At 74.6% G+C, this 44,067-nt stretch carries 47 protein-coding genes and 1 pseudogene; 27 read left to right on the top strand and 21 right to left on the bottom strand.

The genetic code is table 11. The features are described 5' to 3' along the window. A partial coding sequence (locus AB0L34_RS13900) for an MFS transporter (protein WP_363704767.1) occupies positions 1-1,228 on the bottom strand: 1,228 nt, incomplete at its 3' end. A gap of 154 nt (positions 1,229-1,382) precedes the next feature. Between AB0L34_RS13900 and AB0L34_RS13895 the strand changes: the two genes are divergently transcribed. After that, on the top strand, positions 1,383-1,595 hold the full coding sequence (locus AB0L34_RS13895; protein ID WP_350682944.1) for a hypothetical protein: 213 nt from the start codon (positions 1,383-1,385) through the stop codon (positions 1,593-1,595). A 99-nt stretch (positions 1,596-1,694) separates the two neighbouring features. Here the strand turns inward: AB0L34_RS13895 and AB0L34_RS13890 are convergent, their stop codons facing one another. Further along, entirely contained in the window at positions 1,695-2,267 is a 573-nt protein-coding gene (locus tag AB0L34_RS13890; RefSeq protein WP_363704765.1) for a TetR/AcrR family transcriptional regulator, read from the bottom strand. Positions 2,268-2,340: 73 nt separating this feature from the next. Between AB0L34_RS13890 and AB0L34_RS13885 the strand changes: the two genes are divergently transcribed. Beyond that, positions 2,341-4,110, top strand: a complete 1,770-nt coding sequence (locus AB0L34_RS13885; protein WP_363704763.1) for an ABC transporter ATP-binding protein — start codon at positions 2,341-2,343, stop codon at positions 4,108-4,110. Positions 4,111-4,201: 91 nt separating this feature from the next. Here the strand turns inward: AB0L34_RS13885 and AB0L34_RS13880 are convergent, their stop codons facing one another. Continuing rightward, positions 4,202-4,651: a hypothetical protein gene (locus AB0L34_RS13880; RefSeq protein ID WP_363704761.1), complete on the bottom strand. Its 450-nt coding sequence runs from the start codon at positions 4,649-4,651 to the stop codon at positions 4,202-4,204. Positions 4,652-4,814: 163 nt separating this feature from the next. Between AB0L34_RS13880 and AB0L34_RS13875 the strand changes: the two genes are divergently transcribed. Further along, positions 4,815-5,192: a DUF6401 family natural product biosynthesis protein gene (locus AB0L34_RS13875; RefSeq protein WP_357452093.1), complete on the top strand. Its 378-nt coding sequence runs from the start codon at positions 4,815-4,817 to the stop codon at positions 5,190-5,192. Positions 5,193-5,277: 85 nt separating this feature from the next. Here AB0L34_RS13875 and AB0L34_RS13870 read toward each other — a convergent pair whose 3' ends face one another. Next, positions 5,278-6,138 carry a hypothetical protein gene (locus AB0L34_RS13870; RefSeq protein ID WP_363704759.1) on the bottom strand — a complete coding sequence of 287 codons (861 nt, stop codon included), beginning with the start codon at positions 6,136-6,138 and terminating at the stop codon, positions 5,278-5,280. Between the two features lie 189 nt (positions 6,139-6,327). Between AB0L34_RS13870 and AB0L34_RS13865 the strand changes: the two genes are divergently transcribed. The 4 genes and pseudogenes from AB0L34_RS13865 (at position 6,328) to AB0L34_RS13850 (ending at position 10,579) form a co-directional block, all read left to right on the top strand. Next, entirely contained in the window at positions 6,328-8,454 is a 2,127-nt protein-coding gene (locus tag AB0L34_RS13865; protein WP_363704757.1) for a SpoIIE family protein phosphatase, read from the top strand. Between the two features lie 41 nt (positions 8,455-8,495). Continuing rightward, positions 8,496-8,660, top strand: a pseudogene (locus AB0L34_RS13860) (HAD hydrolase-like protein); the annotation flags it as partial. 92 nt (positions 8,661-8,752) lie between these two features. Continuing rightward, positions 8,753-9,169 carry an HAD-IA family hydrolase gene (locus AB0L34_RS13855; RefSeq protein ID WP_363704775.1) on the top strand — a complete coding sequence of 139 codons (417 nt, stop codon included), beginning with the start codon at positions 8,753-8,755 and terminating at the stop codon, positions 9,167-9,169. Positions 9,170-9,289: 120 nt separating this feature from the next. After that, positions 9,290-10,579, top strand: a complete 1,290-nt coding sequence (locus AB0L34_RS13850; protein ID WP_363704755.1) for a cation:proton antiporter — start codon at positions 9,290-9,292, stop codon at positions 10,577-10,579. A 103-nt stretch (positions 10,580-10,682) separates the two neighbouring features. On the opposite strand, the gene AB0L34_RS13845 is transcribed toward AB0L34_RS13850, so the two are convergent. Then, positions 10,683-11,618 carry an FAD-dependent oxidoreductase gene (locus tag AB0L34_RS13845; RefSeq protein ID WP_363704773.1) on the bottom strand — a complete coding sequence of 312 codons (936 nt, stop codon included), beginning with the start codon at positions 11,616-11,618 and terminating at the stop codon, positions 10,683-10,685. A 223-nt stretch (positions 11,619-11,841) separates the two neighbouring features. Here AB0L34_RS13845 and AB0L34_RS13840 point away from each other — a divergent pair, with 223 nt between their 5' ends. After that, positions 11,842-12,057 (top strand): DUF3072 domain-containing protein, encoded by a 216-nt coding sequence (locus AB0L34_RS13840; protein ID WP_350706346.1) that lies wholly within the window; start codon positions 11,842-11,844, stop codon positions 12,055-12,057. On the opposite strand, the gene AB0L34_RS13835 is transcribed toward AB0L34_RS13840, so the two are convergent. Further along, positions 12,051-12,554, bottom strand: a complete 504-nt coding sequence (locus tag AB0L34_RS13835) for a YfcE family phosphodiesterase (RefSeq protein WP_363704753.1) — start codon at positions 12,552-12,554, stop codon at positions 12,051-12,053. The genes AB0L34_RS13840 and AB0L34_RS13835 overlap by 7 nt on opposite strands. Before the next feature lie 65 nt (positions 12,555-12,619). Between AB0L34_RS13835 and AB0L34_RS13830 the strand changes: the two genes are divergently transcribed. Together AB0L34_RS13830 and AB0L34_RS13825 are read left to right on the top strand one after the other, a co-directional pair. Beyond that, on the top strand, positions 12,620-13,429 hold the full coding sequence (locus AB0L34_RS13830; protein ID WP_363704751.1) for a helix-turn-helix transcriptional regulator: 810 nt from the start codon (positions 12,620-12,622) through the stop codon (positions 13,427-13,429). A 166-nt stretch (positions 13,430-13,595) separates the two neighbouring features. Continuing rightward, positions 13,596-14,183 (top strand): general stress protein, encoded by a 588-nt coding sequence (locus AB0L34_RS13825; RefSeq protein WP_357452071.1) that lies wholly within the window; start codon positions 13,596-13,598, stop codon positions 14,181-14,183. Positions 14,184-14,255: 72 nt separating this feature from the next. Here the strand turns inward: AB0L34_RS13825 and AB0L34_RS13820 are convergent, their stop codons facing one another. Beyond that, entirely contained in the window at positions 14,256-14,789 is a 534-nt protein-coding gene (locus tag AB0L34_RS13820) for a GNAT family N-acetyltransferase (RefSeq protein ID WP_363704749.1), read from the bottom strand. Positions 14,790-14,935: 146 nt separating this feature from the next. On the opposite strand from AB0L34_RS13820, the gene AB0L34_RS13815 reads away from it, so the two are divergent. After that, entirely contained in the window at positions 14,936-15,418 is a 483-nt protein-coding gene (locus AB0L34_RS13815; RefSeq protein ID WP_350706355.1) for a MarR family transcriptional regulator, read from the top strand. A gap of 10 nt (positions 15,419-15,428) precedes the next feature. Next, complete coding sequence (locus AB0L34_RS13810; RefSeq protein WP_357452062.1) at positions 15,429-16,415, top strand: pirin family protein; 987 nt, start codon at positions 15,429-15,431, stop codon at positions 16,413-16,415. A 93-nt stretch (positions 16,416-16,508) separates the two neighbouring features. Here the strand turns inward: AB0L34_RS13810 and AB0L34_RS13805 are convergent, their stop codons facing one another. Then, positions 16,509-16,637 (bottom strand): hypothetical protein, encoded by a 129-nt coding sequence (locus tag AB0L34_RS13805; RefSeq protein WP_350706359.1) that lies wholly within the window; start codon positions 16,635-16,637, stop codon positions 16,509-16,511. A gap of 141 nt (positions 16,638-16,778) precedes the next feature. On the opposite strand from AB0L34_RS13805, the gene AB0L34_RS13800 reads away from it, so the two are divergent. Further along, complete coding sequence (locus AB0L34_RS13800; RefSeq protein ID WP_363704747.1) at positions 16,779-18,368, top strand: phospholipase D-like domain-containing protein; 1,590 nt, start codon at positions 16,779-16,781, stop codon at positions 18,366-18,368. 4 nt (positions 18,369-18,372) lie between these two features. On the opposite strand, the gene AB0L34_RS13795 is transcribed toward AB0L34_RS13800, so the two are convergent. Beyond that, a complete protein-coding gene (locus AB0L34_RS13795) occupies positions 18,373-19,116 on the bottom strand; it encodes a hypothetical protein (protein WP_363704745.1) in 744 nt (247 codons plus the stop codon). A gap of 372 nt (positions 19,117-19,488) precedes the next feature. On the opposite strand from AB0L34_RS13795, the gene AB0L34_RS13790 reads away from it, so the two are divergent. Both AB0L34_RS13790 and AB0L34_RS13785 read left to right on the top strand, forming a co-directional pair. Then, the gene (locus tag AB0L34_RS13790; RefSeq protein ID WP_363704743.1) at positions 19,489-20,316 is read left to right on the top strand and encodes a SigB/SigF/SigG family RNA polymerase sigma factor; all 828 of its coding nucleotides are present in this window, start codon (positions 19,489-19,491) and stop codon (positions 20,314-20,316) included. 168 nt (positions 20,317-20,484) lie between these two features. Continuing rightward, complete coding sequence (locus AB0L34_RS13785; protein ID WP_363704741.1) at positions 20,485-23,112, top strand: ATP-dependent helicase C-terminal domain-containing protein; 2,628 nt, start codon at positions 20,485-20,487, stop codon at positions 23,110-23,112. Between the two features lie 6 nt (positions 23,113-23,118). On the opposite strand, the gene AB0L34_RS13780 is transcribed toward AB0L34_RS13785, so the two are convergent. Next, positions 23,119-23,844, bottom strand: a complete 726-nt coding sequence (locus AB0L34_RS13780) for a PP2C family serine/threonine-protein phosphatase (protein ID WP_350706369.1) — start codon at positions 23,842-23,844, stop codon at positions 23,119-23,121. A 175-nt stretch (positions 23,845-24,019) separates the two neighbouring features. Here AB0L34_RS13780 and AB0L34_RS13775 point away from each other — a divergent pair, with 175 nt between their 5' ends. Together AB0L34_RS13775 and AB0L34_RS13770 are read left to right on the top strand one after the other, a co-directional pair. Beyond that, entirely contained in the window at positions 24,020-24,979 is a 960-nt protein-coding gene (locus AB0L34_RS13775) for a hypothetical protein (protein ID WP_363704739.1), read from the top strand. Positions 24,980-25,078: 99 nt separating this feature from the next. Beyond that, positions 25,079-25,612: a GNAT family N-acetyltransferase gene (locus AB0L34_RS13770; protein WP_357452046.1), complete on the top strand. Its 534-nt coding sequence runs from the start codon at positions 25,079-25,081 to the stop codon at positions 25,610-25,612. A gap of 13 nt (positions 25,613-25,625) precedes the next feature. Here AB0L34_RS13770 and AB0L34_RS13765 read toward each other — a convergent pair whose 3' ends face one another. The 5 genes from AB0L34_RS13765 to AB0L34_RS13745 all read right to left on the bottom strand — a co-directional run bounded on the left by AB0L34_RS13765 (position 25,626) and on the right by AB0L34_RS13745 (position 30,203). Next, complete coding sequence (locus AB0L34_RS13765) at positions 25,626-25,883, bottom strand: UBP-type zinc finger domain-containing protein (protein WP_363704737.1); 258 nt, start codon at positions 25,881-25,883, stop codon at positions 25,626-25,628. Next, complete coding sequence (locus AB0L34_RS13760; protein ID WP_363704735.1) at positions 25,880-27,454, bottom strand: Na+/H+ antiporter; 1,575 nt, start codon at positions 27,452-27,454, stop codon at positions 25,880-25,882. Before AB0L34_RS13760 ends, AB0L34_RS13765 begins: the two co-directional genes overlap by 4 nt. Positions 27,455-27,481: 27 nt before the next feature. Then, on the bottom strand, positions 27,482-28,447 hold the full coding sequence (locus tag AB0L34_RS13755; protein WP_363704733.1) for a TIGR03885 family FMN-dependent LLM class oxidoreductase: 966 nt from the start codon (positions 28,445-28,447) through the stop codon (positions 27,482-27,484). Between the two features lie 67 nt (positions 28,448-28,514). Beyond that, complete coding sequence (locus AB0L34_RS13750; RefSeq protein ID WP_363704731.1) at positions 28,515-29,927, bottom strand: NADP-dependent succinic semialdehyde dehydrogenase; 1,413 nt, start codon at positions 29,925-29,927, stop codon at positions 28,515-28,517. A gap of 12 nt (positions 29,928-29,939) precedes the next feature. Beyond that, positions 29,940-30,203: a DUF6343 family protein gene (locus AB0L34_RS13745; RefSeq protein ID WP_350682876.1), complete on the bottom strand. Its 264-nt coding sequence runs from the start codon at positions 30,201-30,203 to the stop codon at positions 29,940-29,942. Positions 30,204-30,361: 158 nt separating this feature from the next. Between AB0L34_RS13745 and AB0L34_RS13740 the strand changes: the two genes are divergently transcribed. Both AB0L34_RS13740 and AB0L34_RS13735 read left to right on the top strand, forming a co-directional pair. Continuing rightward, complete coding sequence (locus AB0L34_RS13740) at positions 30,362-30,973, top strand: antibiotic biosynthesis monooxygenase (protein ID WP_357452030.1); 612 nt, start codon at positions 30,362-30,364, stop codon at positions 30,971-30,973. A 155-nt stretch (positions 30,974-31,128) separates the two neighbouring features. Next, complete coding sequence (locus AB0L34_RS13735; protein ID WP_357452027.1) at positions 31,129-31,980, top strand: GDSL-type esterase/lipase family protein; 852 nt, start codon at positions 31,129-31,131, stop codon at positions 31,978-31,980. A gap of 112 nt (positions 31,981-32,092) precedes the next feature. Here AB0L34_RS13735 and AB0L34_RS13730 read toward each other — a convergent pair whose 3' ends face one another. The 3 genes from AB0L34_RS13730 to AB0L34_RS13720 form a co-directional block, all read right to left on the bottom strand. Then, the gene (locus tag AB0L34_RS13730; RefSeq protein ID WP_363704729.1) at positions 32,093-32,860 is read right to left on the bottom strand and encodes an EcsC family protein; all 768 of its coding nucleotides are present in this window, start codon (positions 32,858-32,860) and stop codon (positions 32,093-32,095) included. Positions 32,861-32,894: 34 nt separating this feature from the next. After that, on the bottom strand, positions 32,895-33,038 hold the full coding sequence (locus AB0L34_RS13725; protein WP_363704727.1) for a hypothetical protein: 144 nt from the start codon (positions 33,036-33,038) through the stop codon (positions 32,895-32,897). Positions 33,039-33,141: 103 nt separating this feature from the next. After that, positions 33,142-33,273: a hypothetical protein gene (locus tag AB0L34_RS13720; protein ID WP_363704725.1), complete on the bottom strand. Its 132-nt coding sequence runs from the start codon at positions 33,271-33,273 to the stop codon at positions 33,142-33,144. 219 nt (positions 33,274-33,492) lie between these two features. Here AB0L34_RS13720 and AB0L34_RS13715 point away from each other — a divergent pair, with 219 nt between their 5' ends. From AB0L34_RS13715 to AB0L34_RS13705, 3 genes are all read left to right on the top strand, one after another. Continuing rightward, positions 33,493-34,413, top strand: a complete 921-nt coding sequence (locus AB0L34_RS13715; RefSeq protein WP_357452016.1) for a PAC2 family protein — start codon at positions 33,493-33,495, stop codon at positions 34,411-34,413. Between the two features lie 68 nt (positions 34,414-34,481). Then, positions 34,482-35,279 carry an exodeoxyribonuclease III gene (locus tag AB0L34_RS13710; RefSeq protein WP_363704723.1) on the top strand — a complete coding sequence of 266 codons (798 nt, stop codon included), beginning with the start codon at positions 34,482-34,484 and terminating at the stop codon, positions 35,277-35,279. A gap of 28 nt (positions 35,280-35,307) precedes the next feature. Beyond that, complete coding sequence (locus AB0L34_RS13705) at positions 35,308-35,622, top strand: antibiotic biosynthesis monooxygenase (protein WP_357452010.1); 315 nt, start codon at positions 35,308-35,310, stop codon at positions 35,620-35,622. Positions 35,623-35,637: 15 nt separating this feature from the next. On the opposite strand, the gene AB0L34_RS13700 is transcribed toward AB0L34_RS13705, so the two are convergent. Further along, positions 35,638-36,315: a class F sortase gene (locus tag AB0L34_RS13700; RefSeq protein WP_363704721.1), complete on the bottom strand. Its 678-nt coding sequence runs from the start codon at positions 36,313-36,315 to the stop codon at positions 35,638-35,640. Positions 36,316-36,323: 8 nt separating this feature from the next. Then, positions 36,324-36,980 carry a hypothetical protein gene (locus AB0L34_RS13695; protein WP_363704771.1) on the bottom strand — a complete coding sequence of 219 codons (657 nt, stop codon included), beginning with the start codon at positions 36,978-36,980 and terminating at the stop codon, positions 36,324-36,326. Between the two features lie 225 nt (positions 36,981-37,205). Here AB0L34_RS13695 and trmB point away from each other — a divergent pair, with 225 nt between their 5' ends. Next, positions 37,206-37,835, top strand: a complete 630-nt coding sequence (gene trmB / locus AB0L34_RS13690; protein ID WP_363704769.1) for a tRNA (guanosine(46)-N7)-methyltransferase TrmB — start codon at positions 37,206-37,208, stop codon at positions 37,833-37,835. A gap of 109 nt (positions 37,836-37,944) precedes the next feature. Then, positions 37,945-40,449, top strand: coding sequence for a DUF3516 domain-containing protein (locus AB0L34_RS13685; RefSeq protein ID WP_363704719.1), 2,505 nt, complete (start codon positions 37,945-37,947; stop codon positions 40,447-40,449). Positions 40,450-40,615: 166 nt separating this feature from the next. Here AB0L34_RS13685 and AB0L34_RS13680 read toward each other — a convergent pair whose 3' ends face one another. Continuing rightward, complete coding sequence (locus tag AB0L34_RS13680; RefSeq protein WP_363704717.1) at positions 40,616-41,344, bottom strand: class I SAM-dependent methyltransferase; 729 nt, start codon at positions 41,342-41,344, stop codon at positions 40,616-40,618. Positions 41,345-41,562: 218 nt separating this feature from the next. Between AB0L34_RS13680 and AB0L34_RS13675 the strand changes: the two genes are divergently transcribed. From AB0L34_RS13675 to AB0L34_RS13665, 3 genes are all read left to right on the top strand, one after another. Beyond that, positions 41,563-42,345, top strand: a complete 783-nt coding sequence (locus tag AB0L34_RS13675) for a hypothetical protein (protein WP_363704715.1) — start codon at positions 41,563-41,565, stop codon at positions 42,343-42,345. Between the two features lie 193 nt (positions 42,346-42,538). Next, positions 42,539-43,183 carry a hypothetical protein gene (locus tag AB0L34_RS13670; protein ID WP_363704713.1) on the top strand — a complete coding sequence of 215 codons (645 nt, stop codon included), beginning with the start codon at positions 42,539-42,541 and terminating at the stop codon, positions 43,181-43,183. 394 nt (positions 43,184-43,577) lie between these two features. Next, positions 43,578-44,024 (top strand): DoxX family protein, encoded by a 447-nt coding sequence (locus AB0L34_RS13665; protein ID WP_363704711.1) that lies wholly within the window; start codon positions 43,578-43,580, stop codon positions 44,022-44,024. Positions 44,025-44,067: the final 43 nt, after the last annotated feature.

The raw sequence follows: 44,067 nt of genomic DNA, 5'->3' as shown, positions 1-44,067 counted from the left end.
GGCGGGGGGCGCGACCTCCAGGCGCTCGCCGTCGTTGTCGAGGACGGTCGGGTCGGTGCCCAGGTGGCGCCAGCGCCAGCGCGAGCACGACCAGCGCCGGCCCGAGCAGCTCGACCGAGGTGTTGCCGAGCAGCACCCCGATCCCCGCCGGGACGAGCGCCCCGCCCAGCCCGGCGGCGCCGATCTGGAGCCCGATGGTCCGGTCCGCGTGCGCGGCGCCCACCCGGTCGACGGTGGTGAGGGTGAGCAGCGGGAAGACCGGGGCGGCGGCGAACCCGACGACGAACAGCCCGGCCACGGCCAGCCAGGCCGGGGCCGGGGCCGCGATCAGGGCCGCGCCGACGGCCATCCCGACCAGGCTGCCCCGCAGCACCACCCCCGCGCCCAGCCGCTCGGCCACCACGCCCTGCACCACCCGCCCGACGAACAGGCTCGCCCAGTAGCCCGAGACGCAGATGCCGGCCAGCGCCGCCCCGAGGCCGCGACCCTCGGTGAGCAGCAGGAACGCCCAGAGCCCCGCGGCCACCTCGATCGCCACGTAGACGGCGAAGGCCAGCGCGCCGATCCAGACCGCCGGCAGCCGCAGCGTCTCGCGTACCGGCGTGACGGTCGGCGGGGCGACGGGCGCCGCGCCGGCCGGTGGCCCGGCGGGCTCGCGGGCCGGGGCCCGGTCCCGCCAGGCCCGGACGGTCAGCGCGAACGCGGCGGCCAGGACGAGCTGGGCCGTCGCCACGAGGCCGTACCCCCAGCGCCAGGCCAGCCCCGCGCTGAGCGCCCCGGTCATGATCAGCGGTCCGAGCGCCACCCCGAGGCCGAAGAAGGCGTGCATCCAGTTCATGTGGCGCGGACCGAAGGCGCCGGCGGCGTACGCGTTGAGCCCGGAGTCGATCGCGCCGGAGCCCAGACCGAGCACCAGGGCGCAGCCCACCATCAGGGCGATGCCGGGCGTCAGCGCGTAGCCGGTGAGCGCGAGGCTGGCCAGCAGGGTGCTGCCGGCGAGCAGCCAGCCGACCCCGAGCCGGGCCAGCGTGAAGCCCGCCAGCACGCTGGAGGTGAGGTAGCCGGCGGTCCCGGCGGTGAGCACCAGGCCGACGGCCTCGGTGGGCACGCCGAAGTCGGCCCGGATCGAGGGCCAGCCCACCCCGATCAGCCCGTCGGGCAGGCCGAGGCTGACGAAGGCGAGATAGGCCAGCAGGAGCAGCGAGGCGCGGGGCGGGACAGTGGACACGGACGACCATCCTGCCTCGTGTCACCGGCGCCGCGGCCGGGCCTCCCCCGCAGGGACAAAAAGTGCGGTCCGGACGGGTGGAGAAACGGACAGCTCATCCAGAATCGGCCGTTCGGCTGACGGCAACCCCTGGGTCGCGCGCAAGACTTTCGGGATGCAACAGGGCTCCGGCTTCCTCTCCACGCGTCAGCGCCGCCTGGCTTGGCTCGGCTTTCTCCTCGCCGCGCTCCAGGCTCCCGTCTCCGCCAAGCTGGTCTCGGACGACTCCTGGTTGTTCAGCCTCTGCGTGGCGCTGATGGTGGCGACCGTGATCATCGCCGACGACGCGGCCCGCCGCCGCCCGGCCGACGCGCGCTCGACGGACTAGTGCCGCGGCGCACGGCAGCGCACGTCGGACGCCCCCACGAGCCAAGGATGTCGTCACGTCCGCGGTGGCCGCGGACATCGCGGCCCTCGCCGCGCGGGATCAGCCCGGCTTGACCGCGATCGCGCCGTCGACGGTGCGCAGGATCAGGCGCAGCGTCTCGTGCCGGGAGGCGCCGGTCTCGGCGACGTAGGCCCAACCGGCGTACAGCTGGGACCAGACCAGGCTCTGCACCCAGTCCGCCGGCAGCTCCGGGTCGATGGTCCCGTCGCGGTGGCCGCGCTCGACCATCGCGGCGAACTCCGGATCGCAGCCGGCGGGCCCCTCGGTGGTCGGGGCGGCGACGAGGCCCGGCTCGGTGAAGATCAGCGAGAGCAGGCTGCCGAGGTCGAAGTACTCCTGGCAGAGCCGGCGCACGGCCGACGCCCCGCTGCCCTCGGCCATCCGCGCCTGGGCGGTCGCGCGGGCCAGCCGGGCACCGGCCTCGGTGCCGACGGCGGCGAGCAGGTCGGCGCGCTCGGCGAAGTAGCGGTGCAGCGTCGTACGCCCCACGTCGGCGGCGGCGGCGATGTCGCCGAGGGAGGCGGCGGGATTGCGCCCCAGCACCTCGATCGCCGCGCCGACGATGGCCTGGCGGGTCCGGGCCCGGCTGCCGGACACCTGCGTATCGGTCACGCGGCGAGGATAGCAATACGTCGTTTCGGTATAGCGCTTGACTGGATTGGAACACCATTGTTCCATTCAGGGCATGACCTCCTCCACGCCGGCGCCATCCCGGTTGCGTACGCTCGCGTCGTTCCTCGCCCCGCACAGGCGGACGATGGCCCTGGGGCTCGTGTTGGGGCTCGCCGCGAACGCGGCCGGGCTCGCGACGCCGATGGTCACCAAGTGGGTCCTGGACACACTGGGCGCCGGCGGGTCGATGGCCCGCCCGATCTGCCTGCTGCTGGCGCTCGTCGTCGTCGGCGCGGCCATCTCGCTGTGGCAGTGGCGGCTGCTCGGGACGCTGGCCGAGCACATCGTGCTCGACGCCCGGGCCGCGATCGTCCGGCACTACTTCCGGGCCCGCGTCGGCGACCTGCAACGCCGACCCACCGGCGAACTGGTCACCCGGGCCACCTCCGACACGCAGCTGCTGCGCGAGGCGTCCGGCAGCATCGTCGGCCTGGTCAACGCCGGTATCGCCCTGGTCGGCACGCTGGTGCTGATGGGCGTGCTCGACCTGTTCCTGCTGGGCTGCACCATCGTGGCCGTGCTGGTCGTCGCGGCGGTCATGGGCGCGCTCATGCCCCGCATCGCGGCGGCGCAGGCCGCAGCGCAGGAGTCGATGGGCACGCTCGGCGGCACGCTGGAGGGGGCGCTGCGCGCGATCCGGACGGTCAAGGCCAGCCGGGCCGAGGCCCGGTTGACCGAGCGGATCGTCGCCGACGCGCGGCAGGCGGCGGCGCACAGCGTACGGGCGGCGCGGGTGACCGCGTCGGTCTGGACCATCGCCTGGACGGGAATCCAGCTCGCGGTGATCGCGATCCTGGGCATCGGCGCCTGGCGGGCCCAGCGTGACCTGCTGGAGATCTCCAGCCTGATCGCGTTCCTGCTGTACACGTTCCAGCTCATGGGGCCGATCACCGAGCTGACCCAGAACACCACGGCGTTGCAGGCCGGGATCGCCGCGGCGGGGCGGATCCGCGAGGTCGAGACCATCCCCGCCGAGCCCGCGGGCCCGGTGTCCGCCCCGACGGAACGCCCGGGCATGCCCGACGCGGAGCAGCCGGTGCTGGTGTTCCGTGGTGTCACCGCCCGGTACGGGCCGGACGCGCCCGCCGCGGTGCACGACATCGACCTGACCATCCCCCGGCGGGGGCACACCGCGATCGTGGGGCCGTCGGGGGCCGGCAAGACCACGCTGTTCTCGCTGATCCTGCGCTTCCTGGAGCCCGAGCGGGGGCAACTGCTCCTCGACGGCCGCCCGTACGCGGCCCACGGACACGACGAGGTGCGGGCCCGGCTCGCGTACGTCGAGCAGGAGACCCCCGTGGTGCCCGGCAGCATCCGCGACAACCTGCGCTTCACCCACCCGGACGCCACGGACGACGAGATCCGGGCGGTTCTTCGCGCCGTCCGGCTCGACGACAAGGTCGATTCACTGCCGGACGGACTGGACACGTCGCTGTCGTCGACGGAGGTGTCCGGCGGGCAGCGCCAGCGCATCGCCCTGGCGCGGGCCATGCTGCGCACCCCCGACGTGCTGCTGCTCGACGAGGCGACCGCGCAGGTCGACGGGCTGACCGAGGCGGCGTTGCAGGAGTGCGTCCGGCAGCGCGCGGCGGCCGGGGCCGTGGTGACCATCGCGCACCGGCTCTCCACCGTGCTCGACGCCGACCGGATCGTGGTGATGGAGCACGGCCGGATCCGGGCCCAGGGCACCCACTCCGAGCTGCTGGCCGGCGACGACCTCTACCGCCGGCTGGTCGTGGCGCTGCGCATCGCGGCCGAGGAGCACGCGGTGGCGGCGCGCTAGCGCTCTGCCGGAGCGCGCGTCGCGGCCGGGGCGCCCCCTGGGCGCCCGCGCGGGGCCGCCTCCGGCGCGCCTCGTGACCGGAGGACGGCCGCTAGCCCGCTCCGCCGGGGCGCGCCTCGTGGCCGCGGCGGCCCCGGCTCCGCCGCCGCTCCTTCATCTCCGCCTCGTAGAGGTGCCGGCGACCGTCGACCAGCTCCTCGCGGGCCGCCCGGTCCAGGTCGCGGAAGAGGGCGTAGTACCCGTCGTCGAAGTCCTCGACGATCTGGAACGTCCAGCGGCCGGCGATCACGTTGCGGCCCAGCAGCTCGGTGTCGATGCGCTCGGCGATGTGCGGGTGCCCGGCGGCACGGAACATCTCCACGGCGTCGTCGAGCATGAGGTCGGCGTGCCCGACGAGCTGGTGCAGCGAGTAGAGGTGGCCGCGGACCCGCTCGACGCACTCCAGCGCCTCGCTGAGCTTGCCGAGCGCGGCCACCGTCTCGTCGCTGACCCCGGCCGGCCGGCGGTGCCGTTCGTCCGGTCCGTCCACGTGTTGTCCCATCCGTTCCTCCACGGTGTCGGCTGCGCCCGTCCGGGCGGTTCTCCTCCTGCCCCGCCCGCGCCGGGTCAATCCCGGTGGGCCGGGTTGACCGATCGGTGGAGGACCAAAAACCCGCCGAGTGGCCGAGGTCGACCGGGGAATCGGCCGGATAGCCTCGTTTCCCATGCGTGTGCCGTTCAACCGGGTCGAGGCCCGTTCCGCCGCCGGCTCGGCGCGAGCCACCCTGGCCCTCCTGTCCGCCTCGGTCGGCGTCGAGGGGCTGGCCGCCGCCGCGGCGCGGCCGGGGCTGCTCGCCCTGGTCGACCAGCACGCCGCGGCGGTGCGGGAGAGCCTGGACGGCGACCGGCGGTCGCTGAGCGCCGCCGCGCTCGCGGGCTACGCGGAGGGCGTACGCGCGGCCGCGCTGGAGCACGGCTGGGAGCCGGCGGCGGCGCCGGTGGACTGGTCCGAGCCGGACTGGCTGCTCACGCGGCTGCTGGCGGTCTGCGCGCTGGCCCGCTCGCTGGGCACCCCGGCGCCGGGTCCGCTTCCCCGCGTCTGAGCGGGCCGACCGCGTCCGCCGGCACGCCGGAGGGGCGCCCGCCACGTTCGCGGACACCCCTCCCGACTGGCCGTCACCGGCTCGGTCACCGGCGGAACTGCTGGGTCTCCTCGCCCACGTTCCCCGACTGGTAGGTGCCGCGCCCGCCGGCCATCGTCGACTCCTGCGGCATGACCTGGGTGCGCTCGGCCGCCGCCCGGTCGGCCATCTGCCGGCCGACGTCGGTCTGGCCGGCCTCCCGGGCCCGGCGGTGCTCCTCCACCGCCCGCGACTCCTCGGCCATCCGGTTCAGCCAGCCGTCCCAGCGGTTCTGCATCGGCTTCACCAGACCGCCGCCGACGCCGACGATCAGGATGCCGGCCACCGTGGCGAGCACCGCGATCAGCACCGGTGTCGTCACCGTGGTGGCGATGCCCACCTGGTTCAGCGCGGCGATCACACCCAGCGCGAGGATGAAGATCGCCGTCAGGTCGGCCAGGATCTTGCCGTACGCGAGCCCGCCCAGCGCCCCGGTGACCAGATCCCGGACGGCGTTGGCGATCGCGGCGGCCACGACGACGATGATGATCGCCACGAAGGCGCGTGGCAGCCAGGCGACCACGCCGCGGATCAGGTCACTGATCGCGTTGGGTCCCCAGACCCCGAAGGCGAACTGCAGGGTGAACAGCAGCACGGCGTAGTAGGCGAGTCTCGCCAGGATGTCGCTGGCGTCGTACTTCGTGCGTTCCAGCGCGCGCTTGATGCCGCCCCGTTCGACCGCTTTGTCGAAATTCACCCGTTCCAGCGCCGCATCGACGATTTTCAGCACGGCTCTGGCGATGAGCCATCCGACCACGAGGATCGCGATGAACGCGACGGCCCGCGGTATGAACAGCAGCACCGACCTCCACATGTCGGCCACGGCGTCGCCGATGTCGACCTGCCTGACCGCGAGGGTTTCCGGCATGATGTCCCTCCTGTCGCATGGACTGCGTCGGGCGCTTACCCGGTCGCCGACGCGGCACGCCGTGCCGGTCCCCGTCTTTTTCCCGACATGTCACCGCAGACCCGTCCCGACCTGGCCGAACATTCGCCGTGGACGACGCGCGGGACATGATCGGGAACGGGTGCCGGTTGGTCCGGTTAGGCTGCGGTCATGCCAGGAACGGTCGGACGGGTCCCCAACCCACCAGCCCCGGTGTCGGGGGCGCCCTCCGCCTCGGGCGCGGCGGCCGCCGTCCTCGGCCACGACTGGGCCGGCACCCCCCTCGGCCCGTGGCACTCGTGGGACCCGGCGGTCCGCGCGACGACCGAGGTCGTCCTCGCCTCGCCCGTGCCAATGGCCCTCACCCTGGGCGCCGACCACCTGCTGCTCTACAACGACGGTTACGCGGAGCTGATCGGCGACCGGCACCCGGGGGCGGTGGGCCGGCCGGCCGGCGAGGTGTTCCCGGAGGTCTGGCCGATGCCCGGGGTCGGCGACGCCGTCGAGCGCGCCTACCGCTCGGGCGAGCCGTTCCTGGAGAAGGAGTCCACCCTTCCCCTGCGCCGGCGTACCGGCCCGGTCGAGCAGCGGGTCTTCACCCGGGGCCACTCCCCGGTGCGGGACAGCGCCGGGCGGATCGTCGGCGTGCTGACCGTGGCCGCGGAGACCGCCCAGGTCACCCAGCAGTTGCAGAGCCTCAGCGACTTCGCCGCCGCGCTCGCCGGCACCCTCACCCTGGACGACGTGGCCCGGGTGACGCTGCGCTACGCGATCACCTCGTTCGACGCCGACCGGGTCTCGTTCGCGGTGGACGAGGGCGGCGGCGGGTGGCGGATGGTCCGGCGCGTACGCGGTGAGCTGATGGACGAGGCCGACGAGCGGCTCCCCCCGCTGTGGCGGCGCATCCCGCCGGACTGGGAGGGCCCGGTCGCGTCGGCCGCCCGCACCGGCGTGCCGCTCTTCGTCGACGACGGCCAGCCGCTGCGGGAGATCGCGGTGGACCGGCACGACCAGAAGATCCGGGCGCTGGCCGCGGTGCCGCTGCGGGCGTCGGTGGTGCGCGGCGGGCTGGCCGTCGGCTACCAGGCCCCGCACGTCTGGTCGGCCGCCCAGCGGGCCCTGCTGGCCGCGTCCGCCGAGCTGGTCGGCCAGGCCGCCGAGCGGGCCCGCCGGTTCGAGACGCAGCACGGTACCGCCCAGCTCCTGCAGCGCAGCATGCTGCCCGAGCACCTGCCGGACCTGCCCCGGATGCGGATCGCCGCCCGCTACGACCCGGGCGTCGACGGCAACGCCGCCGGCGGGGACTTCTACGACGCGTTCCTGCTGCCGACGGGCGGTCTGGGCGTCGTGCTCGGCGACGTCGCCGGCCACGACGTGCAGGCCGCGGCCCGGATGGGGCAGGTCCGGGCCGCGCTGCGCGCGCTGGCGCTGACCGACCCGCGCCCGGACGCCGTGCTGGCCGGGCTCGACCGGCTGGTCACCAGCCTGGGCGCCGAGGGCGACACGCACGAGCTCTTCGTGACCGTGGTCTTCGGGGTGGTCGACGCCGAGCGGCAGCAGCTCACCCTGGCCAGCGCCGGCCACCCCGCCCCGCTGATCCGTCGGTGCGCCCCGGACGGCGAGCCGGTCGCCGAGTACGTCGACGTGCCCGCCGGCGCCCCGCTGGGCCTGGGCTGCCGGCCGCCCACCGCGACGGTCCGGTTCGCCCCCGGCGACACGCTGCTGCTGTTCAGCGACGGCGTGGTGGAGCGGCGCTGGCAGGGGCTGACGGCGGGCCTGGACGCCCTGGCCGAGGCGGTGGCCGGGGCGGGCAGCGGCGACCCCCGCGCGCTGTGCGCGGTGGCGACCGCGGCGGTGCCCGGCGCCACCGAGGACGACGTCGCGGTGCTGGCGGTGGAGCACGCGCTGCGGCCGAGCCGGTCGACGAGCATGGAGGTGCCGGCCGAGCCGACCGCGCCGAGCCGGGTGCGGCACTGGATGACCGGGCAGCTCACGGAGTGGCAGGTGCCGGAGTCGATCATCGGCGCGGCGGTGCTCTGCACCAGTGAGCTGACCACCAACGCGCTGCTGCACGCGGGCACCGCCGCCCGCGTGGAGATCGACCTGAGCCCGGAGCGGCTGCTGGTGTCGGTCGCCGACTCGGGCACCCGGGGCACGGTCACCCGGGCGCAGACCGACACGCTCAGCAGCCGGGGCCGGGGGCTCGGGCTGATCGAGGAGCTGAGCGACGCGTGGGGGACGGACCCGACCGTACGCGGCTCGACGGTCTGGTTCGAGCTGCTGATCCCGTCCGACTGAGCGGTGGCGTCAGCCGGCCCGGCACCGGGTAGGAGGAACACATGCCCACCGAACAGCCCGCCGGTGTCCTCTTCGACGTGGACGGCACCCTGGTCGACACCACATACCTGCACACCGTGAGCTGGTGGGAGGCGCTGCGCCAGACCGACCGGCAGGTACCGATGGCGGAGATCCACCGCGCCATCGGCATGGGTTCGGACAAGCTGCTCGACCACCTGCTCGGCCCGGAGCGGGACCGCGGCGCGGACGGGAAGCTGCGGGACGCCCACGACGCCCCTTCGCGGAGTACTGGGAGCGGCTGGTCCCGCTGCCCCGCGCGGCCGACCTGCTGCGGGCCTGCGCGGAGCGGGGGCTGCGGGTGGTGCTGGCCACCTCCGCCGCCGAGCACGAGGTCGCCGCGCTGCGCCGGGCCCTGGCCGCCGACGACGTGATCGACACCGTGACCTGCGCGGCGGACGCGCAGGAGAGCAAGCCGGCACCCGACATCCTGGTGGCCGCGCTGGAGCAGTCCGGGCTGGCCGCCGAGCGGGTGGTCTTCGTCGGCGACTCGGTCTGGGACGTCGCAGCCGCCGGCGAGCTGGACATCCCGTGCGTCGGGCTGACCTGCGGCGGGACGAGCCGGGGCGAGCTGGCCGGGGCCGGGGCGCTGGCCGTCTACGACGATCCCGCGGCCCTGCTCGCCGCCCTCCCGGACTCGCCGATCGCCGCGGCGTGACGGTCGCACCGCACCGGACCGGGACACGAGGTCGATCGGGACAGGAATACGAAAAGACCTCCGGGGGCAAGGACTCTCTCCGCCTGCCCGCACGCGCGGGCGACGCGGAGAGGTGGTGTCGTGGAGCCGGTAGACGTGGCGTTCGCGGTGGTCGGTCTGGGCGCGCTGCTGGCGGGGGTCCTGCCCCGGGTGCTCGAACGCCGGCCGCTGTCGATGCCGATCGCCTTCCTCGGGCTCGGCATGCTGGCCTTCGTCCTTCCCACCGGGCTGCCGAACCCCGATCCGCTCGCGTACCCGGAGATCGCCACCCACCTCACCGAGATCGGCGTGATCGTCGCGCTGATGGGCGCCGGCCTCAAGATCGACCGGCCGCTGAGCCGGGCCCGTTGGTCGTCGACGTGGCGGCTGCTGGCCATCGCCATGCCGGTGTGCATCGCCGCGGTGGCGCTGCTCGGCTGGTGGTGGGCCGGGCTCGTGCCGGCCGCCGCGCTGCTGCTGGGGGCGGCCCTCGCCCCCACCGACCCGGTGCTCGCCGCCGACGTGCAGGTCGGCGAGCCCACCGACGTCGAGGACTCCGAGGACGAGGTCCGCTTCGCCCTCACCTCCGAGGCCGGGCTGAACGACGGGTTGGCCTTCCCCTTCGTGTACGCGGCCATCGCCATCGCCACCACCGGCCTCGCCCCGGCGGACTGGCTGGGCCGCTGGCTCGCCGTGGACGTGCTCTGGAAGATCGCCGCCGGGGTGGCGGGCGGCTGGCTGATCGGCTGGCTGCTCGGCAAGCTCTTCTTCCGGGCCCCGAGCGAGCTGCGGCTGGCCCGGCACGCCGAGGGCTTTCTCGCGCTCGCCGCGACCTTCCTGGCGTACGGGCTGGTGGAGGTGGTCGGCGGGTACGGCTTCCTGGCGGTCTTCGTGGCCGCCCGGGCGATCCGGGCCGCCGAACGGACCCACGAGTTCCACTCGGTGCTGCACGCCTTCGCCGAGCAGATCGAGCGGCTGCTGACCGTCATGCTGCTGCTGCTCTTCGGCGGCGCGGTGGTGGGCGGGCTGCTGGCCCCGCTGACCTGGCCGGCCGCGGCGGTCGGGCTGGCGCTGGTCTTCGTGGTGCGGCCCCTGGTCGGCCGGCTGTCCCTGCTCGGCGCGCCGGGCCGGCCCGCCGAGCACTGGGTGATCGCGCTGTTCGGCATCCGCGGCGTCGGTTCGCTCTTCTACCTCGCGTACGCGACGGCGAAGACCGACTTCGCGCAGGCGGACCTGATCTGGGCGACCGTCGGCCTCGTGGTGATCGTGTCGGTGGTGGTGCACGGTGTCGCGGCGACCCCGGTGATGCAACTGCTGGACCGCAGGGGTGAACGCACCGCCGACGCGTCCGAGCGGGGCCGCGCAGGCGAGCCCGTCGCCGCCACGAGCTGACCGGTCGGCTCGGACCGGGGCGACCGGTCAGTCGGCGGCGGGCGCTCGGCCTGGCGGGGGGACCGGTCAGTCGGCGGCGACCCGCGGTCCGGGCGGGCGGTCGTCAGGTCAGGCGGGCGACCAGGGCGCGGCCGAGGTCGCGGCCCGAGAGCCAGGCGCTCTGCACCCGGGGCTCGCCGAAGGCGTCGCCGGCCAGCCCGACGCCGTCGGCGTCCAGGTGGTAGGTGCCGCCCCGGCCGGCCGTCGGCTTCGCGTACCTCCAGCGGTGCACGTGCACGTGCTCCGCCGGCTCGGGCAGCCCCAGCAGGTCCCGGACGGCCTCCTCGATCGCCGGCCCGGCGCCGGTGGGCTGGGCGAGGTGGCCGGCGGCGAACCCGGGCGTGGTGTGCGCGACCAGCACCGGCGCGCCGTCGCCGCGCCGGTCGCCGTCGTCGCAGACCAGGCTCAGCAGCGGATGGTCGTTGACGAACGCGCCCCGGAAGGCGGCCCACCGGCGACCCGGGAAGCGCAGGACCCCGGCCAGCGACGGCGACCACCGCTGCGCCTGCACGACCCGGGTGGCGGCGTCCAGGGCCGGATCGAGCAGCAGGGCCGCCTGCGGCCCCGGCATCGCCAGGGCGACCGCCTCGCAGGCCCGTCCGTCCACCACCGGCCCCGGCTCGACGCCCAGCACGAGCCGGTCGACGGTCACCGGCAGGTCCCGGGCCAGGTGTTCGACCAGCGACCGCAGCCCCCGGGGCGCCGCCCAGCGCATCGGGCCGGGCACCTCGCGCCGGCCGTCGGCGCCGTACGCGACGAAGGTGTCCGTCCACTCCCGGGCCAGCCCGGCGGTCCGCCACCCCTCGACCACCTCGGCGAAGTCGGGATCGCTGACGGTGAGGTACGCGGCGCCGGTGTCGGCGGGCCGGCCGTCGAAGCGGCGGCTGGCCAGCCGGCCACCGGCGACCCGGGCGCGCTCCCGGATCTCCACCGGCACGCCGGCGCGGACCAGTTCCGTCGCGCAGGCCACCCCGGCGATGCCGGCGCCGACCACCACCACACCCGCCCGGCCCGTGCTCACCGGGTGATCGTATGCGTCCCGGCGCCCGGCGGGCGGACGGGATCGACCCGGGTATGTCGGCGCGCGTGGGCCGCCCGGCGGGCCGGCGGGACGGGTGGGGTTCGAGCCGGATCGCCGGTGGACGGCAGGACCGGTCCGGGGATCCGCATGGATCGGCCCGGGGCGGGGTATTGGCACGTCTGTTCGAAGGAAGGTGGAGATGATGGCGGACCGCGACAGCACCCGGGCCAACCCGCAGGGCGCGATCAAGGACCCCGACGAGTGGGTCACCGGCGAGGAGCCGCCGACGGCGGCGCAGGAGTCGTACCTGGCCACGCTGGCCCGCGAGGCCGGCGAGGACCTGCCGGAGGGGCTCACGAAGGCCGAGGCGTCCAAGCGGATCGACGAGCTCCAGGAGGAGACCGGCCGCGGTCAGTGACGCGGCGGGAGGCGGTGCGACTCGACCTCGTCGAGCCGCCCCGCCGCCACCCGCGCGGTCACGAAGGTGGCGTACGGCTGGGCGCGTCGATCGGTCGGCGAGCCCGGGTTGAGCAGGCGCAGCCCGCCCGGGGCGACCGTGTCCCAGGGGATGTGCGAATGACCGAAGACGAGCAGGTCGGTGTCGGGGAAGCGGGCCGCGCAGCGCTCCTCGCGCCGGGTCTTCGGCCCGGTCTCGTGCACGACCGCGATCCGCAGCCCGTCGAGTTCCACCCGGGCGATCTCCGGCAGCCGGGCGCGCAGCGCCGGCCCGTCGTTGTTGCCGTACACGCCGACGAGCCGGCGGGCCCGGGCGGCCAGGGCGTCGAGCAGCGCCTCGTCCACCCAGTCTCCCGCGTGCAGCACCACGTCGGCGGCGTCGACGGCCGCCCAGAGCGGCGCCGGCAGGTCCTTGGCCCGCGCCGGCACGTGGGTGTCGGCGGTGATCACCAGACGCATCCCCCCATTCTCCGCGACGGCGGTGCCGGCGCCCACCGCCCGTCCACCCGGCTTAGGATCGGGACGTGGGCGCTGCCGCGGTGGTCGAGGGGCGGTCGGCGCCGGTGGGGGCGCTGCTGCGGCAGTGGCGGGAGCGGCGCGGGCTCAGCCAGCTCGCCCTCTCGGTCGAGGCGGAGATCTCCACCCGGCACCTCAGCTTCGTGGAGACCGGCCGCGCGACGCCGAGCCGGGAGATGGTGCTGCGGTTGGCCGAGCACCTCGACGTGCCGCTGCGGGACCGCAACCGGCTGCTGCTGTCCGCCGGGTACGCCCCGGTCTACTCCCACGCGCCGCTGGACTCCCCCGAGCTGCGCCGGGTCCTCGACGCGGTACGCCGGGTCCTGCGCGCGCACGAGCCGTACCCGGCGGTCGCGGTGGACCGGCTCTGGAACCTGGTCGCCGGCAACGCCGCCCTGCCGCTGCTCACCGAGGGCGTCGCGCCGCACCTGCTCCGGCCGCCCGTCAACGCGCTGCGGCTGGCCCTGCACCCCGAGGGCCTGGCCCCCCGGATCGTCAACCTCGCCGAGTGGCGCGACCACCTGCTCGGCCGGCTGCGCCGGCACCTGGGACTGACGGCCGACCCGGAGCTGACCGCGCTCCACGAGGAGCTGCGCGGCTACCCGGGCGGGTCGGCCGATCCGGACGCCGAACTGCCCCGCGCGGGTGACGTCGTGGTGCCCCTGCGGCTGCGCCGTCCCGGCGGCGAGCTCTCCTTCCTCAGCACCGTCTCGACCTTCGGCACCCCCCTCGACGTGACGGTCGAGGAGCTGTCCATCGAGTCGTTCTTCCCGGCGGACGAGGCCACCTCGGCGTACCTGCGCGACGCCGGCCGCTGACCCCGTCCCGGCCGCCGGTGACCGCCACGGCGGACCGGCCGCGGCGGACCGGCCGGACGCGGCGTCCTGTCGAACCGGGCCGGCCCGACGGGTCCGGTCCGCGCCCCCGGCGGCGTTACCCGTGGACGGCGGCGGGAACCCGGGCGGTTGACGAAGGAGGAGGCTCATGAGCACACCGTCGAGTGGGACCTCGGGCTGGCGGCCCGGCATGCCTGGCGGCGACACCCTCCCGTCCGGTCCCGCCGGTCGGCCGGCCGCCCATGCCGGCGACGGGCACGGCCCGGAGATGGGCCCGCCCACCGTGACGATCGGCTCGTACCCGGACTATCCGTCCGCCCAGCGAGTGGTGGACTACCTCGCGGACAACCGCTTCCCGGTGGAGCACACCGCCATCGTCGGCACGAACCTCACCCTGGTCGAGACGGTGCTCGGCCGGCTGACCACCGGCCGGGCGGCGCTGCTGGGCGCCGGCACGGGCGCCTGGTTCGGGCTCTTCGTCGGGCTGCTGTTCGGCATCTTCACGGCGGGCAACAACTGGATCGCGATCATCCTGGTCGCGCTGGTGGTCGGCGCGATCTGGGGGGCGGTGTTCGGCGCGGTCACGCACGCGATGACCGGCGGGCAGCGCGACTTCACCTCCGCCAGCTCGCTGCGCGCCAGCCAGTACGCGGTCATCGTCGACGCGCAGTTCGCCGAGCAGGCTCGGCAACTGGTCGGCCGGATGCACCTCACCGCGTCGCCGCAGACCCGGTGACGTCCGGACCCGGGCGGCGGGGTGGGTAGCCGCCGGGCCGGGGTGGGTGGCGGGCGTGGCGCGGGGCGTCGTTCAGCGGTCGGTGGCGAGCCGGGCGTGCAGGTGCTCGTCGTAGCGGCGGCCGTCGCCGTAGCGGTAGGACTCGCGCAGCGTGCCCTCGGCGGGATAACCGGCCCGCCGGGCCACCTGGCAGGAGGCCGGGTTGGCCACGGCGTGGCACAGCTCGATCCGGTGCAGCCCGAGCGCCGCGAACGCCCACCCGGTGAGCCGGACGACGGTCCTGGAGGCGACGCCGCGACCGCGCGCCGCGGCCACGGTCCAGTAGCCGATGGAGGCGTTCCCGTCGTGGATCCGGAACAGCGACACCGAGCCGAGCAGCCTGGCGGGGTCGGCCGGGTCGGCGACCGCCAGGGAGACGTGGTCCCCGGCGGACCAGTCGGCCCGGCGACGCACCCACGCCAGCGCCGCCTCCCGGTCGACCGGCCCCGCCGGGGGGTTCCACTGGGCGATCGCCGGCTCGCGCAGCGCGGCAAGGACCGCCGGCGCGTCCTCCTCCCGCCACGGACGCAGCAGCAGGCCCGGGGCGGTCAGTTCGAGATGCTCCACGACGCCGGAGTCTGACACACCCGCGCACCCCGCCACACGGGTTTCCCGGCGCTGTCTTTCAAACCTGGAGGATCCGTCCTGGACAGCGGCGGTAACCGCGCTCACACAGCACTAGTTAAATTTTGAAAGAGTGCTACTGTAGCGACGTGACCGAGAGCTTGGACGCCCCCCGACTCGCCGCCTGGCGGGCCTACATCGAGGCCAGTCAACGGCTGTTCACGCGGCTGGAGGAGGATCTGCGCGCCGACAGCGCGCTCAGCTTCGCCGACTACCACGTGCTCGTCCTGCTCTCCGAGGCGCCGGATCAGCGGCTGCGGATGGGCGAGCTGGCCGGGCGCCTGGTCTTCTCGCCGAGCCGCCTGACGTACCAGATCTCGTCGATGCAGCGGCGCGGCCTGGTCGCCCGGGAGCCCTGTCCCGAGGACCGCCGCGGCAGCGAGGCGGTGCTCACCGCCGCCGGGCTGCTGACCCTGCGCGAGGCCGCCCCGCACCACCTGAGGTCAGTGCGCGCCCACCTGATGGACGACCTCGACGACGCCGAGGTCGCCTGCCTCACCCGGATCTTCGAGCGGCTCGGCCGGCGCCTGCGCGCGGACCGCGACGCGTCGACCCCGCACCCCGACAACTGAGGAGCCTGCGATGCCCGCCATCACCGTCGACAACGTGCTCGTCCTGCCGCGCCTGCCCCGGCTCGACGAGTCCACCGCGTTCCGGCCGGTCCGCCGGCTGACCACCGCGCCGAGCGGCTACGAGGGCGAGGGCTTCCCGGTCCGCCGGGCCTTCGCCGGCGTGCCGGTGACCGAGCTGGACCCGTTCATCCACCTCGACCAGATGGGCGAGGTGGACTACGCGCCAGGCGAGCCGAAGGGCACCGCCTGGCACCCGCACCGCGGCTTCGAGACCGTGACCTACATGATCGACGGGATCATGGACCACCAGGACTCGCAGGGCGGTGGCGGCACCATCACCAACGGCGACACCCAGTGGATGACGGCCGGCAGCGGCCTGCTGCACATCGAGGCGCCGCCGGAGCACCTCGTGACGAGCGGCGGGCTGTTCCACGGCACGCAGCTCTGGGTCAACCTGCCCCGGGTCGCCAAGATGAGCCCGCCCCGCTACCAGGACATCCGCGGCAAGGAGGCGGCGCTGCTCACCACGCCGGACGGCGGCGCGCTGATCCGGGTGATCGCCGGCGAGGTCGCCGGGCACCGGGGCCCGGGCTCCACCCACACCCCGATCACCATCACCCACGTGACCGTGGAGCCGGGCGCCCGCGTCGACCTGCCGTGGCGGCCGGACTTCAACGCCCTGGTCTACGTGCTGGGCGGCCGCGGCACCGTCGGCACCGACGGGCGGCCGGTGCACACGGGTCAGCTCGCCGTGCACGGCCCGGGCGACGCGCTGACCTTCGCGGCGGACGCCCGCCAGGACAGCCACACCCCGGCGCTGGACCTCTACATCATGGGCGGCGAGCCGATCCGGGAGCCGGTGGCGCACTACGGCCCGTTCGTCATGAACACCCGCGACGAGCTGCTCAAGGCGGTCGAGGACTTCCAGGCCGGCCGGCTCGGCGTCGTCCCGGCCGAGCGGCTGCCGCACACCGACGGCCAGGCGCCCCGGCCCTGAGCGCAGGCGCGGGCGGTGGCGCCTCCGGCGGACGACCGGAGGCGCCACCGGCGCGTCGGGAACAGTGCCGCCGCCGGACGGCGGCGCGTGGCGTCAGGAGACGGCGAAGATGCCGGCGACGCCCAGGATCACCATGAGCAACACCGCCACCAGCGCACCCCGTTCGCTCTCCACCGCCTGCTCGCGGTACTCGGGCACGGAGTTCGTCGTCTCGCCGGGCATGGTGTTGCCTCCTCGGATGCTCGCGTCGTGTCGGGTGGCGTCGGGGGTCGGCCGACCGGTCGCCGGGGGCGCCGGCCGGGATGCGGACCCGCGACGGGGGTCCTACCGTGAGGACGTTGTCGACCTCGGGGGGCTGGAACGGTGGGACCGCGCAACTGGTTCCTCAGCGCACGGGAACGCGCCAACCCGGTGTCAGAGTTACCCGTTTGGACCAGCGGAAACCTTGCGGAGCCGTTAATTCACGGCGCCGCGTACTTCGACCGGCTGGTCGACGAGGTGTCGGCGCTGGAGGCGGGCGACCACCTCTTCTTCACCGACTGGCGGGGCGACCCGGACCAGCTGCTGCGCCCCGACGGGCCGACCGTGGCCCAGCTCTTCGCGCAGGCCGCCCAGCGCGGTGTGGTGGTCAAGGGCCTGATCTGGCGCTCCCACCTCGACGCGCTGGCCTACAGCGAGGCGGAGAACCGCAACCTCAGCGAGACGATCTCCGCCGCCGGCGGCGAGGTGCTGCTCGACCAGCGGGTCCGCCGGGGCGGCTCGCACCACCAGAAGCTGGTGGTGCTGCGCCACCCGCGGGCGCCGGAGCGGGACGTCGCCTTCGCCGGCGGCATCGACCTGTGCCACAGCCGGCGGGACGACGCCGGCCACCGGGGCGATCGGCAGGTCGTGCGGATGTCCGCCCGGTACGGGCAGCACCCGCCCTGGCACGACGTGCAGCTCGCGGTGCGGGGGCCGGTGGTGGGCGCGCTGGACACCGCCTTCCGCGAACGGTGGACCGACCCGACGCCGCTGGACTCGGAGAACCCTCTGGCCTACCTGCGAGACCGGCTGCGCGGCTCGGACCTGCGCCCCGACCCGTTGCCGGACCGGCCGGCCGACCCGCCGCCCTGCGGCCCGCACCACGTCCAGGTGCTACGCACCTACCCGGCGGTCCGCCCGCGCTACCCCTTCGCCCCGGACGGCGAGCGTACGGTGGCCCGCGGCTACACCAAGGCGGTCCGCCGGGCGCGCCGGCTGATCTACCTGGAGGACCAGTACCTGTGGTCCACGGAGGTGGCCGACCTGTTCGCCCGCGCGCTGCGGGACAGCCCCGACCTGCACCTGGTCGCGGTGGTCCCCCGCTATCCGGACGTGGACGGCCGGCTGGCGCTGCCGCCCAACTCCGTCGGCCGCGAGCAGGCGCTGTCGCTGTGCGAGCGGGCGGCCCCGGACCGGGTGCACGTCTTCGACCTGGAGAACCACGCCGGCACGCCGGTGTACGTGCACGCCAAGGTGTGCGTGGTCGACGACGTCTGGGCCAGCGTCGGCAGCGACAACTTCAACCGCCGGTCCTGGACCCACGACAGCGAGCTCTCCTGTGCGGTGCTGGACGACACCCGGGACGGGCGGGCGCCGACGGACCCGGGCGGCCTGGGCGACGGGGCCCGGGTCTTCGCCCGGGAACTGCGGCTGCGCCTGTGGCGCGAGCACCTGGACCGGGACCCCGAGGGCGGCGAGGACGCCGACCTGATCGACCCCGTCGACGCCGTCGCGGCGATCACCGCCGCCGCCGACGCGCTGCGGCGGTGGCACGACTCCGGGCGGGTCGGCCCCCGGCCGCCGGGCCGGTTGCTGCCGCACCGGCCGGAGCGGCTGCCCTGGTACACCCGCGCGTGGGCGCTGCCGGCGTACCGGCTGGTCTACGACCCCGACGGCCGGCCGCTGCGGGCGCGCCGGGCCGGCACCTGGTGAGGGGCTAGGCCGGCACGGAGACCGCGGCGGCACGGGCGCGTACGGGCCCGGCGACCCGGGACGTGCCGTCGGTCTCCGGGGTGTAGACGGTCAGGCCGCCGGGGTAGGCGAACGAGGCGCGCGGGGAGTAGAAGCCGAAGCCGATCGTGAGGGGATTCTCCGGACGTAGCGCGTAGAGCGGGTGCCCCGGGTCCAGGAACTCCACCGAGTCGATCACGAACGGGTCGACCGGTTCGGCGACGAACGGGTACACGGCGCTGAGCAGCTCCCCGTCCCGGGCGGTGAAGTACCGGTGGTGGCCGCTGCTGATCGTCTGGCCCGTCTCACCGACCTGGCAGCGCGCGCGGATCAGCGGGGTGCCGGCGATCGCCGTCTCGGCGACCAGATGTTCGCCCCGGCGCGCGATGCTCGTGCGGCCGACGACGGCGGGCGCGCCGCGCGCGGTGGCGTAGTCGCGGATCCGTTCGCTGGAGGTCACGTAGTGCGTCCACCAGCCGCCGAGACTGGCGCCGCCGGGGGCGTCGACGCCGGCCAGGCACACCCCCAGGTAGGTCAGCGAGTGGGCACCGAAGCCGGAGGTCTGGCTCTCGTCGTCGACGACGTACTGGTTGATGAAGACCTGCCGGTCCGGGCACGGGGTCAGCCCCGGGGGCACCAGCGCCGCGACCGCCTGCGGGTCCGCCGGCAGCCAGCTGAAGAACAGCGTGCGGCTGTTCACGACGAGCTGGGGAGCGACGGGGTCGAGCACGGCACCTCCGAAGGATGTAACCGCACGCTACGGCCGGTCCCGTACATAGGACAACGACGGAAAGCCGACATTGGCGGGCCGGTCATCCGCGCCCGCAGGACCGCCCGGCCGGTCGGCGTCGCCCGCCAGATGCCGATGCGTCGATGTCCGGCCGGCGACGCCTGACCGTACGCATCGCGTAAGCCGACTCACAATCCGATGGAATTTTGCCCCGTTTACACCCTTGACGAGGGAAAATCACTTAAGTACATCGTACTTTCGGCTAGATTTCGTCGGACCGATCGGGCTAAGGTGACTTCCGAACGGACATCTGAAGATAAACCAAAGCGTCACGTCTTTCTATCTGCGGACGAGGTGCAGGGAGGACCACCCATGACCGCGCCAACGATCAGCGAGCAGACGACCACAGCGGCCCCGAGCACCACCGAGAAGCTCGACCCGCGGGCGCTCACCGACAGCGCCGCCGACCTGCTCAACGCGATGGCCGCGCTGCCGGCCAACCACCCGTCCCGCGCCGCCCTGCGCGACAAGGCGATCGAGGCATGGCTGCCGCTCGCCAACCACCTCGCCCACCGCTACAGCGGTCGCGGCGAGCCCACCGACGACCTGGCCCAGACCGCCGCCGTCGGCCTCATCAAGGCGATCGACAAGTTCGACCCGTCGCGGGGCGTCGACTTCGCGGGCTACGCCATCCCGACCATCATCGGCGAGCTCAAGCGGCACTTCCGCGACCGCACCTGGGACATCCGGGTGCCGCGCCGCCTCCAGGAGTTGCGGCTGGCCATCTCCGACGCCAACAGCTCACTGCTGCAGACCCTCGGCCGCTCGCCGACGGTCGCCGACATCGCCGCCCACCTCAAGCTCACCGAGGAAGAGGTCCTGGAGGGCCTGGAGGGCGCGCGGGCCTACAACGCGGTCTCGCTCTCCACGCCCACCGGCGACGGTGACCGCGCGACGGAGCTGGGCGACATGCTCGGCGGCGAGGACGGCGAGTTCGAACTGGCCGAGCTGCGGGTCGCCCTCGGCCCGGCGCTGGCCACCCTCGACGAGCGGGAGCAGAAGATCCTCACGCTGCGGTTCTACGGCAACCTGACGCAGTCGCAGATCGCCGAGCAGATCGGCGTCTCGCAGATGCACGTCTCCCGGCTGCTGGCCCGCGCGCTGACCAAGCTGCGGGGGCAGCTCGACGGCACGTACTAGGAAACGGTGGGCGAGGGCCGGGCCGGTGGGTCCGGCCCTCGCCGCGTCCGAACCCGTGGCACCGGCCGACGACCGGCGCGAGCCGGTGCCGGCGTTCCCGGCGCCGGCCTGGCGGGCAGCCACGGGTGCGCCCCGACCCAGCCGCGGCCGACGGTGCGAGACTGGGCCGTGCTCTCGGACGTGCCCCTCGACCTGCCCGTACGGCCGGTGCTGCCGGAACTGGTCGCGGCGCTGCGCGCGGCCGGCGCCGGGGTGCTGGTGGCCCCGCCGGGCACCGGCAAGACCACCCTCGCCCCGCTGGCCGTGGCCGACGAGGTGGCGGGCCGGGTGCTGGTCGCCCAGCCGCGCCGGGTGGCCGCCCGGGCGGCGGCACGCCGGATGGCCGCGCTGCTCGGTGAACCCGTCGGCGAGCGGGTCGGGTACGCCGTGCGCGGCGAGCGGCGGTCCGGCTCGCGCACCCGGGTCGAGGTGGTCACCACCGGCCTGCTGGTCCGCCGGCTGCACCGCGACCCCGAGCTGGCCGGGGTGGGCGCGGTGCTGCTCGACGAGTGCCACGAGCGGCACCTCGACGCCGACCTGGCGCTCGCCTTCACGGTGGAGGCCCGGGCCGCGCTCCGCCCCGACCTGTGGCTGCTGGCGATGTCGGCGACCCCCGAGGCGGACCGGTTCGCCGCGCTGCTCGGCGGCGCGGGCGGTGCCGCGCCGGTCGTCCGGGCCTCCTCGGCCCTGCACCCGGTGACGCGGATCTGGGCGCCGCCGCCCCGGCCGGTGGCCGCGCCCGGTGCCGGCCCGGTCGACCGGGGCCTGCTCGACCACGTCGCGGCAACGGTGCGCCGGGCGCTGCGCGAGCACGACGGGGACGTGCTGGTCTTCCTGCCCGGGGCCGGCGAGATCGCCGCCGTCGCGGCCCGGCTGGCCGACCTGCGCGACACGGTCGCCGTGCTTCCGCTGCACGGCCGGCAGCGCGCCGCCGACCAGGACGCGGCGCTGCGGCCGGCCGACCGGCGGCGGGTGGTGCTGGCGACCTCGGTGGCGGAGAGCAGCCTGACGGTGCCGGGGGTCCGGGTGGTGGTGGACGCCGGGCTGTCCCGGGTGGCCCGGATGGACCTGGCCCGGGGCCTGGGCGCGCTGGTCACCGTGCCGGTGTCCCGGGCGGCGGCGACCCAGCGGGCCGGCCGGGCCGGCCGGGAGGCGCCTGGGCACGTCTACCGCTGCTGGTCGGCGGCCACCCACGAGCGGCTGGCCGCGCAACCGGAGCCGGAGATCGCCACCGCCGACCTGACCGGATTCGCCCTGGAACTCGCCGCTTGGGGCTCGCCCGACGGCGCCGGGCTGGCCCTGCCGGACCCGCCCCCGGCCGCGGGGATGACGGTGGCCCGGGACGCCCTCACCACCCTCGGCGCGGTCGACGCGCGGGGCCGGATCACCGACCGGGGCCGGGCGATCGCCGCCGTCGGGGCGCATCCCCGGCTGGCCCGGGCACTGCTGGACGGGGCCGCCCGGGTGGGCGCGGACCGGGCGGCCGAGGTCGTGGCGCTGCTCGCGGAGGACACCGTCGCCGGGCCGGGCGACGACCTGACCGCCGCGTGGCGCCGGCTGCGCGCGGGCGCGGACCCGGGCGCCACGGCCCGCTGGCGGGCGGAGGTACGCCGCCTGCGCGCCGCCCTGCCCCCGGCCCCCTCGGGACCGGCGCCGGCGGCCGGCACCGACCCGGACCGCCCGACCCACCGCCCCGAAGCGGCGAAGGCCGGAGACACCGGCCGGGCGCGGCCGGCCGACGACCTCGGCCCGACCGGGAACCCCGGCAAGGACCACCTGACCGACGACCTCGCCGCCGGGCTGCTGGTCGGGCTGGCCCACCCCGAGCGGCTGTCCCGGGCGCGGCGGCCGGGCGGCTCGGCGTACCTGATGAGCGGCGGGACCGCGGCGGAGCTGGCACCCGGGTCGGGGCTGGCGGGCGCCGCGTGGCTGGCGGTGGCGGTGGCGGACCGCTCCCCCGGCGCGCCGGCCGCCCGGGTGCGGCTGGCGACCCCGCTCGACGAGGCGACCGCCCGGGAGGCGGGCGGGCCGCTGCTGCGCGCCGAGCGGGAGGTCGGCTGGTCCGGCGAGGACGTGGTGGCGCGTGAGGTGGTGCGGCTGGGCGCCATCGAGCTGACCGAGCGGCCGGTCCGGCCCGGGGCGGAGGAGGTGGCGGCGGCCCTGCTGACAGGCCTGCGCCGCACCGGTCTCGGGCTGCTGAGCTGGACCCCGGCGGCGCGGGCGCTGCGCGGGCGGCTGGCGTTCTGCCGGCACGCGCTCGGCGGCGACTGGCCCGACGTGGGCGACGAGGCGCTGCTCGCCGACGCGCCGGCCTGGCTCGGCCCGGAGCTGGCCGCCGCCCGCCGCCGGGCCGACCTGGCCCGGGTCGACGTGGCGGGCGCGCTGCGCCGGTTGCTGCCGTGGGCGCTGGCGGCCCGGCTCGACGAGGTGGCGCCGGAGCGGATCACCGTGCCGAGCGGTTCCCGGATCCGGCTCGACTACGCCGACCCGGCGGCGCCGGTCCTCGCGGTGAAGCTCCAGGAGACGTTCGGCTGGCGGGACGCGCCGCGGATCGCCGACGGCCGGGTGCCGGTGCTGCTGCACCTGCTCTCGCCGGCGGGGCGGCCGGTGGCGGTCACCGCCGACCTGGCGTCGTTCTGGCGCACCGGCTATCCGCAGGTGCGGGCGGAGCTGCGCGGCCGTTACCCGCGCCACCCGTGGCCGGAGGACCCGACCACGGCCGCGCCCACCCGGCACGCCACCCCGCGCCGCCGCTGAGCCGGGCTACTCCTCCACCACGTCGGCGATGACCACCGTGACGTTGTCCGGCCCGCCGGCGCGCAGCGCCAGGTCGATCAGCCTGCGGGCGCACTCCGCGCGGTCCGGGTGCTCGGCGAGCACCTCGGCGAGCGTGTCCGGGCGGACCACGTTGGACAGGCCGTCGCTGCACAGCAACCAGCGGTCCCCGGGCCAGGGCACCATCGTCGCGTACGCCGGGGAGACCTCGTCGCCCTGCAATGCCTGGGTGACCACGGCCCGGCGGGGGTGGCTGCTGGCCTGGTCGGGGGTGATCACCCCCTGGTCGACGAGCATCTGCACGAACGTGTCGTCCCGGGTGATCTGCTTGAGCACCCCTTCCCGGAACAGGTAGGCACGGGAGTCGCCGACGTGGGCGAGGGCCAGGCAGCTGCCCGTCCGGGCGAAGAGCAGGGCGGTCAGGGTGGTGCCCATGCCCTGCCGCTCCGGGTCCTCGGCGACCGCCTGGCGGATCCGCGCGGTGGCCAGCTCGATGCCGCTCTGCAGCGCGGCCACCAGCGCGTCCTCCGGGGTCTCCACGTCCAGCGGAGCGACCGCCTCGATGGCGATCGCGCTGGCCAGGTCGCCGGCCGCCATCCCGCCCATGCCGTCGGCGACGGCGACGAGCCAGGGGCCGGCGTGCAGGGCGTCCTGGTTCCCACTGCGGATCAGCCCACGGTCGCTCGTTCCCACGGAACGCAGCTTCAGGGTCATGGGTGGCAGCCTGCCAGGCCGAGGGCGCAGTTGTCTCTAGGAGATCAGCACCTCGGCGCGTCGCGCGGCGAATCTCACTGTCGCGCGCCGCCGCACCGACGGAAGGCCACCGCGTCCCGGACGTCGTCGCAGATATCGGTGGACCGGGCCCGGGGCGTACGAGATGGTGGCCGGCATGGACGACGCGGAGCGGCGGGTGTGGGGGCGGCTGCCGGACGGCGTCCGCGCCGCGCTGGCCCGCCTGGCCCCGGCGGACCTGCGCACGCTGCTGCTGGCGGTGGCCCGGGACCGGGCCGCTGCGGCACGCCCGGCGGACCTGGTCCGCCGCTGGCGGACGGACCGGTTCACCCGGCCGGCGGCGGTCGACCCGCGGGTGCTGTCCGGGGTCGAGGCCCGCCTGTGGGACCTGCTGCCCGCCGACGTCGCGGGCGTCGACCTCTCCCCCGTCGCGCCGCTCGGGACGTGCGCCGCGGTCGCGCCGGTGAGCCAGAACCGGATCGTCACCACCCTGCGGCTCACCGAGGTGCTGAGCGATCCCACCAACGCCCTCGCGGTCGAGGCCGCGGTGCGCCGCCGGGAACAGCCCGCCGACGGCACGGTGCACCTGGCCGCCTGCCACCGGGTGCTGCGGGCGCAGGACTTCGGGCCGGGATTCTCGGCGCACTTCCGGCTCTTCGCGCTGGTCTCGAGCGCCCGTGACAGCGGGTCGGGCAGCACCCAGGCGCGGCTGCTCACGCTGCACCTGGCGTACTGGCGGACAGTGCTCGCCACCCTGGTGCCGCAGGCGTCGGCGCGGCTACGCCTGACGGTCCTCGACAGCCCCGTCGTCGGCGAGCGGATCGCGGACACCGTCCGGCCGGCGCTCGGCCCGTCCACCGTGCCGCTGCTGGACGAGCCGGAGCGCCGGCGCGGCCGGGGCTACTACGTGGACGCCGCGCTGCGGATCACCGCGGGCGACGGCGGGAACGAGGTCGAGCTCGGCGACGGCGGCTTCACGGACTGGACCGCCCAGCTCGCCGGCGACCGCAAGGAACGCTGCCTGGTCTCCTGCCTGGCCACCGAGCGGCTCGCCGCGCTGGCCGGCGGCCCCGGAGCCCCGGCCGGGGCCGACGCCCCCGCCGCCCGGCGGCCCTGACACCCCTGAGCCGAGCGCGGGGGCCGGGCAGGTGATACGGGACTGTCGAGCACGACCGCGGCGGCAATCGACGCCCACCGCTGTAGCACGATGCCCACCATGACCGAGCAGCGGAGCCTCACCCTGCGTCCCGGCGGCCCCGCCGACGCGCCCGCCGTGCTGCGGCTGCTCGACGACGCGACCGCCTGGCTGGTGGCGCGGGGGCGCACCGGCCAGTGGGGCACCGAGCCGGCGTCGACCGATCCGCGGCGGATCGCGCAGGCCGACGCCTGGGCGGCGGGCGGCGGGCTGTGGCTGGCGATGCTCGGCGACCGGCCGGTCGGGGCGTTGGTGGTGGGCGCGGCGACGGACTACGTGCCGCCGGCCACCGAGCCCGAGTTGTACGTCAACCTGCTGGTCACCGACAGGGCGCACAGCGGTTCGGGGATCGGCGGCCGGCTTCTCGCCCATGCCGCGGAGCTGGCCCGGGGGCACGGGCTCAGCCTGCTCCGGGTCGACTGCTACGCGGGCGGGGACGGCGCGCTGGTCCGCTGGTACGAGCGGCAGGGCTTCACCCCCACCGAACCGTTCACGGTCGAGCGCCCGGGCCGCGACCCGTGGCCCGGCCAGGTCCTCGCCCGCCGCCTGCCCTGACCTCCGGGCGGGCTCAGCCGATCTCCTCGTCCACGAAGCACCAGCGCCAGGTCTCCCCCGGCTGGATCGACCGCATGACCGGGTGCCCGGTGGCGGCGAAGTGCCCCGAGGCGTGCTGGTACGGCGAGGAGTCGCAGCACCCGACGTGCCCGCAGGTGAGGCAGGACCGCAGGTGCACCCAGTACTCGTTGCCGATGGCCACGCACTCCGGGCAGACGTCGGTGGTCTCCGGCACGGCGGCGCCCGCCCCGGTCAGGTGCTGACAACTCACTCCGCGACCTCCCGCCGCAGCAACGACTCTTCCAGGTCCAGTTCCCGGTAGGCGCGCACCAGCACCTCCTCGGGGATGCGGCCGGAGTCCCGGGCGTCCCGGAACACCTCCCGCTCCGCGTCGATCATCTCCTGCCGCAGCCGACCGTACGCCTGGGACGGCGTCTCCCGCGCGGTGCCGCCGAGGCGCTCCCAGGCCAGGTTGGTGCGTTCGTCCAGCGCCCGGCGCAGCCGCTCCACCACGGGCGCGGGGGCGGTGTCGGCGAGCGCGTCGAGGCGCTCCCGTGCCGCGCGGCTGGCCTGCTGCTGCACGCCCGCGGCCGAGAGCGCGTCCTGCACCGGGTCGTCGGGCGGCAGCTGCATCCGGCGAGCCACCAGCGGCAGGGTGGCGCCCTGGCCGACCAGGGTCACCACGATCACCGCGAAGGCCAGCCAGATGAACAGCGCGCGCGGGTAGGACCGGCCGTCGGCGAGGGTGAGCGGCAGGGCGAGGGCGGCGGCCAGGGTGACCACGCCGCGCATGCCGGCCCATCCGAGCACGATCGGGTAGCGCGGCGACGGCGGGGACTCCCGGCGACGGATCCTGGGCACCAGCCGGGCCAGGTAGGTGGCCGGGAAGAGCCAGACGAACCGGGTCAGGAAGACGGCGAGCAGCACCGCCGCGGTGATCGCGACCAGGAATCCGGCCGGCTCGTCGAGTTCCCGGAGCACCTCCGGCAGTTGGAGGCCGACCAGCAGGAAGACCAGGCCCTCCAGCAGGAACCGGGTCAACCGCCAGAACGCGCCGACCTGGAGTCGGGACGCGGCCGACATCAGCCGGGGCAGCCGGTGCCCGAGCGCCAGTCCCGTGACCACCACCGCGACCACCGCGGAGGCGTGGATCTCCTCGGCGGCGAAGGCGACCGCGAACGGGATGATCAGCGACAGCGCGTTGTCCAGCAGCGGGTCGGTGATGTGCCGGTGCAGGAAGCCGAAGACGACCGCGCCGAGCACGCCGACCACGATGCCGCCGCCGGTGGCCGTGACGACCTCCACGGCCACCTCCGTGACGCCGACGGCGGCACCGATGCTGGCCAGGGTGGCGACCCGTAGCAGCACCAGCGCCGTCGCGTCGTTGAGCAGGCTCTCCCCCTCCAGGATCGTCACGACCCGTCGGGGCAGCCCGATGCGCCGGGCCACCGCGGTGGCGGCGACCGCGTCGGGCGGTGCCACCACCGCGCCGAGGGCCAGGCAGACCGCGAACGGCACCGCCGGCAGCATCAGGTGTACGACGAGGCCGACCGCGAACGCGGTGAACAGCACCAGCCCGACGGCGAGCAGCAGGATCGGCCGCAGGTTGAGCCGGAACGCCGGCACCGAGGTCTCGAGTGCGGCGACGTAGAGCAGGGGCGGCAGGATGCCCACGAGCACCAGTTCGGGGTCGAGCCGCACCTGCGGGAAGCCCGGCACGAAGGCGAGGGCGAGGCCGAGCACCACGAGCAGGATCGGCGCGAGCAGCCCGAGCCTCCGGGCCAGCGCCGCACCCAGCGTCGCGATCGCGAGGAAGACGACGACGTCGAACAGAGCTTCCATGACGTACGAGCCTAGGGCGCGCTCCGCTCACCCGACGCCGCGCAGCTTCGGCAGCACCTCCGCCCCGAACGTGTCGATGAAGGCCCGCTGTTCCTGCCCGACGTGGTGCAGGGCGACCTGGTCGAAGCCGAGGTCCAGGTACTCCTCCAGCCAGCCGACGTGCCGGCCCAGGTCGGCGGAGACGTTGACGACCTCGCGGACCCGCTCCATCGGCACCTGCTCCGACACCACGTCGAAGTGCTCCGCCGTGTCCAGGTCCCAGCAGACCGGCGGCGCGAAGACGTTGCCGCGCCACTGGTCGTACGCGATCCGCTCGGCCTCGGCCTGCTCCCGCGCCCAGCTCAGGTGCACCTGCAGGTGCAGCGGCCCGCGCCCGCCGGCACCCCGGTACGCCTCGATCATCTGCCGCAGGTGCGCGGTCGGCGCGTTCACGGTGATCAGCCCGTCCGCCCACCCGGCGCACCAGCGGGCGGTGGCCACGCTGACCGCCGCGCCGATCAGCGCCGGCGGCTGCTCCGGCCGGGTCCACAGCTTCGCCCGGTCGACCCGGACCAGGCCGTCGTGGCTGACCTCCTCGCCCGCCAGCAGCGCGCGGATCACGTCCACACACTCCCGCAGCCGCGCGTTGCGGACGTCCTTGCGCGGCCAGCCGTCGCCGGTGATGTGCTCGTTGCTCGCCTCGCCGGTGCCCAACGCCGCCCAGAACCGGCCCGGGTACATCGCCGCGAGGGTGCCGATCGCCTGCGCGATGATCGCCGGGTGGTAGCGCTGGCCGGGCGCGTTGACCACGCCGAAGGGCAGGTTGGTGGCCTGGAGGGCCGCGCCGAGCCAGGACCAGGCGAAGCCGGACTGGCCCTGCCGCTCGCTCCAGGGCGAGAAGTGGTCCGAGGACATGGCGGCGTCGAAGCCGGCCCGCTCGGCGTGGACCACCGCGTCCAGCAGGGCGCGGGGATGGATCTGCTCGTGGGACGCGTGGAAGCCGAACACCGTCATGGCGTCCCTCCGTACCCATGACGGCGTCCGGCTAAAGCTGCCCCCGCCCGGCCGCGCCCGGGCGCTGCTACTCGGCGTGCGCGCCGGCGCCGGCCGTGGCGGCCCCCTCGCCCACCCAGACGGTCTTGGTGTTGCAAAACTCGCGCATGCCCAGCGCGGAGAGCTCCCGGCCGTAGCCGGAGTTCTTCACCCCGCCGAAGGGCAGTTCCGGATAGGACGTGGTCATCCCGTTGACGAACACGTTGCCGGCGTCCAGGTCGGTGGCGAAGCGCTCCTGCTCCTCGGGGTCGCGGGTCCAGGCGTTCGACCCGAGCCCGAAGGCGGTGCCGTTGGCCACCTCGATCGCCTCGTCGTACGACGACACGCGGTAGAGGCCGGCGACGGGCCCGAAGACCTCCTCGGACCACATCCGCATCTCCGGCCTCAGGTCGGTCACCACCGTCGGCGGGTAGAACCAGCCGGGCCCGGCGGGCGGCTCGCCGCCGCAGAGCACCGTGGCGCCCCTGTCGACCGCGTCCCGCACCTGGGCGTGGATCTCGTCGCGCCCGCCCTCGCTGGCCAGCGGGCCGACGTCGGTGTCGGGGTCCATCGGGTCCCCGACCCGCAGGGCCGACATGCGCGCGGCGAACTTCTCGGCGAAGGCGTCGAACACGTCGGCGTGCACGATGAACCGCTTGGCGGCGATGCAGGACTGGCCGTTGTTCTGGCAGCGGGCGGTGGTCGCCACCTCGGCGGCCCGGTCGAGGTCCGCCGAGGGCATCACCACGAACGGGTCGCTCCCGCCCAGCTCCAGCACCGTCTTCTTCAGCTCCCGGCCGGCGATCTGGGCGATCGAGCGGCCGGCGCCCTCGCTGCCGGTCAGCGTCGCCGCGCGTACGCGGGGGTCGCTGAGCACCCGGTCGACCTCGGCCGAGCCGACCAGCAGCGTGGTGAACGCCCCCTCCGGGAAGCCGGCACGGCGGAAGAGGTCCTCCAGCAGCAGCGCGGTCTGCGGCACGTTGGAGGCGTGCTTGAGCAGGCCGGTGTTGCCGGCCATCAGCGCCGGCGCGGCGAAGCGCATCACCTGCCAGAGCGGGAAGTTCCAGGGCATCACCGCGAGCACCGGCCCGATCGGTTGGTAGCGGACGAACGCCCGGGTGGCCTTGACCGCCGTCGCGTCGGCGGGCTCGTCGGCGAGGAACTCGGCGGCCTTCGCCGCGTAGAAGCGGCAGGCGGTGGCGCACTTGGTGACCTCGGCCTTGGCCGCCGCGTACGTCTTGCCCATCTCGGTGGTCATGAGCCGGGCGGTCTCGTCGCGTTCGGCCTCCAGCAGGTCGGCCGCCGCGGTCAGCCACCGCTCGCGCTGCGCGATCGTGGTGCCCCGCAGTTGGCGGTACGCCAGGTCGGCGCGCTCGATGGCGGCGTCGATCTGTTCGGCCGACATCGGGTCGTAGCTCTTGAGCACCTGTCCCGTGGCGGGGTTGGTGGTCGCGATGGGCATCTCGTACTCCTGTCACTCGAAGAGTGAGTGGCGGGCGCCCGGCTCCTCCCGGCGGCGGGCGGCGCGGCGGCGCTGGATGATGATCAGGTCGACCACGGCGACCACCGCGAAGACCACGCAGAGGACCCCCAGCCACACCAGGTCGGCACGGAACGCCAGCACCGCGAACACGGCCATGGTGACCAGCCCGAACCCGGCGAGCAGGAGCCGCATGTTCAGCGCGCTGTAGGCGTGGCCGACCGTGCCACGGGCGCGCCGGGGCTGCGATCTCGTCATTGCACGGACCTACCCCCGATCGGCCGGCTTAACCCGCTCCGCGGCCACCCCGGCTCCCGCCGCGGGCCGCGTGGGCCGCGTCACGCCGCCGGTAAGGTGCGTTACAACCGGGCGCCATGAGCCGCCGGATCCCGCCCGGAGCGGGGAGGATGGTCGGCATGACCATGACCCACGCCCTGCCGGTGACCGTCGCCGTCGCGCGGCGCACCGATCCCGCCCGGACCAGCGAGATGGTGGCCTGGATGCGGGCCGGCACGGCGCTGGCCGAGGCGTTCCCGGGGTTCCTCGGGTCGGGCTGGGTACGCAGCGCGCCCGGCTCCGGCGAGTGGCACATCATCTACCGCTTCGCCGACCACGAGACGCTGCGCCGGTGGGAGGAGTCGCCGCAGCGACACTGGTGGCTGTCCTCGGCGCAGGGCATCGTGGAGCACACCCGGGTGGAGCGGCGCACCGGGATCGAGGGCTGGTTCGACCCGCCGCGGGAGCACGTCGTCGAGACGGTGCCGGTCAGCGCGGATCCCACCGTGCCGCCGCCGTCCCCGCCGCGCTGGAAGCAGGCCGTGACGATCTGGTTGGCCTTCTTCCCGCTCAGCCTCACCGCGACGCTGCTGACCAGCCGGCTCCTCCCCGACGTGCCGCTGGCCGCCCGGGTGCTGCTGATGACCCTCACGCTGACCCCGCTGATGACCTACCTGGTGCTGCCCCGGATCACGGCGTCCCTGCACTGGTGGCTGCACGGGCAGCGGCCGCCGTGGCGCCCGGCCCGCTGACCCCCCGCGCCCGCCTCGCAGGCGGGCTGCCTTTAGCAGGTCGACGCGCGGCGGTACAGGGCTGTGCCGCATAGCCGACAGCAGCGGGTGACCACACCCCGACCCGTGCGTACAGTTACCGCGCTGTTGCTCTCCGCTGCGGGACTGGGGAAGAGATGCCTCGACGCTGGGTGACCGCCGTCGCCTGTCTGCTGGCACTGGTCGCCCTCGCCTGCGAGGGCGGCGGGGACCCCGGCTCCCGCCCGCCGCGCGGGACGCCGTCGCCGGGCGGGTCCGGCGGCATCGCGGCGCTCGGCGACTCGATCAGCACCGGCTTCGGCTCCTGCCTGGTGCTGACCTCGTGCCAGCGCAACTCGTGGTCCACCGGGGACGGGCTGCGCGTGGACAGCCTCTACCGCCGACTGCTCGACCGCACCCCCGCCATCCGCGGCCGGGCCTACAACCACGCCCGCCCGGGAGCGCGCGCGGCGTCGCTGGAGGGACAGGCCCAGCAGGCGGTACGCGACCGCGTCGACCACGTGACCGTGCTGATCGGGGCCAACGACGTGTGCCGGGGCGGCATCGAGGCGATGACACCCGTGACGCGGTTCCGCGCGGAGGTGGACCGGGGCCTGCGGGTGCTGCGGCAGGGCCGGCCGAAGGCACGGGTGCTGGTGGTGAGCATCCCGGACCTGTACCGGCTCTGGGAGGTCGGGCACACCGACGCCCGGGCGGTCCGCGCCTGGAAGCGGGGCGTCTGCCCGGCGCTGCTGGCCGACCCGGCCTCGACGGACCCGCTGGACCGGGCCCGCCGGGCGGCCGTCCGGGAGCGGATCGACGACTACAACGCCCAGCTCGCCGCCGCCTGCAAGGCGTACGGCTCACGCTGCCGCTACGACGGCGGGGCGGTGCACCGGGTGCGGTTCGACCTGGACCTCGTCAACCCGCTGGACTGGTTCCACCCCAACGCCGCCGGCCAGGACCGCCTGGCCGACGTGGCCTGGCGCGCCTCGGGCCTCGCCTCCTGACCGGCCCGGACCGGTCGTCACGGGCACGGACCGGTCGCCACGGGCACGGACCGGTCGTCACGGGCACGGACCGGGCCGGAAGCCGGCACGGGCGGGGAGCCGACCCGGGGGATCAGGGTCGGCGGGGTGCGGGGACGGCGCGGGTGCCGTAGTGGCGGTAGAGGGCACGGGAACGGGCGGCCAGGTCCTTGGTGGCCGACGAGTTCGCCCAGGTGCCGAGGATGATCGCCGCCCCGGGCACCACCTTGGCGAAGAGCCGCTTCGCCGCGCGCACCCCGGCCATCTGGGCCAGGCGTACGCCCAGGCGCAGCATCACCTTCCCGAGCGGGTTCTGCCCGCCGCTGCCGAACAGGGCGCCGGCGCGCTCCCGCCCGGCGGCCACCCCGAGCGCGAGCCGGGCGCTCTCGGCCACCTTGTGCACCTTCTGCAGCACGAGCAGGTCGGTGGCCCGGTCGGGGTGCAGCGGGTCGACGCCGTACGCGGCGGCGACGTGCAGCACCATCCGGGCCTGGGTCCAGGCCAGCACGCCCACGTCGATCACGGCACCGGGCAGCCCGGCCGCCCCGGAGACGGCGCCGGAGAGCCGGGCGTGGTTGACGAACTTGCGTACGGCCTGCTCCGCCAGGGCCTCGACGGAGGCCCCGGGCTGCTCGGCCCGGGCCCGCGCGGCCCACTGCGCCGCCTCCGGCCCCAGCCGGCGCACGGCCTCCAGGGCGAGGTGCTCCGGGGCGTACTGCGGATCCTCCCGCATCCGGTCCCAGAGCTTGAGCGGCGGCGCCTCCGGGACCTCCTGCGGAGGCGCCGGCACCACCGCCGGCGGCTGGGGCGCTCCCGCGGCGGGCTGGGTGGGCTGGCCGTCGACGGGCGCGGAATCGGTCACGGGTTCTCCCGGGGGTCGGAGAGGTCGTCGGGGGTCAGCGGCGGTTCTGGAGCTTGGCGGCGAGGCCCTTCAGCTTCTGCTGGGTGCCGGGCTTGGCCAGCTCGCGCCGGCCACGGTCGATCAGTTGCCGGCCCTTCGGCGAGCGCAGGAAGGTGCTGATCCGCTGCATCAGAGACATGTCGTCCTCCTGTCGGTGGTGCCTCTTCCATGTGTACCCCGGAGCGACAACATCCGTACCCCGGACACCCGAACCGCAACCGTCCACTGTGGTCGGCGGAAGACTACTGGCCGGCCTCCAGGATCGCCTCGACGACCTCCGCGGCCCGCCACTCGCGCTTGGCGTAGTGCTCCGGGTAGGCCGAGATCTGCACCGCCTGGGCGGCGTCGGTCAGGCGCATCTGCTGCGAGTGCATGATCCCCGGGTTCACCCTTTCGGCCGATAGGATGGTCCACCTCACGGTCATCGCTGGGCGTCCGACGGTGGAGTTGCGGGGATACGCCCTGATTGCTGATCACGCGGCGGCCCCCCGGAAGCCGCCGGCAGGAATGCATGAGGATGGCGGGTACGTTCCCCGAACGGGTGCCGCCCCCGCGCGGCGACCCGTACGCACGACCCAGGGAGGTCCGCACCGGTGCTCGATCCACACGAGCTCTACGAACTCATCGACGAGCTGCCCGACCTCGGTCAGCCCGTCCTGATCCAGGCCCTCACCGGGTTCGTCGACGCCGGCAGCGCCACCCGACTGGCCAGGGAGCAGCTGCTCACCTCGCTGGACGCCCGCCCGATCGCCCGGTTCGACGTCGACCAGCTCTTCGACTACCGCTCGCGCCGGCCGGTGATGACCTTCGTCGAGGACCACTGGGAGTCGTACGACGCCCCGGCGTTGGAGCTGCACGTGCTGCGCGACGACGACGAGACGCCCTTCCTGCTGCTCACCGGCCCCGAGCCGGACCTGCAGTGGGAGCGCTTCGTGGCCGCCGTCGGCGCGCTCACCGCGCGGCTGGACGTCCGGCTCACCGTGGGGCTCAACGCGATCCCGATGGCCGTGCCGCACACCCGCCCCGCCGGGGTGACCGCGCACGCCACCCGGCGCGAGCTGATCGCCGGCTACGAGCCGTGGTTGCAGCGGGTGCAGGTGCCGGGCAGCGTCGGGCACCTGCTGGAGTTCCGCCTCGGCGAGCTGGGCCGCGACGCCCTGGGCTTCGCCGCCCACGTGCCGCACTACGTGGCGCAGACCGAGTACCCGGCCGCAGCCGAGGTGCTGCTCGCCTCCGTGTCCCGCAGCACCGGGCTGCTGCTGCCCCGCGACGGGCTGCGCTCGGCCGCCGAGGTGGTCCGGCTGGAGATCGACCGGCAGGTCGCGCAGACCGACGAGGCCGCCCAACTGGTGCAGGCCCTCGAGGAGCAGTACGACGCGTTCGCGCGGGGCCGGGGCGAGCGGAGCCTGCTCGCCAAGGAGACGGGGCCGCTGCCGACCGCCGACGAGCTGGGCGCCGAGCTGGAGCGGTTCCTGGCCGAGCAGACCCGCCCGGGCGACACCCCGAACACCTGACGGGCCGCCGGCGCGACACCCCGGGAGCTGACGCGGCGGCGCGGGCGCGGATGGGGCAGGCTGGACCCATGCGCCTGGCGACCTGGAACGTGAACTCGGTGAAGGCCCGCCTGCCCCGGCTGCTGGAGTGGCTGGCCGGCACCGGGCCGGACGTCGTCTGCCTGCAGGAGACGAAGTGCCCGGACGGGGCCTTCCCGGTGGCCGAGGTCGGCGAACTGGGCTACCACGTGGCCAGCCACAGCGACGGCCGGTGGAACGGGGTGGCGATCCTGTCCCGGGTCGGCCTGGCCGACGTGGTGGTGGGGTTCCCGGGCGAGCCGGGGTTCCCCGAGCCGGAGGCCCGGGCCATCTCCGCGACCTGCGACGGGGTGCGGGTCTGGTCGGTGTACGTGCCGAACGGCCGCACGCCGGACGACCCGCACTACGCGTACAAGTTGTCCTGGTTCGCGGCGCTGCGGGACGCCCTGGAGACGGAGTTGGCGAGCGGGGTGCCGCTGGCCGTCTGCGGTGACTTCAACGTCGCCCCGACCGACGCCGACGTCTGGGACCCGGCGGTGTTCACCCACTCCACGCACGTCACCCCGGCCGAGCGGGCGGCCCTCGCGGCGCTGCGCGACCTCGGGCTCTCCGACGTGGTGCCCACCCCGATGAAGGGCCCCCACCCGTTCACCTACTGGGACTACCGGGCGGGGATGTTCCACCAGAACAAGGGCATGCGGATCGACCTCGTGTACGCCTCGGCGCCGTTCACGCGGGCGGTCCGCTCGGCGTACGTGGACCGGGAGGCCCGCAAGGGCAAGGGCCCGTCCGACCATGCCCCGATCGTGGTGGACGCCGACCTGGTTCCGGCGGTCGAGTCGTTCTGAGCCCCGACGGCGTGACTAGGGTGGAGCCATGGCAGTCGTGAAGATCAACGCGATCGACGTCCCTCCCGGCGCGGGCGAGGAGCTGGAGAAGCGGTTCGCCGCCCGGGCCGGCGCCGTGGAGAACTCCCCCGGGTTCCTCGGCTTCGAGCTGCTGCGCCCGGTCGCCGGGGAGAACCGCTACTTCGTCTACACGCGGTGGGAGAGCGAGGAGGCCTACCAGGCGTGGGCCGCCGGCCCCTCCCGCGCCGCCCATGCCGGCACGGGCGAACGGCGCCCCCCGGTCGCCTCGGGCGCCAGCCTGCTGGAGTTCGAGGTCGTCCAGCAGGTCCCGCCCCGCCCCTGACCCGTCCCGGGTGGGTCAGGCGGGGCGGGAGGAGGTCAGGGTGGCGAAGGCGATGATGTTGTCGGCGTAGCCCGTCCGGCCGCCGAGCCAGTCGCCGCCGCAGGTGATGAGGCGCAGACCCGGCGGGCCCTCGTCGCCGTAGACCCGCTCCGCCGGCAGCCGCTCCTTCGGGAAGTGCTCCACCGAGTCGACCCGGAACACCACGACCGAGCGGTCCGCCCGGGTCACCTCGACCGTGTCCCCCGGGCGCAGCCTGTGCAGGTCGTAGAAGACCGACGGGCCGCTCTTGGTGTCCACGTGCCCCACGATGACCGCCGGGCCCGGCTCGCCCGGGGTCGGGCCCCGGTCGTACCAGCCGGTCTCGTCGGCCCGGTCCAGCGGCGGGACGGCGATCGAGCCGTCCCGGGCCTCGCCCACGGGCGCCACCGGCGCGGCCACCTCGATCGAGGGGATCGACAGGCGTACGGGCCGGCTGGCCGACAGGGCGCCGCTCTCGCCGCGGGCCGGACGCGACTCCCCCGCGCCGGCGGCCCAGTCGAACGGCCCGGCCGTCCTCCCCAGCCCCGCCCCGGTGGCGAATACCCCGACCAGCACCAGCACCACGGCCAGCGGCACCGACCAGGGGCGGCGTCCGGGCGGCGGACGCCGGCGGGCCGCTGCGGCGGGCAACTGGGGGGCGGGCGAGGTGGCCATGAGCGGGCTCACCGTCGGGCGGCGTCACGGCCGGAGCGCGGGCGGCGCGCCGCGACCACCGCGAGGACGATGCCGGCCACGGTCAGCGCCAGACCACCGGGAAGCAGCAGCCCGCCGGTGAACCCGCCGTCGCCTCCGCCGAAGCCCGTCGCCGGGCCGCGACTGGGCTTCACCGCCTTGACCACCTGGAGCATGGTCGAGGCGGTCTCCCCGTCGGGGCACTCCAGCTTGACCCGGTAGTTGCCGGGCCGGGTGCGCTCGCGCACCATCGGCGCGGCGGTCAGCAGCCCGCGCTGCGGCTGCACCTGCACCCGGCCGAAGGCGTCCGAGACCACGATCGCGGGGATCGAGTTGTCCCGGCAACTGGCCCGGATGCCGACGAGGAAGCCCGGCTGCACGGTGCTCGGGCTGACCTCGACGAAGACGGTGGGCTCCGGTGGCTTCGGCTGCGGCGGGCCCCCCGGCGCGGGCTCCGCCCGCAATCCGGCAACGGGGAGGCCGACGGCGACAGGGAGGCCGGTGGCAGCGGGGAGGCCGGTGGCAGCGGGGAGGCCGGTGGCAGCGGGGAGGCCGGTGGTCGGCGGGGCGGCCCCGGCCGGCCAGGCCGCGAGCAGCGGGCCGGCGAGCGCGGTCGCGATCGCCAGCGCCAGACCGCCGCGGTGCACTGACACGACGCCACCTCCCGGCGCGTTGAGGCAGTGCCGGGCAACACCAGGAGCCCGGCCTGCCGTACGGGATGGATCCTCTCATCCCCGGGCGAACATCACATCCGATCCGGCGCGGTCGTCGCGTACGCTCGGGTCGTTGTGACCTCCATCGACTCTCCCGCCGCCGCGCCCGCGCCGCCCGCCGCCCGGACGATCCGCACCTTCCATCCGCGCCGCGGCCGGATGAGCAGCCGCCAGACGGAGGCGTTGGACCGGCTCTGGCCGGTCCACGGCCTGCTCGTCCCGGACGAGCCCGGCACGCCGGTGGACCTGGCCGGCCTGTTCGGCCGTCGGGCCCCGGTGGTGGTGGAGATCGGGTCCGGGATGGGCGACACCACCGCCGCGATGGCCGCCGCCGACCCGGATCGAGACTATCTGGCGGTCGAGGTGCACACGCCCGGAATCGCCAACCTGCTGGACCTGGTGGACCGGCACGGCCTGCGCAACGTGCGGGTGGCGCAGGGCGACGCGCTGGACCTGGTGGCGGGCCTGCCGGCGGCGTCGCTGGACGCGGTGCACGTCTTCTTCCCGGACCCGTGGCCCAAGTCGCGGCACCACAAGCGGCGGATCATCCAGCCGGCCCACGTCGCGCTGCTGCGCTCCCGGCTGGCGCCCGGCGGCACCCTGCACTGCGCCACCGACTGGGCCGAGTACGCCGAGGCGATGCGGGAGACCCTGGACGCCGACCCGGGGCTGGTCAACGCGCACGAGGGCTTCGCCCCCCGCCCGCCACACCGCCCGGTCACCAAGTTCGAACGCCGAGCCCTGACGGCCGGCCGCCCGGTCTTCGACCTGATCTACCGGCGGGCGTGACAGAAGGCCCGGTCACCGTATTCCACGGTGCGGGGTCTCGTTCCCCACGCCCGACGGTCCGGGGCCGGTTGGCGCGCGGGGGCATGATCCAGGCACCATGGGACCCGCTATGACGCTCACCGCCGCGCTGCCGACCAGCGCCGACCCCGACACCCTCTTCGACGCGTTCGCCGGCTGGGCGAAGGAGCGCGGCCTCGACCTCTACCCCCACCAGGAGGAGGCGGTCATCGAGATCGTCTCCGGCGCCAACGTGATCATGAATACGCCGACCGGCTCCGGTAAGAGCCTGGTGGCGATCGCGGCGCACTTCGCGGCCCTGGCCGACGACCGGACCACCTTCTACACCGCCCCGATCAAGGCCCTGGTGTCGGAGAAGTTCTTCGCCCTCTGCGAGGTCTTCGGCGCCGACAACGTCGGCATGCTGACCGGCGACGCCAGCGTCAACGCCGACGCCCCGATCATCTGCTGCACGGCCGAGATCCTGGCCAACCTGGCGCTGCGCGAGGGCGACCGGGCCGACGTCGGCCAGGTGATCATGGACGAGTTCCACTTCTACGCCGAGCCGGACCGCGGCTGGGCGTGGCAGGTGCCGCTGATCGAGCTGCCGCAGGCCCAGTTCGTCCTCATGTCGGCCACGCTCGGCGACACCACCCGCTTCGTCGACGACCTGACCCGGCGCACCGGCCGGCCCACCGCCGTCGTCCGCTCGGCCGAGCGGCCGGTCCCGCTCCTCTTCTCGTACGCGATGACGCCGCTGCACGAGACCCTGGAGGAGCTGCTGGAGACGAAGCAGGCGCCGGTCTACGTCGTGCACTTCACCCAGGCCGCCGCCCTGGAACGCGCCCAGGCCCTGATGAGCGTGAACGTCTGCACCCGGGCCGAGAAGGACATGATCGCCCAGGCCATCGGGAACTTCCGGTTCACCTCCGGCTTCGGCAAGACCCTGTCCCGGCTGGTCCGGCACGGCATCGGCGTGCACCACGCCGGCATGCTGCCCAAGTACCGCCGGCTGGTGGAGACCCTCGCCCAGGCCGGCCTGCTCAAGGTCATCTGCGGCACGGACACCCTCGGCGTCGGGATCAACGTGCCGATCCGCACCGTGCTGTTCACCGGCCTGTCCAAGTACGACGGCGTGCGCACCCGGCTGCTCAAGGCCCGCGAGTTCCACCAGATCGCCGGACGGGCCGGTCGGGCCGGCTTCGACACCATCGGCCGGGTGGTGGTGCAGGCCCCGGAGCACGTCATCGACAACGAGAAGGCCCTGGCCAAGGCCGGCGACGACCCGAAGAAGCGGCGCAAGGTGGTGCGCAAGAAGCCGCCGGAGGGGTCGATCGGCTGGGGCAAGCCCACCTTCGAGCGCCTGGTCGAGGCCGAGCCCGAGCCGTTGACGTCCAGCTTCCAGGTCAGCCACTCGATGCTGCTCAACGTGATCGGCCGCCCCGGCGACGCGTTCGCGGCGATGCGGCACCTGCTCACCGACAACCACGAGGACCGGGCCGCCCAGCGCCGGCACATCCGGCGCGCCATCGCCATCTACCGGGCGCTGCGCGCCGGCGGGGTGGTCGAGCAGCTCGACGAGCCGGACGAGACCGGACGGCGGGTCCGTCTCACCGTCGACCTCCAGCTCGACTTCGCCCTCAACCAGCCGTTGTCACCGCTGGCCCTCGCGGCGATCGAGCTGCTCGACGTCGAGTCCCCCTCGTACGCCCTCGACGTCCTCTCGGTGATCGAGTCGATCCTCGACGACCCGCGCCAGGTGCTCTCCGCGCAGCAGTTCAAGGCCCGCGGCGAGGCGGTCGCCGCGATGAAGGCCGAGGGGATCGAGTACGAGGCCCGACTCGAACTGCTCGACGAGGTGACCTGGCCCAAGCCCCTCGCGGAGCTGCTGGAGTCGGCGTACGAGATGTACCGCCAGGGCCACCCGTGGGTGGCCGACCACCAGCTCTCCCCGAAGTCCGTGGTGCGGGACATGTACGAGCGGGCGATGACCTTCACGGAGTACGTCCAGTTCTACGGGCTGTCCCGCTCCGAGGGCCTCGTGCTGCGCTACCTCGCGGACGCGTACAAGACGCTGCGGCAGACCGTGCCCGAGGACGCGAAGACCGAGGAGCTGGTCGACCTCATCGAGTGGCTCGGCGAGCTGGTCCGCCAGGTCGACTCCAGCCTGATCGACGAGTGGGAGCGGCTGCGCAACCCCACCGACGCCGCCGAGGCGGCCGAGGCGCTGGACGACCGCGTCCCGGCGGTCACCCGCAACGCCCGCGCCTTCCGGGTGCTGGTGCGCAACGCCCTGTTCCGCCGGGTCGAGCTGGCCGCGCTGCGCCGCTGGCACGACCTCGGCGAACTGGACGCCGCGTCGGGCTGGGACGCCGACGCCTGGGCCGACGCGCTGGAGCCGTACTTCGAGGCGTACGACTCGATCGGGGTGGGACCGGACGCGCGCGGGCCGGCGCTGCTCATGATCGAACAGGGTCGGGAACGGTGGAGCGTACGGCAGATCCTGGACGACCCCGAGGGCGACCACGACTGGGGCATCAGCGCCGAGGTCGACCTCGCCGCCTCCGACGAGGCGGGCGCCGCGGTGGTCCGGATCACCTCCGTCAGCCAACTCTAGGTCGTTCCATGGGACCGCCCGGGATGCCCCGGGCGGTCCCATCCGTTCGAGGATGACGAGTCACGCCGGTGCGGAGCTGAGGTCCGCCACGTAGACAGGGGCGACCGGACACGTCCAGGTCTGGTTGGCTGGCTCAGCGGATCTTGCGCGGGCACGGTGCCGACGGTCATTCGGGACGCTGTGCGATGAAGACCATCTCGCGACCTGGCCGGTCCGGTGCCTGCCGTACCTCGCTGACGAGATAGCCCGCGCCGGCGAGGGATGCGGCCACCTCGTCGCGGCGACGAAACCGCAGGGTGGAGTCGGACGTCAACCGCGTGCCGTCCGACGCGAAGACGAACGTCCAGCGGAAGGAGACCAGGTCGCCGCTGACGTCGATCAGGTCGACCCACGTCTCGACCTCGCCAACGCCTGGGATCATCGTGTGCTTGTGCGATCGTTCGTGGTTCCACTCCAACCACGCTTTCGCCGTCGGGTCGCGGGTCTCGAAGACCAGGCGTCCTCCTGGGCGCAGCGCCGCGTGCGCCGCCAGCAGAGTCGAGGCCCAGTCCTCGTCGGTCAGGAAGACCTGGGCGACGTTCGCGGTCATCGTCGCCAGATCCACCTGGAGCGGGGGCAGGTCCACCGCGTAACCGTGCAGCCACCGCACCCGATCGGCACCGGGCTTGGTCCGTGCGACCTCCAACGACGCCGCCGCCGGGTCCACCGCTGTCACGTCCAGGTCCTGGTGGGCGAGCAGACACGCGAAGGTGCCGGTACCGCAGCCGATGTCGAGGACGCTGTGCGCGCCGAACTCCCGGGCCATGGCCGCGTATACGTCCAGGTCACTGCGGTCGGGATCCAGGGGGTCGTAGACCTCGGCCAGACGGCGCTCCGCGAAGATCGGGTCAGCCACGCGGTCACCGTATCCTCCTGGTCCGGAGTGGACGAGCGAGTTCGCGTCGTCCGGGCCGGCAGACAAGTCGGCGGCGTGACCACGGCTTCTGGGGCAACTCTGGGCGTCGGCCGGGTCGGCTACGCTGCGCTGGCTCCCTGCCCGGCGATCGTGGTCGGCCGGGTTTCCACCCTCCTGTGAAGAGAGACGACGTGAACATTCGACGGTGGGGCGTCGGCGTGCTCGCCGCCGCCCTGTTCGTGCCCGGTCTGGCCGCTTGCAAGTCGGACGAACCGGCGCCGGCTGCCGGCGGCCCGGCCGCGTCGGCCATCCCCTCCGATCCGAAAGAGGCGCTGCTCGCCTCCATGAAGGAGATCGAGAAGGGCAACTTCACCTTCGTCGTGACCAGTGACGGGGACTTCGCCGTAAGCGGCACGGTGCACCTGCCGTCGAAGAGCGCCGAGATGAAGATGGGTGGCCAGGCCACCGAAGACCTCACCATGCAGACGCATTTCGTCCACATCGACGCCGACACCTGGGCCCTGCTCGAGTTCGGTGGCGCGATGGCCGAGATGATCCCCGAGGTCCACGCCCTCAAGGGCAAGTACCAGCATCTCGACCGGTCGAAGATCAAGGACGTCAAGGATCTCCAGTTCGACTTCGTCGATGTCGACCCGGCCGGCACCAAGCCACTCATCGAGGCGATCACCGAGGTCGAGAAGACCGGCGAGGGCGCGTACGCGGGAACGGTTGACGGGTCCAAGGCCACCGACTCGGATTGGTTCGACGCCGACACGCTGAAGGAACTCGGCGGCAAGGCTGGAGCGATTCCCTTCACCGCGCAGCTCGACGGCCAGGGGCGGCTGAGCAAGATGACCCTTCAGATGCCCGCGTCGGCCACGAGCAAGGCGCAGGAAATCACCGTCACCTACGCCGACTACGGAACCGCCAACCCGGTGCAGAAGCCACCGGCGGACAAGATCGTCGAGGCGTCCGACGACGTCTACGACATGCTCACCTGAGCATCGGTCTGCGGGGACGGGGCGGCGTTCTGCCGCCCCGTCCCGCGTCACACACCCCGCTCCTCGTGCCGCTCGGCGGCCATCTCGTCGCAAGTTGCTCGGTCACAGGCAACCTCGTTCGCCGCCTGGGCGATGTCACACCGGTCGATTAGAATGTATGTACTAATCGAGTTCCTGACCTGGGAGGACGCCCGTGACCACGCCCGCCTCCGCCCCACCCACCCCCTACGCCACCCTGCTCGGCTTCACCCGCTACGTCGACCGCACCGGCCCGACCAAGGCCACCTTCGTCGGGGGCCTGCGCAAGCAGCGGGTCAGCCGCTCCGGCTTCAACCCGCACGGCCAGTTCGTCAAGGCGCTCAAGGCCGACATCGCCTTCCACACCGGCGGCACCCACCTCGACCAGGTGGCCGACGTGGTCAAGCCCCGCTGGCGCCCGCTCTACGAGGCCCTCGTCCCCGGCGCGCGGGCCTGGCTGCACTCCCTCGGCGAGCCGAGGGCCGTCGACCTCGCCCAGACCCGCGACGCGCTCGCCATGCTCGGCGACCTGCCCGTCAAGATCAACCCCCAGTTCGGCGTACGCCACGCCGACGGTCGCGTCGAGGCCGTCCGCCTGCACTTCGACGAGGCCCCGCCCAGCCCGGAGGCGGTGCTGGCCACCCTGCACCTGATGGCCCGGCACATGGACGCGGTACTCCCGCACGCCGAGCCGGTCCTGGTGGACGTCCGCCGGGGCGAGGCCCACCGCATGCCCGCCGACGCCCGGCCCGAGCAGATCGAGCGTTGGCTGGCCGGCGAGGCGGCCGCCTTCCAGGCGATCTGGGCCACGGCCGCCTGACCCACCCACCACCCGACCCCTCGACGGGCCCACCCGGGGCCCCGACGCGCGCCACCTTCCGGAGCCGGCCGACACCGCGCCCCGGGAGGTGGCGCGTCGCCGTTCCGGCGGGCCGCCGCGCCGGCGACCACCCGGAGGCCACGTCCTTCGGGCGCGATTCGCCCAGGTCGGCGACAGAACGCGGCGCGGCGACAATCACTTTCCCCGTCAACGGTTGAGCCTTCAACCATCTCCGGGTACGGTGATCCCCGGCGGCATCCGACAGACCCGGCGGACCGAGATCCGGGCTGCGGGACGTTCCGCCCGCCGGTCGCGTCGCGCCCGGCCGTCCGCGACACGGCGCGCGTCGACCCGACCGGCCGTTCGGCAGTCCACCAGCATGAGGAGCAGAACCATGACCCTGCCCACCACCGTCCGTGACGTCGCGATGCTGCTCGCCCGGATCGGCGTCGGCATCGTCTTCTTCGCCCACGGCTGGCAGAAGCTGGTCACCAACGGCGTCGACGGGACCGCCGCCTTCTTCGACCAGGCCGGCGTACCCCTGCCGACCCTGTCCGCGTGGTTCGCCACGGGCGTCGAGCTGCTCGGCGGCGCGGCGCTGATCCTCGGCGCGGTCGTCCCGATCGCCGGTGTCCTGCTCGCGCTGGACATGCTCGGCGCGTTCATCTTCGTGCACGCCGGCAACGGCCTGTTCGTGGACAAGGGCGGCTACGAGCTCGTCCTCGTCCTCGGCGCGGCGAGCCTGCTGCTGGCGGCGATCGGGGCCGGCCGGCTCAGCGTCGACCACCTGCTGACCGGCCGCCGCCGGGCCGTCGAACCGGCCCCCGCCGGCCGGGCCTGACCCGCACAACGCAGTGGTGGCCGCACCGGGGACGGTGCGGCCA

This window comes from Micromonospora sp. NPDC052213 (assembly GCF_040679695.1).
Taxonomy (GTDB): Bacteria; Actinomycetota; Actinomycetes; order Mycobacteriales; family Micromonosporaceae; genus Micromonospora.
This window is presented reverse-complemented; position numbering and strand designations above follow the sequence as displayed.

Coding starts and splice junctions, on each gene's coding strand:
- AB0L34_RS13865 (WP_363704757.1), top strand. CDS start 6,328: ATGCCAGGAACGGTCGGACGGGTCCCCAACCCACCAGCCCCGGTGTCG.
- AB0L34_RS13685 (WP_363704719.1), top strand. CDS start 37,945: ATGACGCTCACCGCCGCGCTGCCGACCAGCGCCGACCCCGACACCCTC.
- AB0L34_RS13750 (WP_363704731.1), bottom strand. CDS start 29,927: ATGCCCATCGCGACCACCAACCCCGCCACGGGACAGGTGCTCAAGAGC.
- AB0L34_RS13720 (WP_363704725.1), bottom strand. CDS start 33,273: ATGCACTCGCAGCAGATGCGCCTGACCGACGCCGCCCAGGCGGTGCAG.
- AB0L34_RS13700 (WP_363704721.1), bottom strand. CDS start 36,315: ATGGCCACCTCGCCCGCCCCCCAGTTGCCCGCCGCAGCGGCCCGCCGG.
- AB0L34_RS13805 (WP_350706359.1), bottom strand. CDS start 16,637: ATGCCCGGCGAGACGACGAACTCCGTGCCCGAGTACCGCGAGCAGGCG.
- AB0L34_RS13740 (WP_357452030.1), top strand. CDS start 30,362: ATGACCATGACCCACGCCCTGCCGGTGACCGTCGCCGTCGCGCGGCGC.
- AB0L34_RS13760 (WP_363704735.1), bottom strand. CDS start 27,454: ATGGAAGCTCTGTTCGACGTCGTCGTCTTCCTCGCGATCGCGACGCTG.
- AB0L34_RS13790 (WP_363704743.1), top strand. CDS start 19,489: ATGACCGCGCCAACGATCAGCGAGCAGACGACCACAGCGGCCCCGAGC.
- AB0L34_RS13725 (WP_363704727.1), bottom strand. CDS start 33,038: ATGTCTCTGATGCAGCGGATCAGCACCTTCCTGCGCTCGCCGAAGGGC.
- AB0L34_RS13705 (WP_357452010.1), top strand. CDS start 35,308: ATGGCAGTCGTGAAGATCAACGCGATCGACGTCCCTCCCGGCGCGGGC.
- AB0L34_RS13745 (WP_350682876.1), bottom strand. CDS start 30,203: ATGACGAGATCGCAGCCCCGGCGCGCCCGTGGCACGGTCGGCCACGCC.
- AB0L34_RS13835 (WP_363704753.1), bottom strand. CDS start 12,554: ATGCGTCTGGTGATCACCGCCGACACCCACGTGCCGGCGCGGGCCAAG.
- AB0L34_RS13895 (WP_350682944.1), top strand. CDS start 1,383: ATGCAACAGGGCTCCGGCTTCCTCTCCACGCGTCAGCGCCGCCTGGCT.
- AB0L34_RS13755 (WP_363704733.1), bottom strand. CDS start 28,447: ATGACGGTGTTCGGCTTCCACGCGTCCCACGAGCAGATCCATCCCCGC.
- AB0L34_RS13875 (WP_357452093.1), top strand. CDS start 4,815: ATGCGTGTGCCGTTCAACCGGGTCGAGGCCCGTTCCGCCGCCGGCTCG.
- trmB (WP_363704769.1), top strand. CDS start 37,206: ATGAGCAGCCGCCAGACGGAGGCGTTGGACCGGCTCTGGCCGGTCCAC.
- AB0L34_RS13775 (WP_363704739.1), top strand. CDS start 24,020: ATGGACGACGCGGAGCGGCGGGTGTGGGGGCGGCTGCCGGACGGCGTC.
- AB0L34_RS13870 (WP_363704759.1), bottom strand. CDS start 6,138: ATGCCGGAAACCCTCGCGGTCAGGCAGGTCGACATCGGCGACGCCGTG.
- AB0L34_RS13885 (WP_363704763.1), top strand. CDS start 2,341: ATGACCTCCTCCACGCCGGCGCCATCCCGGTTGCGTACGCTCGCGTCG.
- AB0L34_RS13780 (WP_350706369.1), bottom strand. CDS start 23,844: ATGACCCTGAAGCTGCGTTCCGTGGGAACGAGCGACCGTGGGCTGATC.
- AB0L34_RS13880 (WP_363704761.1), bottom strand. CDS start 4,651: ATGGGACAACACGTGGACGGACCGGACGAACGGCACCGCCGGCCGGCC.
- AB0L34_RS13770 (WP_357452046.1), top strand. CDS start 25,079: ATGACCGAGCAGCGGAGCCTCACCCTGCGTCCCGGCGGCCCCGCCGAC.
- AB0L34_RS13840 (WP_350706346.1), top strand. CDS start 11,842: ATGGCGGACCGCGACAGCACCCGGGCCAACCCGCAGGGCGCGATCAAG.
- AB0L34_RS13810 (WP_357452062.1), top strand. CDS start 15,429: ATGCCCGCCATCACCGTCGACAACGTGCTCGTCCTGCCGCGCCTGCCC.
- AB0L34_RS13825 (WP_357452071.1), top strand. CDS start 13,596: ATGAGCACACCGTCGAGTGGGACCTCGGGCTGGCGGCCCGGCATGCCT.
- AB0L34_RS13735 (WP_357452027.1), top strand. CDS start 31,129: ATGCCTCGACGCTGGGTGACCGCCGTCGCCTGTCTGCTGGCACTGGTC.
- AB0L34_RS13710 (WP_363704723.1), top strand. CDS start 34,482: ATGCGCCTGGCGACCTGGAACGTGAACTCGGTGAAGGCCCGCCTGCCC.
- AB0L34_RS13665 (WP_363704711.1), top strand. CDS start 43,578: ATGACCCTGCCCACCACCGTCCGTGACGTCGCGATGCTGCTCGCCCGG.